The 53,656-nt window shown below is 62.3% G+C and carries 59 protein-coding genes (1 of these 59 cut by a window edge); 32 read left to right on the top strand and 27 right to left on the bottom strand.

The features are described 5' to 3' along the window. Positions 1-128: 128 nt before the first annotated feature. Together ACN8M7_RS07325 and ACN8M7_RS07330 are read right to left on the bottom strand one after the other, a co-directional pair. A complete protein-coding gene (locus tag ACN8M7_RS07325; RefSeq protein WP_490260306.1) occupies positions 129-458 on the bottom strand; it encodes a type II toxin-antitoxin system RelE/ParE family toxin in 330 nt (109 codons plus the stop codon). Further along, entirely contained in the window at positions 455-691 is a 237-nt protein-coding gene (locus ACN8M7_RS07330) for a type II toxin-antitoxin system ParD family antitoxin (protein ID WP_090433382.1), read from the bottom strand. The genes ACN8M7_RS07325 and ACN8M7_RS07330 overlap by 4 nt, the downstream gene beginning before the upstream one ends. A gap of 393 nt (positions 692-1,084) precedes the next feature. Between ACN8M7_RS07330 and ACN8M7_RS07335 the strand changes: the two genes are divergently transcribed. The 3 genes from ACN8M7_RS07335 (at position 1,085) to efp (ending at position 3,150) form a co-directional block, all read left to right on the top strand. Further along, a complete protein-coding gene (locus ACN8M7_RS07335; RefSeq protein ID WP_061238256.1) occupies positions 1,085-1,291 on the top strand; it encodes a hypothetical protein in 207 nt (68 codons plus the stop codon). Positions 1,292-1,400: 109 nt separating this feature from the next. After that, positions 1,401-2,543, top strand: coding sequence for an elongation factor P maturation arginine rhamnosyltransferase EarP (gene earP / locus ACN8M7_RS07340; RefSeq protein WP_490260307.1), 1,143 nt, complete (start codon positions 1,401-1,403; stop codon positions 2,541-2,543). 34 nt (positions 2,544-2,577) lie between these two features. Then, a complete protein-coding gene (gene efp / locus ACN8M7_RS07345; RefSeq protein WP_003460252.1) occupies positions 2,578-3,150 on the top strand; it encodes an elongation factor P in 573 nt (190 codons plus the stop codon). Positions 3,151-3,257: 107 nt separating this feature from the next. Here efp and ACN8M7_RS07350 read toward each other — a convergent pair whose 3' ends face one another. Then, positions 3,258-4,220: a LysR family transcriptional regulator gene (locus tag ACN8M7_RS07350; protein ID WP_490260308.1), complete on the bottom strand. Its 963-nt coding sequence runs from the start codon at positions 4,218-4,220 to the stop codon at positions 3,258-3,260. Between the two features lie 100 nt (positions 4,221-4,320). Here ACN8M7_RS07350 and ACN8M7_RS07355 point away from each other — a divergent pair, with 100 nt between their 5' ends. After that, on the top strand, positions 4,321-5,088 hold the full coding sequence (locus tag ACN8M7_RS07355) for a sulfite exporter TauE/SafE family protein (RefSeq protein WP_490260309.1): 768 nt from the start codon (positions 4,321-4,323) through the stop codon (positions 5,086-5,088). On the opposite strand, the gene ACN8M7_RS07360 is transcribed toward ACN8M7_RS07355, so the two are convergent. Further along, positions 5,083-5,937, bottom strand: a complete 855-nt coding sequence (locus tag ACN8M7_RS07360; RefSeq protein ID WP_061239544.1) for a LysR family transcriptional regulator — start codon at positions 5,935-5,937, stop codon at positions 5,083-5,085. The two genes, ACN8M7_RS07355 and ACN8M7_RS07360, sit on opposite strands and share 6 nt — an antisense overlap. A 97-nt stretch (positions 5,938-6,034) precedes the next feature. Here ACN8M7_RS07360 and ACN8M7_RS07365 point away from each other — a divergent pair, with 97 nt between their 5' ends. Genes ACN8M7_RS07365 through ACN8M7_RS07380 form a run of 4 tightly spaced genes read left to right on the top strand, consistent with a single transcriptional unit; the run spans position 6,035 to position 8,942 of the window. Beyond that, a complete protein-coding gene (locus ACN8M7_RS07365; RefSeq protein WP_061239542.1) occupies positions 6,035-6,259 on the top strand; it encodes a DUF1127 domain-containing protein in 225 nt (74 codons plus the stop codon). Between the two features lie 24 nt (positions 6,260-6,283). Further along, positions 6,284-7,228 (top strand): DMT family transporter, encoded by a 945-nt coding sequence (locus ACN8M7_RS07370; RefSeq protein WP_490260310.1) that lies wholly within the window; start codon positions 6,284-6,286, stop codon positions 7,226-7,228. 18 nt (positions 7,229-7,246) lie between these two features. Then, entirely contained in the window at positions 7,247-7,714 is a 468-nt protein-coding gene (locus tag ACN8M7_RS07375) for a DUF3291 domain-containing protein (protein WP_490260311.1), read from the top strand. Between the two features lie 34 nt (positions 7,715-7,748). Then, complete coding sequence (locus tag ACN8M7_RS07380; protein ID WP_490260312.1) at positions 7,749-8,942, top strand: winged helix-turn-helix domain-containing protein; 1,194 nt, start codon at positions 7,749-7,751, stop codon at positions 8,940-8,942. On the opposite strand, the gene ACN8M7_RS07385 is transcribed toward ACN8M7_RS07380, so the two are convergent. The 3 genes from ACN8M7_RS07385 to ACN8M7_RS07395 all read right to left on the bottom strand — a co-directional run bounded on the left by ACN8M7_RS07385 (position 8,939) and on the right by ACN8M7_RS07395 (position 11,645). Then, the gene (locus tag ACN8M7_RS07385) at positions 8,939-9,328 is read right to left on the bottom strand and encodes a lysozyme inhibitor LprI family protein (protein ID WP_490260313.1); all 390 of its coding nucleotides are present in this window, start codon (positions 9,326-9,328) and stop codon (positions 8,939-8,941) included. The genes ACN8M7_RS07380 and ACN8M7_RS07385 overlap by 4 nt on opposite strands. Positions 9,329-9,379: 51 nt before the next feature. Next, positions 9,380-10,135 carry a metalloprotease LoiP gene (gene loiP, locus ACN8M7_RS07390; RefSeq protein ID WP_490260314.1) on the bottom strand — a complete coding sequence of 252 codons (756 nt, stop codon included), beginning with the start codon at positions 10,133-10,135 and terminating at the stop codon, positions 9,380-9,382. Between the two features lie 163 nt (positions 10,136-10,298). Then, a complete protein-coding gene (locus ACN8M7_RS07395; RefSeq protein WP_061239531.1) occupies positions 10,299-11,645 on the bottom strand; it encodes a class II 3-deoxy-7-phosphoheptulonate synthase in 1,347 nt (448 codons plus the stop codon). A 238-nt stretch (positions 11,646-11,883) separates the two neighbouring features. Here ACN8M7_RS07395 and ACN8M7_RS07400 point away from each other — a divergent pair, with 238 nt between their 5' ends. After that, complete coding sequence (locus tag ACN8M7_RS07400; protein ID WP_490260315.1) at positions 11,884-12,663, top strand: spermidine synthase; 780 nt, start codon at positions 11,884-11,886, stop codon at positions 12,661-12,663. A 342-nt stretch (positions 12,664-13,005) separates the two neighbouring features. Next, entirely contained in the window at positions 13,006-14,697 is a 1,692-nt protein-coding gene (locus ACN8M7_RS07405; RefSeq protein WP_490260316.1) for a DEAD/DEAH box helicase, read from the top strand. A 78-nt stretch (positions 14,698-14,775) separates the two neighbouring features. Here ACN8M7_RS07405 and ACN8M7_RS07410 read toward each other — a convergent pair whose 3' ends face one another. From ACN8M7_RS07410 to ACN8M7_RS07420, 3 genes are all read right to left on the bottom strand, one after another. Continuing rightward, complete coding sequence (locus ACN8M7_RS07410) at positions 14,776-15,177, bottom strand: transcriptional regulator (RefSeq protein WP_490260317.1); 402 nt, start codon at positions 15,175-15,177, stop codon at positions 14,776-14,778. 142 nt (positions 15,178-15,319) lie between these two features. After that, the gene (locus ACN8M7_RS07415) at positions 15,320-15,817 is read right to left on the bottom strand and encodes a DUF934 domain-containing protein (protein ID WP_490260318.1); all 498 of its coding nucleotides are present in this window, start codon (positions 15,815-15,817) and stop codon (positions 15,320-15,322) included. Further along, on the bottom strand, positions 15,801-17,459 hold the full coding sequence (locus ACN8M7_RS07420; protein WP_490260319.1) for a nitrite/sulfite reductase: 1,659 nt from the start codon (positions 17,457-17,459) through the stop codon (positions 15,801-15,803). Before ACN8M7_RS07420 ends, ACN8M7_RS07415 begins: the two co-directional genes overlap by 17 nt. A gap of 506 nt (positions 17,460-17,965) precedes the next feature. Between ACN8M7_RS07420 and ACN8M7_RS07425 the strand changes: the two genes are divergently transcribed. Continuing rightward, positions 17,966-18,952 carry an ABC transporter substrate-binding protein gene (locus ACN8M7_RS07425; RefSeq protein WP_490260738.1) on the top strand — a complete coding sequence of 329 codons (987 nt, stop codon included), beginning with the start codon at positions 17,966-17,968 and terminating at the stop codon, positions 18,950-18,952. On the opposite strand, the gene ACN8M7_RS07430 is transcribed toward ACN8M7_RS07425, so the two are convergent. Next, on the bottom strand, positions 18,953-19,180 hold the full coding sequence (locus ACN8M7_RS07430; RefSeq protein ID WP_061239517.1) for a DUF2970 domain-containing protein: 228 nt from the start codon (positions 19,178-19,180) through the stop codon (positions 18,953-18,955). Between the two features lie 118 nt (positions 19,181-19,298). Between ACN8M7_RS07430 and ACN8M7_RS07435 the strand changes: the two genes are divergently transcribed. From ACN8M7_RS07435 to ACN8M7_RS07450, 4 genes are read left to right on the top strand one after another with little or no spacing between them, the layout of a single operon-like run. Then, a complete protein-coding gene (locus ACN8M7_RS07435; RefSeq protein WP_490260320.1) occupies positions 19,299-20,120 on the top strand; it encodes a helix-turn-helix domain-containing protein in 822 nt (273 codons plus the stop codon). 45 nt (positions 20,121-20,165) lie between these two features. Beyond that, positions 20,166-21,572, top strand: coding sequence for an NAD(P)/FAD-dependent oxidoreductase (locus tag ACN8M7_RS07440; RefSeq protein WP_490260321.1), 1,407 nt, complete (start codon positions 20,166-20,168; stop codon positions 21,570-21,572). A 36-nt stretch (positions 21,573-21,608) separates the two neighbouring features. After that, positions 21,609-21,950, top strand: a complete 342-nt coding sequence (locus tag ACN8M7_RS07445; protein ID WP_490260322.1) for a cupin domain-containing protein — start codon at positions 21,609-21,611, stop codon at positions 21,948-21,950. A gap of 49 nt (positions 21,951-21,999) precedes the next feature. Continuing rightward, positions 22,000-23,076, top strand: a complete 1,077-nt coding sequence (locus tag ACN8M7_RS07450) for a polyamine ABC transporter substrate-binding protein (RefSeq protein ID WP_490260323.1) — start codon at positions 22,000-22,002, stop codon at positions 23,074-23,076. Positions 23,077-23,092: 16 nt separating this feature from the next. On the opposite strand, the gene ACN8M7_RS07455 is transcribed toward ACN8M7_RS07450, so the two are convergent. From ACN8M7_RS07455 to ACN8M7_RS07465, 3 genes are all read right to left on the bottom strand, one after another. After that, entirely contained in the window at positions 23,093-23,989 is an 897-nt protein-coding gene (locus ACN8M7_RS07455; protein ID WP_490260324.1) for an alpha/beta hydrolase, read from the bottom strand. 28 nt (positions 23,990-24,017) lie between these two features. Next, the gene (locus ACN8M7_RS07460; RefSeq protein ID WP_061239504.1) at positions 24,018-25,076 is read right to left on the bottom strand and encodes an RNA methyltransferase; all 1,059 of its coding nucleotides are present in this window, start codon (positions 25,074-25,076) and stop codon (positions 24,018-24,020) included. A gap of 93 nt (positions 25,077-25,169) precedes the next feature. Further along, a complete protein-coding gene (locus ACN8M7_RS07465; RefSeq protein WP_490260325.1) occupies positions 25,170-26,225 on the bottom strand; it encodes a DUF5924 family protein in 1,056 nt (351 codons plus the stop codon). A 117-nt stretch (positions 26,226-26,342) separates the two neighbouring features. Between ACN8M7_RS07465 and ACN8M7_RS07470 the strand changes: the two genes are divergently transcribed. Then, positions 26,343-26,636 (top strand): DUF1883 domain-containing protein, encoded by a 294-nt coding sequence (locus ACN8M7_RS07470; RefSeq protein ID WP_003460213.1) that lies wholly within the window; start codon positions 26,343-26,345, stop codon positions 26,634-26,636. An 88-nt stretch (positions 26,637-26,724) separates the two neighbouring features. Further along, positions 26,725-26,811 (top strand): small membrane protein YohP, encoded by an 87-nt coding sequence (locus ACN8M7_RS07475; RefSeq protein WP_115291545.1) that lies wholly within the window; start codon positions 26,725-26,727, stop codon positions 26,809-26,811. A 40-nt stretch (positions 26,812-26,851) separates the two neighbouring features. Here the strand turns inward: ACN8M7_RS07475 and osmE are convergent, their stop codons facing one another. The 3 genes from osmE to metH all read right to left on the bottom strand — a co-directional run bounded on the left by osmE (position 26,852) and on the right by metH (position 31,669). Further along, positions 26,852-27,184, bottom strand: a complete 333-nt coding sequence (gene osmE, locus ACN8M7_RS07480) for an osmotically-inducible lipoprotein OsmE (protein ID WP_490260326.1) — start codon at positions 27,182-27,184, stop codon at positions 26,852-26,854. A 195-nt stretch (positions 27,185-27,379) separates the two neighbouring features. Next, entirely contained in the window at positions 27,380-27,889 is a 510-nt protein-coding gene (locus ACN8M7_RS07485; protein WP_490260327.1) for a hypothetical protein, read from the bottom strand. A 69-nt stretch (positions 27,890-27,958) separates the two neighbouring features. Further along, positions 27,959-31,669 carry a methionine synthase gene (metH, locus tag ACN8M7_RS07490; protein ID WP_490260328.1) on the bottom strand — a complete coding sequence of 1,237 codons (3,711 nt, stop codon included), beginning with the start codon at positions 31,667-31,669 and terminating at the stop codon, positions 27,959-27,961. A gap of 152 nt (positions 31,670-31,821) precedes the next feature. Between metH and ACN8M7_RS07495 the strand changes: the two genes are divergently transcribed. From ACN8M7_RS07495 to nfuA, 3 genes are all read left to right on the top strand, one after another. Then, positions 31,822-34,098, top strand: coding sequence for a fatty acid cis/trans isomerase (locus ACN8M7_RS07495; protein ID WP_490260329.1), 2,277 nt, complete (start codon positions 31,822-31,824; stop codon positions 34,096-34,098). 173 nt (positions 34,099-34,271) lie between these two features. Continuing rightward, positions 34,272-35,291 carry an acyltransferase family protein gene (locus ACN8M7_RS07500; protein ID WP_490260330.1) on the top strand — a complete coding sequence of 340 codons (1,020 nt, stop codon included), beginning with the start codon at positions 34,272-34,274 and terminating at the stop codon, positions 35,289-35,291. 70 nt (positions 35,292-35,361) lie between these two features. Continuing rightward, positions 35,362-35,946, top strand: coding sequence for a Fe-S biogenesis protein NfuA (gene nfuA, locus ACN8M7_RS07505; RefSeq protein ID WP_061239491.1), 585 nt, complete (start codon positions 35,362-35,364; stop codon positions 35,944-35,946). A gap of 51 nt (positions 35,947-35,997) precedes the next feature. On the opposite strand, the gene ACN8M7_RS07510 is transcribed toward nfuA, so the two are convergent. From ACN8M7_RS07510 to ACN8M7_RS07525, 4 genes are all read right to left on the bottom strand, one after another. Beyond that, positions 35,998-36,225 carry a DUF1272 domain-containing protein gene (locus tag ACN8M7_RS07510; protein WP_490260331.1) on the bottom strand — a complete coding sequence of 76 codons (228 nt, stop codon included), beginning with the start codon at positions 36,223-36,225 and terminating at the stop codon, positions 35,998-36,000. 103 nt (positions 36,226-36,328) lie between these two features. Then, positions 36,329-36,595: a hypothetical protein gene (locus ACN8M7_RS07515; RefSeq protein ID WP_490260332.1), complete on the bottom strand. Its 267-nt coding sequence runs from the start codon at positions 36,593-36,595 to the stop codon at positions 36,329-36,331. A 182-nt stretch (positions 36,596-36,777) separates the two neighbouring features. Further along, positions 36,778-37,971: a catalase family protein gene (locus ACN8M7_RS07520; RefSeq protein WP_490260333.1), complete on the bottom strand. Its 1,194-nt coding sequence runs from the start codon at positions 37,969-37,971 to the stop codon at positions 36,778-36,780. A 33-nt stretch (positions 37,972-38,004) separates the two neighbouring features. Beyond that, a complete protein-coding gene (locus tag ACN8M7_RS07525) occupies positions 38,005-39,879 on the bottom strand; it encodes a di-heme-cytochrome C peroxidase (protein WP_490260334.1) in 1,875 nt (624 codons plus the stop codon). Between the two features lie 374 nt (positions 39,880-40,253). On the opposite strand from ACN8M7_RS07525, the gene ACN8M7_RS07530 reads away from it, so the two are divergent. Beyond that, on the top strand, positions 40,254-41,318 hold the full coding sequence (locus ACN8M7_RS07530) for a sigma-54-dependent transcriptional regulator (RefSeq protein ID WP_490260335.1): 1,065 nt from the start codon (positions 40,254-40,256) through the stop codon (positions 41,316-41,318). 66 nt (positions 41,319-41,384) lie between these two features. After that, the gene (locus ACN8M7_RS07535) at positions 41,385-41,852 is read left to right on the top strand and encodes a DUF3429 domain-containing protein (RefSeq protein ID WP_490260336.1); all 468 of its coding nucleotides are present in this window, start codon (positions 41,385-41,387) and stop codon (positions 41,850-41,852) included. On the opposite strand, the gene ACN8M7_RS07540 is transcribed toward ACN8M7_RS07535, so the two are convergent. From ACN8M7_RS07540 to ACN8M7_RS07555, 4 genes are read right to left on the bottom strand one after another with little or no spacing between them, the layout of a single operon-like run. Next, positions 41,820-42,371, bottom strand: a complete 552-nt coding sequence (locus ACN8M7_RS07540; RefSeq protein WP_490260337.1) for an AAA family ATPase — start codon at positions 42,369-42,371, stop codon at positions 41,820-41,822. The genes ACN8M7_RS07535 and ACN8M7_RS07540 overlap by 33 nt on opposite strands. Then, on the bottom strand, positions 42,368-42,937 hold the full coding sequence (gene pnuC, locus ACN8M7_RS07545) for a nicotinamide riboside transporter PnuC (protein ID WP_061239478.1): 570 nt from the start codon (positions 42,935-42,937) through the stop codon (positions 42,368-42,370). Before pnuC ends, ACN8M7_RS07540 begins: the two co-directional genes overlap by 4 nt. 50 nt (positions 42,938-42,987) lie before the next feature. Continuing rightward, positions 42,988-43,602, bottom strand: coding sequence for a hypothetical protein (locus tag ACN8M7_RS07550; RefSeq protein ID WP_490260338.1), 615 nt, complete (start codon positions 43,600-43,602; stop codon positions 42,988-42,990). Between the two features lie 7 nt (positions 43,603-43,609). Continuing rightward, complete coding sequence (locus tag ACN8M7_RS07555; RefSeq protein WP_269451532.1) at positions 43,610-43,732, bottom strand: hypothetical protein; 123 nt, start codon at positions 43,730-43,732, stop codon at positions 43,610-43,612. Between the two features lie 343 nt (positions 43,733-44,075). Between ACN8M7_RS07555 and ACN8M7_RS07560 the strand changes: the two genes are divergently transcribed. The 3 genes from ACN8M7_RS07560 to ACN8M7_RS07570 all read left to right on the top strand — a co-directional run bounded on the left by ACN8M7_RS07560 (position 44,076) and on the right by ACN8M7_RS07570 (position 46,574). Beyond that, complete coding sequence (locus ACN8M7_RS07560) at positions 44,076-44,906, top strand: undecaprenyl-diphosphate phosphatase (RefSeq protein ID WP_490260339.1); 831 nt, start codon at positions 44,076-44,078, stop codon at positions 44,904-44,906. Then, positions 44,903-45,625 carry a DUF1294 domain-containing protein gene (locus ACN8M7_RS07565; RefSeq protein ID WP_490260340.1) on the top strand — a complete coding sequence of 241 codons (723 nt, stop codon included), beginning with the start codon at positions 44,903-44,905 and terminating at the stop codon, positions 45,623-45,625. Before ACN8M7_RS07560 ends, ACN8M7_RS07565 begins: the two co-directional genes overlap by 4 nt. Before the next feature lie 91 nt (positions 45,626-45,716). Further along, a complete protein-coding gene (locus ACN8M7_RS07570) occupies positions 45,717-46,574 on the top strand; it encodes a hypothetical protein (protein WP_490260341.1) in 858 nt (285 codons plus the stop codon). On the opposite strand, the gene ACN8M7_RS07575 is transcribed toward ACN8M7_RS07570, so the two are convergent. Together ACN8M7_RS07575 and ACN8M7_RS07580 are read right to left on the bottom strand one after the other, a co-directional pair. After that, entirely contained in the window at positions 46,569-46,916 is a 348-nt protein-coding gene (locus ACN8M7_RS07575) for an MmcQ/YjbR family DNA-binding protein (RefSeq protein WP_490260342.1), read from the bottom strand. The two genes, ACN8M7_RS07570 and ACN8M7_RS07575, sit on opposite strands and share 6 nt — an antisense overlap. Positions 46,917-47,019: 103 nt before the next feature. After that, the gene (locus ACN8M7_RS07580; RefSeq protein WP_490260343.1) at positions 47,020-47,844 is read right to left on the bottom strand and encodes a helix-turn-helix domain-containing protein; all 825 of its coding nucleotides are present in this window, start codon (positions 47,842-47,844) and stop codon (positions 47,020-47,022) included. Positions 47,845-48,083: 239 nt separating this feature from the next. On the opposite strand from ACN8M7_RS07580, the gene ACN8M7_RS07585 reads away from it, so the two are divergent. The 7 genes from ACN8M7_RS07585 to fapD form a co-directional block, all read left to right on the top strand. After that, positions 48,084-48,410 (top strand): DUF2834 domain-containing protein, encoded by a 327-nt coding sequence (locus ACN8M7_RS07585; RefSeq protein WP_490260344.1) that lies wholly within the window; start codon positions 48,084-48,086, stop codon positions 48,408-48,410. Continuing rightward, positions 48,407-48,829, top strand: coding sequence for an MAPEG family protein (locus tag ACN8M7_RS07590; protein ID WP_061239463.1), 423 nt, complete (start codon positions 48,407-48,409; stop codon positions 48,827-48,829). The genes ACN8M7_RS07585 and ACN8M7_RS07590 overlap by 4 nt, the downstream gene beginning before the upstream one ends. Before the next feature lie 99 nt (positions 48,830-48,928). Beyond that, positions 48,929-50,776 carry a sensor domain-containing diguanylate cyclase gene (locus ACN8M7_RS07595; protein ID WP_490260345.1) on the top strand — a complete coding sequence of 616 codons (1,848 nt, stop codon included), beginning with the start codon at positions 48,929-48,931 and terminating at the stop codon, positions 50,774-50,776. Positions 50,777-51,110: 334 nt separating this feature from the next. Further along, the gene (gene fapA, locus ACN8M7_RS07600; protein WP_490260346.1) at positions 51,111-51,518 is read left to right on the top strand and encodes a functional amyloid chaperone FapA; all 408 of its coding nucleotides are present in this window, start codon (positions 51,111-51,113) and stop codon (positions 51,516-51,518) included. A 1-nt stretch (position 51,519) separates the two neighbouring features. Beyond that, on the top strand, positions 51,520-52,092 hold the full coding sequence (gene fapB, locus ACN8M7_RS07605) for a fibril amyloid subunit FapB (protein WP_061239457.1): 573 nt from the start codon (positions 51,520-51,522) through the stop codon (positions 52,090-52,092). A gap of 47 nt (positions 52,093-52,139) precedes the next feature. After that, complete coding sequence (gene fapC, locus ACN8M7_RS07610; RefSeq protein ID WP_061239455.1) at positions 52,140-52,955, top strand: amyloid-like fimbrin subunit FapC; 816 nt, start codon at positions 52,140-52,142, stop codon at positions 52,953-52,955. A 60-nt stretch (positions 52,956-53,015) separates the two neighbouring features. Next, a protein-coding gene (fapD, locus tag ACN8M7_RS07615; RefSeq protein WP_490260347.1) for a fibril amyloid maturation endopeptidase FapD crosses the window boundary here: on the top strand, positions 53,016-53,656 show its 5' portion. The gene runs 55 nt beyond the window's last position; 641 of the gene's 696 nt are visible here — the first part of the coding sequence; its start codon is at positions 53,016-53,018; its stop codon lies off the right edge, out of view.

Here is a 53,656-nt window from a genome sequence, read left to right on the forward strand (position 1 = left end):
GGCTCGACCTCGCGGGGTAAGACGGGCATGTTTATGCAGGTTCATCCGGGGCTCCTGGAAGGCTGTGTTGGTCGCGCTTCCAGAATTCCGGGAATGCCCCGGATGAACAACCTACTGAGAGATCACAACTAGCTCTCTTCTGAGGTGCTCAGCCATTTGGGCAGATCTTTCATTTCGTGCAGTACGCGCCAAACATCGATGTGGGTGTCTTGCTCGACATAGAACACAAGGTAGGGATAGCGCTGAAGCGGCCAGGAGCGCAAGCCGGGCAGATCCAATTCATGGGCGTAGCGTGCAGAGCTGGAGGCAGGATGGCGGCTGATCTGCTTATAGGCTCTCTCCAGGGCATCAACGAAGCCTAGTGCGGCTTTCTCGGCCTGTTCTTCCAGGTAGTAGGCAATCGCGCTGTCTACGTCTCTGTTGGCTAACTCACGCGGGATGATGGGCTTTTGCTTCATCCTTGAGCGTTCCGCACGCGAGCACGGAGCGATTCGAAGTAGTCAGCATCGGCAGGGGCGGCAGGGGCAGAGGCAGCACCGGCAAGCAGCAGGCTACGCAGGTGTTGGCGATCTTGATCCTTGCGAATCAGCTCGCGCACGTATTCGCTGCTGGTGCCGTAACCGCGCTGGTTCACCTGTTCATCGACAAAGCTTTTGAGAGCGTCTGGCAGGGAGATGTTCATGGTGCTCATTGGGTGTGCCTCTTGCCAAATTTTGCCAAAGATCATAGCGCGAGTTTTGCTGGCAGTGTCGAGAAAGTGTCGAAATCATAGGGCCGAATAGCGAATGTAGTAGGTGAGGGAGCCTAATCTTCTCCTGTCTCTGGGAAGAGTGCCGCACTGCAGATTCGCGTGGGTTTCAGCCCTCTCCCCCAGCCCCTCTCCCATGAATGGGAGAGGGGAGCCAAGCGCCCTGCCGCGCGAGAATGACGAGATGGCGTGATAGGTTTGCCGACGCCGTTTGCCGGGCATCTGCGCCAGCCATTGGCAATATCCATGGTCACTATCAAGCGCACTGATTTCTGTCTGACGAGGCATCGGCCTAATGTTCAGTCCAACAGAGATTGAGTTGGATTGGAGGTCATGATGTCCCGTGTCGATGTGGTTTCCCTGGTTGGTAGCGCCGTACCGGCTGAGCTCCGGTCCGATGGTCATATGGCGTGCTGGCTGGTCATGGTAGACGGTCAGCCGAAAGCCGGTCCCTTCGCGTCTCGTGAGGCCGCGTTGGCGTGCCAGGCGGTCTGGCTGCTCAGCAGTGCGATACGCCGTGAGGGCGATTCGCTGCTGGCCTGACTTCACTGTTTTATCCCGCGCTCGCTCCAGCGCTCCCCTTGGCCCGCCTCTGGCGGGCTTTTTCTTGCTCGCCGGTTAGAATGGCGATCATTTTCTGAAGGGGTGCAGTGTGGCCAGGTGGGACATCTTCTGCAGCGTGGTGGACAACTACGGTGATATCGGCGTGACCTGGCGGCTGGCCCGGCAACTTGCGGCCGAGCAGGGGCATGCGCTGCGCCTTTGGGTCGATGATCTGGGGGCATTCGTGCGCTTGTGTCCTGACGCAAGTGCCAGTGTCGAGAGCCAGCATTGCTCTGGCGTCGAGGTGCGTCAGTGGTGTGAACCTTTCCCTCTGGTCGAGCCAGCCGATGTGGTGATCGAGGCCTTTGCCTGCCAGTTGCCGCCGTCTTATATAGAGTTGATGGCCGGCAATGGCGGCCGGCGTTTGTGGCTGAACCTGGAGTATCTCAGCGCCGAGGAGTGGGTCGCAGGCTGCCATGGCCTGCCATCGCTGCAGCCAGGAGGCTTGCAGAAGTTCTTCTTCTTTCCGGGGTTCGTGGAGGGCACGGGCGGTTTGCTGCGCGAGGCCGATCTGCTGGCGCGACGACGTGCCTTTCAGGCTGACACGTCGGCTCAGCAGGCTTTCCTGCTGGCGCTCGGTGTGGAGCGCGAAGCAGGTGCGAGGCTGATTTCACTGTTCGCCTACGAGAATGCAGGCCTGGCGGGCTGGCTGGATGCGCTTGCAGTCGCGCCGCAAGCGACTCAGTTGCTGGTGCCGCAGGGCAAGGTTCTGGTCGATCTGCAGGCCTGGTTGGGTGACGCGCAACTGGGGCCGGGAGATCAGCGGCAGCGCGGCAGTCTGTCGATTCATGTGCTGCCGTTCGTGGCTCAGGACGATTATGACCGTCTGCTTTGGTGCTGTGACTTCAATGCGGTGCGCGGTGAGGACTCCTTCATCCGTGCGCAGTGGGCTGGTCGGCCACTGCTCTGGCATATCTACCCGCAGGAGGAAGGGGCGCATTGGCACAAGCTCGAGGCATTTATGGCGATCTATAGCGCCGTTCTGACGCCAGAAGCAGTTGCCGCCCAAGCCGCGTTATGGCGGGCCTGGAATGCCGGCGAAGGGATGCAAACGGCCTGGCCTGCCTTCTTGGAAACCTGGCCGGCGCTGCAGCAGCACGCCGAGCAATGGTGTGACGATCAGGCCGCTCGGTCGGATCTTGCCACGGCGCTGGAACAGTTTTACCGAAATTGGCTATCATACGCGGCCTAGATTTCTGTACCTCCCGCATATTTCGGATATCCGCATGAAAACTGCACAAGAAATGAGAGTCAACAGCGTGGCCCTGATCGACGGCCAGCCGTGGCTGATCCAGAAGGCCGAGTTCACCAAGTCCGGTCGTAACAGCGCCATCGTCAAGATGAAGCTGAAGAACCTGCTCAACGGTTCCAAGACCGAGACCGTCTACAAAGCCGACGACAAGATGGAGCCGGTGATTCTCGAGCGCAAGGAAGTGAACCTGTCCTACATCAGCGGTGAGGACTACGTGTTCATGGATCCGGAGTACAACTCCTACGAGCTGCGTTCCGAAGATCTGGAAAGCGTTCTGCCGTTCATCGAAGAAGGCATGAGCGATGTCTGCGAAGCCGTGTTCTTCGAAGGCAAAGTGATCTCCGTCGACCTGCCGACCACCATCGTGCGTCAGGTTGTCTACACCGAGAACGCTGCTCGCGGCGACACTTCCGGCAAGGTCATGAAGCCTGCCAAGCTGCGCAACGGTACCGAGATCAAGGTTGCCGAGTTCGTCGACATCGACGACTGGATCGAGATCGATACCCGTGACGGTTCCTACAAGGGCCGCACCCAGGCGCCAGCCTGAGCTTGAGCTTGACGAAAAACCCGGCCTAGGCGCCGGGTTTTTTGTGCTCGCTTTTTGTCAGAAGGCCTTCGCGGCTGAAACCAAATGCCACTCAGCCGCTACCGCGGTCATTGTTGCGCGATGGCCAGGCCGGCCTGTAGCGCCAGGTCCCAGGGTGGTGGAAAGCCGAAGCGCTGCTTGAGAAAACTCAGCAGCAAGCGGGTGCGTGGGCTGGCTTCGCGCTCCAAGCGCAGGGCGTAGATGCTTACCGGCTCGACAGGCGGCAGGCCATGTTCGCAGAACAGCGGGATCAGCTCGCCGCGCTGCAGATGTTCGCTGCTCATCCAAGTGGGCAGGTGGGCCACGCCAAGGCCGGCGAGGGCGCTGAACAGCAGGGTTTCGGCATTGTTGCTGGTCTGCCGCAGGCGTTTCGGCTTGCACAGCTGCAGCTTGCCGTCGACCTCGAAACGCCAGGCGTAGGGCGGCGCCAGGCTGTCCCAATCGAGGCCGTCGTGTTGTTCCAGCTCCAGTGGGCTGCGCGGGATGCCACGGCGGCGCAGGTAGTCCGGGCTGGCGCAGACGATGCGAGTCATGGATGCCAGGGGTGTTGCGACCAGGCGGCTATCCGGTAGCGGACCGATACGCACGACGATATCCACCTCGCCCAGGTGCTCGCCCTGCAGGTCGATGAAGCTGTCGATCAGGCGCAGTTGTACATCCAGGCCGGGGTTGGCGCGAAGGAACTCGGCAATCGCCGGGGCCAGATGGCGACGACCGAAGGGTGAGGGCGCGTCGATTCGGATCAGGCCTTCCGGTGCGCTGCTCAGCGACACTGCTTCGGCGCGTGCCAGGTGCAACTCGGCGAGGATACGCCTGGCGCGTTCGGCGAACGCCAGGCCGGCCGGGGTGACGCGTACCGCGTGGGTCGTGCGACTGAACAGACTGCTGCCCATGGCGCGCTCAAGGGCGTCGATGCGCCGCGCGACTGCCGAAGGCGTGAGCGGATGGCGCCTGGCGGCCGCGGAGAAGCTGCCGGTCTCCAGTACGTCGAGAAAGAGTTCCAGTTGGTCGGTCAGGGCATCAGGGTTCATGGCAATCTGCTTGTGCAAAATAAGCAAAGCCATTGTGCGTTGCTGTGCGTTTCCGCGCTAGCCACGACTGATTAACATGCGCCCACTGTCTGGAGGTGTCATGAATCTGTTCGACCTGTTGCTGAATCTGTTGCTGGGCCTTGGTTTGGGAACTCTGGGCGGCTTGTTCGGCATCGGCGGCGGCCTGATCGCCATTCCGGTGCTGGGTATCGTCTTCGGGCTCGATCAGCAACTGGCCCAGGGGACTGCGTTGGTGATGGTGGTGCCGAACGTTATGTTGGCGATCTGGCGTTACCACCAGCGAAATCGCATCGATCTGCGGCATGCCCTGGTGCTCGGCGTCACCAGTTTCTTCTTTGCCTGGTTGGCGTCTCTATATGCGGTGGAGATGGACTCACGCACCATGCGCTGGGCCTTCGTCGGGTTCCTGCTGGCACTGGCCACCTACAACCTGGTGCGTATGCTGATGGCTCAGGTGCCGGCAAGTGGCGAGCTTCGCCATCCCTGGGGCTGGCTCGGTGTGCTGGGCGGTGTGTCCGGGGCCATGGGTGGGCTGTTCGGGGTGGGTGGGGCTGTGGTGGCGACGCCGGTGCTGACCAGCGTCTTCGGCACCACTCAGGTAGTCGCGCAGGGCCTTTCACTGTCACTGGCGCTACCTAGCACCGGGGTCACGCTGTTCACCTATGCAGTGCATCAGCATGTCAACTGGTGGATGGGCGTGCCGCTTGCCGTGGGCGGCCTGCTCAGCATCAGTTGGGGCGTGCGCCTGGCGCACTCGCTGCCGGAGCGTCTGCTGCGCGGCCTGTTCTGCGGCTTTCTGCTGCTCTGTGCGCTGATGTTGGCGCTGGAGTCGGGCGGGCGCCTATAAGCGAAAACCTTCGACGATGTGGTCGGCCAGGCATTCGGTGACAGGGGACTGGCTGCTCTCGTTGCGGAGCAGCACGATGCTGGTCAGCGGCAGCAGCGGCAGGCCTTCGGCTTCACCGAGAATGCGCAGGTCGGGAGTGATCAGGCTTTGCAACTGCGCGGTGACGGCCAGACCGGCGCGCACCACAGCGAAGATCGCTGACAGGCTGGGGCTGGTGTAGGCGATGCGGTAGGGACGGCTCATTGCATCCAGTGCGTTGCAGGCCCATTCGCGGCAGAAGCAGTCGGCGTTGAACATGGCCAGCGGCATGGGGTTCTGTTCGTGCGGGCAAAAGCCCTGGGCCACAGCCCAGGCGAAGCGTTCCTGGCGCAGCAGTTGGCCGATCTCCTTGCCGGGCTGGCGGGTGACGATGGTCAGGTCGAGATCCTGGCGCAGCAGCAACTGGCCGGATGGTTCGCAATGCACTTCCACCTGTACCAGCGGGTAGGCCTGGGCGAAGCGCGAGAGAATCTCTGGCAGAAAGCGCATCACGTAGTCATCCGGCGTGCCGATGCGCACGGCACCGACCATATGCGGTTCGCGCAGGGTATTGAGCACTTCGCCATGCAGTTTGAGAATGCGCCGCGCATAACCCAGCAACACCTGGCCCTCTGGCGTTAGCCGTACCTGGCGGCCGTCGCGCTCGAACAGCGGACGCTGCACCACGTCCTCTTCCAGTCGCTTCATCTGCATGCTCACGGCTGACTGGGTACGATTGACCGTTTCTGCGGCGCGGGTGAAACCGCCCGTGTCGGCGATGGCCACGAAGCTGCGCAGCAATTCGGTATCAATACTGGGGTGAAAGGCCATTCATCAATTCTCGAGATGTATTGCATAAGAAACATTCGTTGGATTGATCTTAAGCGCGACCCGACACTGACGCCAACCCCACAAGGAGGGCGAAGAGATGAAAGGTCAAAAAGGTTATGCGTTGGCTCAGTCCATCCACTTCGATCGCTTGCCGTCACTGGCCAGTGTGTGGCGTATGCTGCGGCGCTGGCGTCAACTGGCCCGCGAGCGGGGACAACTGGCGCGGCTGGATGATGCTGCATTGAAGGATCTGGGACTCTCGCGTGCCGATGTATTGCAGGAGGCCGAACGGCCGTTCTGGGATGATCCGTTGAGAAAGTGAGTGGCAAATGACAGGAGTTGCTGAATGACTGCAGTACGCAAGGGCGCCGATTTTTTCCTGTTCCAGCTGATGCTGCTGTTGTGCGCCATCTGGGGCAGCCAGCAGGTGGCCATCAAGCTGGCGGCGGATGATATCGCGCCCATGTTGCAGGTGGCACTGCGCTCGGGCGTGGCCGCCATGCTGGTCGGCCTGCTGTTGCTGTGGCAGCGCGGTTGGCGTGAGTGGCTCAGCTCGACCCGGCTGGCTGGGATCCTGGCCGGCGTCTTGTTTGCACTGGAATTCTTCTTTATCGCGCTGGGCCTGCGCTACACCACGGCCTCGCATATGGCGGTGATTCTTTATACGGCCCCGATTTTCTCGGCGCTTGGCCTGCATCTGCTGCTACCCAGCGAGCGCTTGCGTCGCCTGCAGTGGCTGGGCATCGCGCTGTGTTTCGCTGGCGTGGTGATGGCCTTTGGCGTGGGCGGTAACTGGGCCGAGATCGACCCTCAGATGCTGCTCGGCGATGCGCTTGGGCTGTGCGCTGGCATGGCCTGGGGCGCTACCACGGTCGTCGTACGCGGTTCGCGCCTGTCCGAGGCGCCGCCTGGGCTGACCTTGTTCTATCAATTGGCTGTCGCCTTCGTGCTGCTGCTGAGCTACGCGCTGATGATGGTGGACCTGTCCCAACTGCGCTGGACTCCCGTGGCCATCGCCAGCATCCTGCTGCAGGGTGTGGTGGTGTCGTTCTTCACCTACCTGACCTGGTTCTGGCTGCTACGCCGCTACCTGGCTTCGAACATGGCGGTGTTCTCCTTCATGACCCCACTGTTTGGCGTCAGCTTTGGCGTGTTGGTGCTGGATGAGCCACTGACCCTCAATTTCATCATCGGTGCGGCACTGGTGCTGTCGGGTATCACCCTGGTCAGCAGTGAGGCCTGGTTGCGTCGACGTTTTACGAGTTGGCGCGGCTTGCCGCAGCAACCCTGACGCAAGGAGGCTGGAAATTTGTCCGCTTATCACTTGGCCCAACTGAACATCGCCTGGATGAAGGCGCCGCTGGACGCACCGGAGATGGCTGATTTCGTCGCCAATCTGGAACGCATCAATGCCTTGGCCGAAGCCTCGCCCGGCTATGTATGGCGACTGCAGGACGAAGCGGGCGATGCCACGACTATCCGTCCATTCGGTGACGAGGTGCTGGTCAACATGTCGGTCTGGCAGGACGTGCAGTCACTCAGCGATTACGTCTACAAATCGGCGCATACCGAGATGCTCAAGCGCCGGCGCGAATGGTTCGAGCGTGTCGAACAGGCGCACCAGGTATTGTGGTGGGTGCCAGCCGGGCATCGGCCGAGTGTGGTCGAGGCAGCCGAGCGCCTGGCCCATTTGCGTGAGCACGGCGCGACAGCGCAGGCGTTCACCTTTCGCCAGGTGTTCCCCGCAGCGCCTGAAGCCGTCGACAGCCGCGCTTAGACCGCAGTCGCGCTGCCTGATAGGCTGAGCCGCCATGACGCTCTCTCTTTCCATCACCGAAGCTCGGCGCCTGGCCCTGGCAGCCCAAGGCTTCGGTCGCACGCCCCGTGGCGCCATCGCGCACAAGCAACTGCAGGCGCAGATCGAGCGCCTTGGCGTGCTGCAGATCGACTCGGTCAATGCGCTGGTACGCTCGCATTACCTGCCGGCTTTTTCTCGCCTCGGTCATTACCAGGCCGGGCATCTCGATGAGCTGGCCTGGGGACGGGCGCGGCGCAGGCGTCTGTTCGAATACTGGGGGCACGAAGCCTCGCTGCTGCCGCTCGATCTCTATCCGCTGCTGCGCTGGCGAATGCGCCGAGCCGCGGATGGGCAGGGCATCTACAGCCAGTTGGCGAAGTTCGGTGTCGAGCGGCGCGACGTGATAGACAGCGTATTGCAGGCTGTGCGCGAGCGTGGTGCGCTGGGCGCCGGCAGCCTTTCCTCGCGTACCGAGAAGGCCGGCCTCTGGTGGGACTGGAGCGCGGAGAAGACTGCGCTGGAATGGTTGTTCGCCGCAGGCGAGGTAACGGTTTCCGGGCGACGTGGCTTCGAACGGCTGTACGACCTGCCGGAGCGGGTCATTCCTGCTGACACGCTGAATCACCCGGACATTGACCAAGCCGAAGCGCAGCGGCGGCTGTTGCTGCGTTCTGCCGATGCCCTTGGCGTGGCGACCGAGCGCGATTTGCGCGACTACTACCGACTGGACGTCAGCGACAGCAAGCAACGTATCGCCGAACTGGTGGAGGCGGGCGAACTGCTGCCCGTCACGGTGCAGGGCTGGCGGCAGATGGCCTATTGCCGGGGCGAGCCGCGTATTCCCCGGCGTGTTCGCCACAGTGCATTGCTGTCGCCGTTCGATTCGTTGATCTGGGAGCGCGAGCGTACCGAGCGCTTGTTCGGCTTCCGCTATCGCCTAGAGATCTACACCCCGCAGGCCAAGCGCGTGTATGGCTACTACGTGCTGCCGTTTCTGCATGATGAGCGCCTATTGGCGCGCGTGGACCTGCGCAGTGAGCGTGCGGCCGGGCGCCTGGCAGTGCATGCCGTGCATCTGGAGGAGGCGATATTGAGCGAGGAAGCGCACCTGGCGCTGGGGGATTCGCTGCGCGCGCTGGCGCGTTGGCTGGGTCTGGACGAGGTGTGGCTGGCGCCGGGTGTCAGTCAGCGCGGGCTGCTTGGCTAGCCGCCGTTGTTCAGCAGGAACTTCAGTTCTTCCACGCGCTGGATGTTCATCTGCATCGGGCAATAGTGAAACATCGGCGAGCCGACATGCTTGCCCTGCAGGTCGCACTGGCCATTGCGATAGACCAGCCAGGCCTTCTGCGCGGTTTCCAGCTGTACTGCATCCTGCGGTGCGTCGTCCTGCAGCTTGAGGAACAGCTGCTGGTAGACGTGGTTCATCTCCTGTTTCACCGTTTCCGATACACCTTCGGCGCAGCCGGCGACGCTGGCGTTATTGATCGTCCCGCTGGCGTCCAGGCAGGCCTGATACTGCTTGTCGTAGTCGGCCCAGGCGCCGAGCGGCGTCAGCAGAATGCACGACACCAAGCTGTTGCGCAGTCTCGACATGGCAATCTCCCAATGAAACAGGGGCTGCGTTGCAGCCCCTGAACATGACGCTTACTTGGCAGTCAGACGGGCACGCATGTTGGCGGCGCGGTCGCTGGAGCCCGGGTGCGAGGAGAACATGCTGCTGTCGCCGCCGCCCAGCTTGGCCAGTTTCTCGAACGCGGTGACCAGGCCATCGCGCGGGATGTTGCGCTGGGTCAGCAGGTCGAAGGAGAAGTTGTCGGCGGCATTTTCCTGGCTTTGCGAGAACTGCGCATTGACCAGTTGCTCACCCAGGGCGCCGAGTTGCGACGAAGACAGAGCGGCGATGGTGCCGTTGCCCGAGGCCGCAGCCGCATTGCGCGCGGCAGTGGTGGCGTAGGCGGTCTGCATGGCCTTCTTGCTGTGGCCGAGGGCAACGTGGCCGATCTCGTGGCCGAGCACGCCTTCCACTTCGTTGTCGGTCATCAGGTCCATCAGCCCGCTGTAAACGCGCACGCAGCCGTTGGCCATGGCCCAGGCATTGACCTCATCGGCCTGGTAAACCTTGTAGCTGATCGGCGTGCCGTTGATCTGATGGCCAAGATTGTTGGCGATCTTGTTCAGGCGCTTGGTATATGGGCTGTTCGGGCCGGCGATGTTAGCTTCGCTATCCATCTCGGCACAGGCCTGGTCGGACATGCTGCGTACTTCGGCGTCGCTGAGGGTCGCGGCCTGCACGGCCATCAGGCCGGACTGCAGCATGGCGTCGGGAGACATGTTCTGGCAGCCAGTCAGCATTACGGCGCTGGACAGGGCGAAAGCGGAGAGGGTGGTGCGCAGTTGCATGGATCATCGTCCTTGTTGGAGGGGTGGGCCGCGAGTCCTTTCCGGCTGGGTAGCGTCTACAGCACCTGTCCGGTGCTCGCGTTGGGGGCGACATTATGCCGGATACCGCACAAAAGAAGTGCGAGCCGGTTCGCGCCCTGGCCGGCAGCCAGGGCACGGGCGGTCAGCGGCGTACCTGCTTCAGCGTCTCGGCGATCATGAAGGCCAGTTCCAGGGACTGGTCGGCATTCATGCGCGGGTCGCAGTGGGTGTGGTAGCGGTCGGACAGCCCATCCTCGGTGATCGGGCGCGAACCGCCGATGCACTCGGTGACGTTCTGCCCGGTCATTTCGATATGGATGCCGCCGGCGTAGGTGCCTTCGGCCTGGTGCACGGCGAAGAATTGCCGGACTTCACTGAGAATCTGCGCGAAGTCGCGGGTCTTGTAACCACTGCTGGCCTTGATGGTATTGCCGTGCATCGGGTCGGAGCTCCATAGCACCTGACGACCTTCTGCCTTGACCTTGCGCAGCAGGCGCGGGAAGTGCGCTTCGACCTTGTCCGCGCCCATGCGCACGATCAGGTTGAGGCGGCCCGGGTCGTTGTCCGGGTTGAGCGTATCGATCAGGCGGATCAACTCGTCCGGGTCCATGCTCGGCCCGACCTTGACGCCGATGGGGTTCTCGATGCCGCGCATGAATTCGATATGCGCGCCATCCAGCTGGCGGGTACGGTCGCCGATCCACAGCATGTGCGCGGAGCAGTCGTACCAGCGATCGGTGAGGCTGTCGCGACGGACGAAGGCTTGCTCATAGTTCAGCAGCAGCGCTTCGTGGGCGGTGAAGAAGCTGGTTTCACGCAGTTGCGGAGCACTGTCCATGCCCACGGCGCGCATGAAGGCGAGGGTTTCGTCGATGCGTCCGGCGAGCTGGTGGTACTTCTCGGCCAGCGCCGAGTTGGCGATGAAGTCGAGGTTCCACTGATGCACCTGGTGCAGGTCGGCGAAACCGCCCTGGGCGAACGCGCGCAGCAGGTTGAGGCTGGCGGTGGCCTGGTGGTAGGCCTGCAGCAGGCGCTCCGGGTCCGGTACGCGACTGGCGGCGTCGAAGCCGATGCCGTTGACGATGTCGCCACGATAGGCGGGCAGGGTAACGCCATCGAGGGTTTCGTTACCGGACGAGCGTGGTTTGGCGAACTGTCCCGCCATACGCCCGACCTTGACCACCGGGCAGCCGGCAGCGAAGGTCATGACGATGGCCATCTGCAGCAGCACCTTGAAGGTGTCGCGGATTTTCGCGGCGGAAAACTCGGCAAAGCTCTCGGCGCAGTCGCCGCCCTGCAGCAGAAACGCACGGCCCTGGGTGACCTCGGCGAACTGGCGACGCAGTTCGCGCGCCTCGCCGGCAAAGACCAGCGGAGGGTAGCCGGCCAGGGACTGCTCGACACGGCTCAAGTGAGCGGCATCAGGGTATTCAGGCTGCTGCTGGATGGGCTTGGCCCTCCAGCTCTCGGGGCTCCAGGCGTTCGACATGCTGCGTCTCTAGCGGTTGATCAGGCGGAGGCGCATGGTAACCGATAAGCCCCGCGGCTCGTACGTGAATTGGCTGCGCTGCCGCTGATGGGCCCTGGCAGGCTCGAAGCCGATCGCCGGCAGCGGCGCAAAACGCGTCCATGGAATTATCGCGTGACCTGAGGCGGCGCCTTCAATGACAATCGAAGCCTTTAGCCCGGCTCTATTGGTGCGGGATGTCACTGTGGGAGAGGTATCGATGCCAGGATTGCCGCCGCTGGACGAGTTGCAGCAGCAGGAGGAAGTGCTGCTGGCCGAAGTGCGCGATGCGTTCGGAGTGATTCGCGTGGTGCAGATCGGCGCCTACCGTTTTCTCGAATTCGGTGATGCCATCGAGCAGAGCTGTGTGTTCCAGGGCGATCCCAGCTGGCTGGAGTACGACTACACCCGTGCCATGCTGCTCGGTGCGCTGTGCCACGATAAGCCGGAAACGGCGCTGTTTCTCGGGCTTGGTGCCGGAAACCTGACCCAGGCCTGCCTGAAATTTCTGCCACTGGAGGATGTCGAGGCCATCGAACTGCGCCCGGACGTGCCGCGCCTGGCGATGGAGTTTCTCGGTCTCGACGATGATCCACGGCTGACCATTCGCATCGGTGATGCCACCGAACTGCTGGACAGCGCAGAGACAGCCGATCTGATCTTTCTCGACCTCTATACCGACCAGGGCCCCGGCGTCGGTCACCTGGCCTGGCGTTTTCTCGAGAGCTGCCGCGAGAAGCTCAATCCGGGCGGCTGGCTGATCATCAATCAATGGGCTGGCAACGACGGCAAGCCACTCGGCGCTGCGCTGCTGCGCGGGCTCTATCATCGGCACTACTGGGAGTGCCCGGTGAAGGAGGGCAACGTGGTGCTGCTGATCCCGGCGGATCTCGACCAGGCTCTGGACATGGGCCGCTTGCAGATGCGTGCGGGCGAGCTGGCGCCGCGCTTGGACTATTCGCTGCAGCCACTGATCGAGGCGCTGCGCCCGGCTACGTGACGCACCCTTCAACCTTTCGTCGAGCGATCGGCAGTTTCTGACGTTGCTTGCGGCGGCCCAGCAGGGCCGCGTGGGACGGCTGGCGACAAAAAAACAGCACCCGAGTCAGGAATTTCCGGTATAGTTCGCGCCGGCCAATTTTCTGGCCACGTTCAGGTAGTGCAACTCGCCCGGGAAGTTTAATCCCGGCAGCCAGTCCCCAGCGGACTATCCTTGACGATTCACTTTCATCACGTTTTCGCAAATCCCCGCCGACCAGGCTGCCAGGGTGACCCACAAGGTCTTACACGGCATGCGCAGCTTTGGAACATGGGTCTTTGCGGATGCACTTGAGGCAGACCCATGACCCAGGAAATCGGCGGCTTCGCCGCGCTCGGACTTCACTCCAATATTCTCGCCGCTCTGACCGCCGTAGGTTACGAAGAGCCGTCTCCGATCCAGTCGCAGGCCATTCCGGTGATCCTCGCCGGCCACGACATGATCGGTCAGGCGCAGACCGGCACCGGCAAGACCGCGGCCTTCGCATTGCCGATCCTGTCGAAGATCGACCCGGCCAAGCGCGAGCCGCAGGCGCTGATTCTCGCGCCGACTCGCGAACTCGCGCTGCAGGTGGCCACCGCCTTCGAAACCTATTCCAAGCAGATGCCGGGCCTGAACGTGGTCGCCGTATACGGCGGCGCGCCGATGGGCCCGCAGCTCAAGGCCATTCGTCAGGGTGCACAGGTCATCGTGGCTACGCCGGGCCGCCTGGTCGACCACCTGCGCCGCGACGAGAAAGTACTGTCGACCATCCAGTACCTGGTACTCGACGAAGCCGACGAAATGCTCAAACTGGGCTTCATGGACGATCTGGAGATCATCTTCGAAGCCATGCCGGAAAGCCGCCAGAGCGTGCTGTTCTCCGCGACCCTGCCGCATTCGATCCGCGCCATCGCCGAGAAGCACCTGCGCGAGCCGCAGCACATCAAGATCGCCGCCAAGACCCAGACCGTCTCGCGCATCGAGCAGGCGCACCTGATGATCCATGCCGATCAGAAGACCAACGCTGTGCTGCGTCTGCTGGAAGTCGAAGATTTTGACGCGCTGATCGCCTTCGTACGCACCAAGCAGGCCACTCTGGATCTGGCTGCCGCTCTGGAAGCCAAGGGCTTCAAGGCCGCCGCGCTGAACGGCGACATCGCCCAGAACCAGCGTGAGCGCGTGATCGAATCGCTCAAGGACGGCCGCCTGGACATCGTCGTGGCCACCGACGTCGCCGCTCGTGGTATCGACGTGCCGCGCATCACCCACGTGTTCAACGTCGACATGCCGTACGACCCGGAGTCCTACGTGCACCGTATCGGCCGTACCGGCCGTGCCGGTCGCGATGGCCGCGCGCTGCTGCTGGTAACCCCGCGTGAGCGCCGCATGCTGCAGGTGATCGAGCGTGTCACCGGGCAGAAGGTCGGTGAGGTCAAACTGCCGAACGCCCAGCAAGTGCTGGATGCGCGTATCAAGAAGCTGACCAGCAGCCTGGCGCCGCTGGTGGCCGATGCCGAAGCCAGCCATGGCGACCTGCTCGACCGCCTGACTGCCGATATCGGTTGCAGCCCGCGCGCCCTGGCCGCTGCGCTGCTGAAGAAGGCCACCAACGGCCAGGCCCTGGATCTGGCCACCGTCGAGCGCGAGCAGCCGCTGGTGCCGGGTGTCGGTGGTGCGCCGCGTGAACGTCGCGAGCGTGACGGTGAGCGCAGCGAGCGTGGTGGCGAACGTGGTGAATACCGCGAGCGTCGTGCGCCGTTGCCGCTGGCCGAAGGTCGCGTGCGTTGCCGTACCGCACTGGGTACTCGCGACGGTATCGCCGCGAAGAACCTGCTGGGCGCCATCCTCAACGAAGGCGGCCTGGCGCGCGAAGCCATCGGTCGTATCCAGATCCGCGAGACCTTCAGCCTGGTCGAGCTGCCGGAAGATGGCCTGGATCGCCTGCTGGGCAAGCTGAAAGATACCCGTGTTGCCGGCAAGGCGCTGAAGCTGCGCCGCTACCGCGAGGATTGATCCACCAGGCTTGATGCCTCGCCAGCGGATCAACTGAGCGCCGCGCCCCTCGACAGGGCGCGGCGTTTTTGTTCCTGCTTAGCCGGTTTCGCTGAGGTTGGCCCTGGGCGCCAGGCGGTCGAACACTTCGGGCGTCAGCGCCGCTTCGCCTGCCTCGTTCAGCATCTCACGCGGGTGTTCGCTGCCGGGAATGCTGCTGTCGAGCATGCTCAGTAGCTGTGCGCCGCGAGCAGTGAGCACGAAATTCTCACCGTTGCCGCCTTCGTCTTCCGGGCGCGGCTCGATGAAGCCGTTCTCCAGTAGGCGCGCCTCGTAGCGAGTCGCCTCGGCACGCAGGTGGTCGAGGTCGTGCACGGGGTCGCCCGCGTTTTCCCGTTCTGCGGCCAGGTCTTCGGCGTAGCGCCGCGGCGCGAATGGCTTGCCTGCGGAGTTTTGCGCCTCACGCAGGAGGCGTTCGATCAGGTCCCAGTCGAGGTTCATGGCTGTCTCTCCCAATGCAATGGACTCATAAGGTCCGACTTCAGCAACGGGGAGCGGTTCGAACTGAATGGCGCGAGCTCGGATGCACAATGCAAAACGCCCCGAACCAGTCGGGGCGTTTTGTGTGCTCAGCTGATCGCGATCAGGCGCGGCGGCGGAACAGCGGCTGCGACTGGTCAGCCGACGCCTGATAGACCTCGCTGTATTCCTCGAAAGCCTTCAGTGCGTCGAACGGATCCTTGTCTGCACGCAGGGCAAAGGCGTCGAAGCCGACACGCTTGAGGGCGAACAGCTGATCACGCAGCACGTCACCAATGGCGCGGACTTCGCCGGTGTAGCCGTAGCGGGTGCGCAGCAGGTACGCCGTGGAGGAGTGGCGGCCATCGGTGAAGGCCGGGAACTCCAGGGCGATGACCTGGAAGTGGGCGAGGTCATCGGCGATTTCCTCGACCTCGTCGCCCGCTTCCAGCCACACGCCCAGGCCGCCGTCGCGCGCCTTGAGGGCATGAGCATGCTCGACCCACAGCGCCAGCGGCACGATGATGTCGTCGCAGTTGGGGATGGCGTCCAGGGTCACGTCCTTGGCCAGCAGGTGCCAGGTTTCGTCGACCACCTGACCGTTCTTAATGATTCGCTGCATAGACGCGCTCCTTGAACGGGTCGATACCGACGCGGCGGTAGGTATCGAGGAAGCTTTCTTCTTCGGTACGTTGTTCGACGTAGACCTTGATGATCTTGTCGATCACGTCGGCCATGTCCGCTTCGGCGAAGGATGGGCCGAGGATCTGCGCCAGGCTGGCGTCGCGGCCGGCGCTGCCGCCGAGCGATACCTGATAGAACTCCTGGCCTTTCTTGTCGACGCCGAGAATGCCGATATGGCCGACGTGGTGGTGACCACAGGCGTTCATGCAGCCGGAGATGTTCAGGTCGATGTCGCCGATGTCGAACAGGTAGTCGAGATCGTCGAAGCGACGCTGAATGGCTTCGGCAATCGGGATCGACTTGGCGTTGGCCAGCGAGCAGAAGTCGCCACCCGGGCAGCAGATGATGTCGGTCAGCAGGCCGACGTTCGGCGTAGCGAAGCCTTGCTCGCGCAGCTCGCCCCACAGGGCCAGCAGCTGACGCTGCTCGACGTCGGCGAGGATGATGTTCTGGTTGTGGCTGTTGCGCACTTCACCGAAGCAGTAACGGTCGGCCAGGTCGGCGATGGCATCGAGCTGCTTGTCGGTGACGTCGCCTGGCGCCACACCGGTCGGCTTGAGCGACAGGGTCACGGCAACGTAGCCAGGCTTCTTGTGGGCGAAGGTGTTGCGCTGGCGCCAGCGGGCGAAGCCCGGATGCTCGGCATCCTGCTGGGCGAGCAGGGCGTCTTCGTCGTTCAGGGCCTGATAGGCCGGGTCGACGAAATGCGCAGCGACGCGGGCGACTTCCGCTTCGGTCAGGGTGGTCGGGCCATCCTTCAGGTGCGCCCATTCGGCATCCACGCGCTGTGCGAAGACTTCCGGGGTCAGCGCCTTGACCAGAATCTTGATGCGCGCCTTGTATTTGTTATCGCGACGGCCATAGCGGTTGTACACGCGAAGGATGGCATCGAGATAACTGATCAGGTGCTGCCAGGGCAGGAATTCGTTGATGAAGCTGCCGACGATCGGGGTACGGCCCAGGCCGCCGCCGACGGAAACGCGGAAACCCAGCTCACCGGCTTCGTTCTTGACCGCTTCCAGGCCGATGTCATGCACTTCGATGGCCGCGCGGTCGCTGACAGCGCCGTTGACGGCGATCTTGAACTTGCGCGGCAGGTGCGAAAATTCGGGGTGGAAGGTCGACCACTGGCGGATGATTTCGCACCAGGGGCGCGGATCGACGATCTCGTCCTTGGCCACGCCAGCGAACTGATCGGTGGTGGTGTTGCGGATGCAGTTGCCGCTGGTCTGGATGGCGTGCATCTGCACGGTGGCCAGCTCGGCGAGAATTTCCGGCACGTCTTCCAGTTCCGGCCAGTTGTACTGGACGTTCTGGCGGGTGCTGATGTGGGCATAGCCTTTGTCGTAGTCACGGGCGATGCGCGCTAGCACGCGAACCTGGGCGGACGACAACAGGCCGTAAGGCACGGCGACGCGCAGCATGGGCGCGAAACGCTGGATATACAGACCGTTCTGCAGGCGCAGCGGACGGAATTCCTCGCCGCTCAGCTCACCGGCGAGATAGCGGTGGGTTTGATCGCGGAACTGCTTGACGCGATCCTCGACGATCTTTTGATCGTACTGGTCATATACGTACATGAAGGGTCCTGTTTTCAGGCTACTTACTGCCAATCAGCGCGCACGGCCGCGCACTCCCCAAGGAGCCGGGGCACGATACCAGCTCAGGTTTATGCGTAAAAGTGATGTTTGAATATATAAACCTGAGTTTAAGGAATAAGACTGCTCCAGAGCATAACCATATGGTTTGAGCGATGGCCAAGGCTGGTCTTAAATGCAGTGTGCGTCACCCAAAAGCACAAGAAGAGGGGGAGCCATGAGCGAGCACACCGAGATAGAAAATTCCGACAGCGTCATTGATGCCTGGGCGATCTTCTGCCTGATTCTGATTGCAGTGGGCACGGCGGTTTTCTGGGTCAGCGGCCAATGACAGTAAAGGCCGGTGCGCATTAGCGGTCGGCCTTTTTTCATTTGCGCCTTATACTGCGCCCCGATGACTAGGGAGGGGTGCTGTGATCAGGTGGGTACTGGGCCTGGGGCTATTGTTTTGCTGCGCATTGGCGCTGGCGGAACCGCGTGCACCGACGATGGTGTTCCTCAGCCCGGGCTACTCCAGTGAGAGCTTCTGGGCCGATTACAGCCGCTACATGCAGGACGCCGCCGGCGATCTCGGCATCGAGCTGAAAGTGCTGTATGGCGAACGTGACCCCTTGCGCATGTTGGGCAATGCGCGCCAGGTGCTCGAGGGTGAGCATCCCGACTATCTGATCTTTACCAACGAACAGTTCCAGGGGCCGGTAGTGTTGCGCCTGTTCGAAAACAGCGCGGTCAAGCTGTTTGCCTTGCACAGTACTCTGACCGAGGAGCAGCAGGCCCTGATCGGCGGCAGCCGCGAGCGTCACCACAACTGGCTGGGCAGCCTGGTGCCCAACGACGAGGAGGCCGGCTATCTGATGGGGCGCGACCTGATCGCCCTGGCCAGGGGGCAGCCGACCGAGATGCTGGCGTTTTCCGGGGTCAAGCAAACACCTTCCTCGATCCTGCGCCTGGCGGGCCTGCAGCGCGCCTTGGATAAAGCACCGCACATCAAGCTGGTGCAGGCCGTGCACGGTGAATGGCAGGAGCAACGCGCCTACGAGCAGGCGCAGGGCCTGTTGTCGCGCTATCCGCAGGTCAGCCTGATCTGGTCCGCCAATGATGAAATGGCCTTTGGCGTGATGCGCGCGGCGGCAGAGTCTGGCCGAGCGCTGCACTACGCGGCGCTGAACAACTCGGCTCGGGTGCTGCAGACGCGCATCGATGGGCGCATCGAGGTTCTGGCGAGTGGTCACTTCCTGCTGGGCGCCTGCGCCCTGGTGATGCTCAATGACCATGCCCGAGGGCTGGACTTCATCGAGCGCGGCGGCAAGGACCAGGTGGCCCAATTGCTGCGGACGGTGGACAGGACGCAATCGCAGAAACTGCTGAAACGCCTTGCCCGGCCGGATATCGGTATGGACTTTCGCCAGTTCAGTCTGTTGAAACACCCAGAGCAGCCGCGCTACGACTGCTCGATCGCCTCCCTGCTGGACTGATCAGCCGGTCGCCAGGTGCAGGACCAGTTTCACCGCTGCCAGCAGCACGATCACGAACAAGGCGGTGAAGATTACACCAAGCAGAATGAAGTGACTGGGCTTGCCGCGACTGAAGTCGCGGCTACGGTTCTTCCCGCTTTGCACGCCAAGGGCGGCGGCCAGCACGCTCTGCAGCATCTCGCGCAGGGTCAGCGGGGCCTGCTGGGGGTCTTTGTCCTGATCGCTCATGGTCAGCCTCTCCGTCGGTCCTGCAAGCATAGTCGGCAACCGACAAGGCAGCACGTGGGGCTAGGCTGGTCTTGGTGAATCAGGCAATCTGCCAACGCACCGACCACAGACCTCGATTATGACTGACGATCATTTTCCCGACGATGCCGCGCAGACAGCGCGCACCCGCGACACTATCCTGCGCTACCACCTGAGCTGGAAGCATCGCGACCTCGACGCGGTGATGGCGCTGTATCACCCAGAGATCGAGTACAACGATTTCTATCAGCAGCGTTGCATGCGCCTGGTCGATCTGCACGAGTACGTCACGAACAACCTGCCGCGCCGCCCCGGCGAACTACTGGAGCATGTCGACCGTATCCGCATCGACGGTCACACCGCGTTCATTCAATACTGCACCAGCCTGCAGGGTGGTGAAGGGCTGGTGTCCTTCCGTACCGGCGAGGCCATCACCGTGCGCGACGGGCTGATCTGGCGCATCAACGAATATGCCACGCTGGTACGTGAGGCCCGTGGCGTCGGTGAAAGTGCCAGTTCGCGCCCGGCCATCAGCCGCCTGGGGCTGTCGACCCGGCAGCTGGGCCAACTGGCTCAGGACCTGCAGGAATACTTCCAGCGCAGCCAGCCCTTTCTCGACCCCGAACTGGATCTGCAGCAGGTCGCGGCGGCGACAGGTTACAGCCGCAACCAGATTTCCCATCTGCTCAACCAGGTGCTGGGCGAGAGCTTCTACCGCTACGTCAATCGTGCGCGGCTGCAGTACCTGCTCGCTGGCCTGCAGGCGGGCAGTGACCTCAAGCGTATCGACGAGCTGGCCTTTGCTGCCGGGTTCAATTCACTGTCAGCCTTCTACACCAGCTTCAAGCGGCATACCGGGCTGTCGCCCAAAGCCTACCTCAAGCAAATTTCCTCGCGGGCCCGCACGCAAGACAGCGACTGATCGCGCCCACTAGCCTTGCGTCATCGATTGATGACGGAGGCGTGAATGAACCCCTGGCGCAACATCAGCCTGTGGATGGATCAGCTCGAGGATCCACTGCAGGCGCGGCCCAGTCTGCAAACCGATGCGCACGCCGACGTGGCGATCATCGGTGCCGGTTACACCGGTCTGTGGACAGCCTATTACCTCAAGCGCCAGGCACCGCAGCTGCGCGTGGTGATTGTGGAGGCCGAGACCGCTGGCTTCGGTGCTTCCGGGCGCAATGGCGGCTGGTTGATGGGCAACCTGCTCGGCGAGGACCGCCTGCTGGCCGAGTTGCCTGCAGTTGAGCGCAAGGCGGCCTTCGATCTGCTGCACGGAATTCCCGATGAGGTGGCCGCGGTGGTCGCGCGCGAGGACATCGATTGCGATCTACGCAAGGGTGGCGTGCTGTATTGCGCGGCGCGCTATCCCGAGCAGGAAGTGCGCCTGCGTGAGTACCTCAAAGAGCTGCGGGCGCTGGGCCTGAGCGAAGACGATTACCGTTGGCTGGCACCGGGCGAGCTGGCCACCCAGTTGCGCATGGCCAATGCCTATGGCGCGCTGTACAGCCCACATTGCGCGACCATTCAGCCGGCCAAGCTCGCACGTGGCCTGGCACGCTGCGTAGAAGGCCTGGGCGTCGAACTCTACGAGCGCAGCCCGGTGGTCGACTGGCAGCCCGGCTGGGTACGCACGGCTCAGGGCCGGGTCACGGCTGACTGGGTTGTGCCGGCCATCGAAGGCTATGCCGTTACCTTGCCGCCGCTGGGCAATCACCAGTTGCCGGTGCAGAGCCTGATCGTGGCCACCGAGCCATTACCGGCGGATGTCTGGGCTGATATCGGCCTGGAGCGCGGGCAGGCCTTCAGTGAATTCAGCCGCCAGGTCACCTACGGCCAGCGCAGCCTCGACGACCGCCTGATCTTCGGCGCACGCGGCGGTTATCGCTTCGGCGGGCGTCTGCGTAGCGACTTCAACCTCACCGACGATGAGCTCGACTTGCGCCGCTACCTGATGGGGGAAATCTTCCCGCAGTTGCGCAACGTACGCTTCAGTCACTCCTGGGGCGGCAACCTGGGCATGGCGCGGCGTTTCCAGCCGCACATGCTGCGCGACACGCGCAACCGTATCGCGCTGTCCGGTGGGTATGGCGGCGAGGGCGTCGGTGCCAGCAATCTCGGCGGACGTACCCTGGCCGATCTGATTCTGGGCCGCGACAGCGAACTGCTGCGTCAGCCCTGGGTGTTGAGTGACAGCCCGATTTCCAGGCTGAGTCGCTGGGAGCCCGAACCCTGCCGCTGGCTGGGCTACAACGCCATCATCCGCAGTTTCGTCCATGAGGACGAAACTCTCGCCAACCCGCGCAGCCCAGCCTGGCGTCGCCGCCTGGCGCAGGCCGTGGCGGCGCGCATGGAAAGCCTGATGGGCTAAGTGCCCCTGCTCGCCGATCTTTCACCTGGAGTCCCTATGAACATCACACATTTTCGCAACACCCACAGTGTCGCCCTGGACGAGTCCAACCCGGTCGCTGTGCCCTTGAGTGAGCCGGCGGCGGTTACTTCTACCACCAGCGTCGAGCGCAGCGATGGCGTCGAGACCGGCGTCTGGGAATGCACACCAGGGCGCTGGCGCCGGCAGATCGTGCAGCAGGAGTTCTGCCACTTCGTTGCCGGGCGCTGCACCTTTACCCCGGACGGCGGCGAGCCCATCGAGATTCGTGCCGGCGACGCGCTGATGATGCCGGCCAACACCGTCGGTATCTGGGACATACAAGAAACGGTGCGCAAGACCTATGTGCTGATCTTCTGAATCAGCACCTTTTCAGTACTGCCTAGAACAACAACTCACGAGGTATTCCATGCTGAAGAAACTCCTGCCGTGCCTGATTCTGGCCGGTACCGCCCACGCAGCCGACAGCGTGCGCATCTACAACTGGACCGACTACATCTCCCCGAACACCCTCAAGCAATTCGAGAAGAGCAGCGGCCTGGGCGCTCATTACGACGTCTACGACAGCAATGAAACACTGGACGCCAAGCTCATGGCTGGGCGCTCCGGCTACGATGTGGTCGTTCCCTCCAATCACTTCATGGCCCGGCAGATTCAGGGCGGTGCACTGAAGAAGCTCGACCGCAGCAAGCTGCCGAACTGGAACAACCTCAATCCGGTGCTGATGAAGGCGCTGGAGGTGAATGACCCCGGCAACGAGCATGGCTTTCCTTATCTCTGGGGCAGTACCGGTATCGGCTACAACGTCGACAAGGTGCGTGCGGTGCTAGGTGATGAGGTGAAGATGAATAGCTGGGACGTCCTGTTCGACCCGGCCAAGCTGGCCAAGCTCAACGAGTGCGGCGTGGCGATCCTCGACAACGGTCCGGAAATGCTGCCCATCGCCCTGCATCATCTGGGCTTGCCGCACCACAGCAAGGACCCCGAGGACTACAAACGCGCCGAAGCGCTGCTGATGCAAATGCGCAAGAACGTGCGCTACTTTCATTCATCCAAGTACGTTGGTGACCTGGCCAACGGCGAGATATGCATGGCGGTCGGCTTCTCCGGCGACATCATGCAGGCCGGCGCGCGTGCCGCCGAGGCTGGCAACGGGGTGAAGATCCAGTACGAGATTCCCAAGGAAGGCGCGCCAATCTGGTTCGACATGGTGGCCATGCCGGTCGATGCGGGTAACGAGGAGGGCGCCTACGCCTTCATGAACTACCTGCTGCAGCCCGAGGTGATGGCGGCCATCAGCAATTACGTCAAGTACGCCAACGGTAACGCCAAGGCCGACGCTTTGGTCGAGCCGGCGCTCAAGGCTGACCCAACCGTCTATCCGCCTGAGGCGGTGATGGACAAGCTGTATACCCTGGAGGCCATGCCGCTGAAGATCGACCGGATTCGTACGCGTATCTGGAGCAAGGTCAAGAGCGGCGTGTAAAGGGCGGCGGCCTGCCTCAGGGCAGGCCCAGCGTGTGCAGAAACGCATCGACGCGAGCGGTGTAGGCTGGATCGGCTCCGAGGTCCACATTGATCTCGCGGTGCGAGCGATCCTCTCGTGCCACGCTGACCGTCACGCCCAGCTGACGAGCCTTGGCGGCGTAGGCCTCGGCCTGCGGGCAGGCGTCGCTGCGCCGGGGCGAGCACACCGCCAAAAGCGGATGCGCGCCACTGCGCAGGACATGCAAGGGCGACGCTTTCTGCCAGTAGCTGCTGTCCTTGCCGAAGGCGCGGTCGTATAGCGGCAGATGACGCCCTTGCATCACCGCCGGGACATCGAAGGCGGCACTGTCGAGGGCGACAGTGCCCAGCCACGACGGCGAAACCCCTGGCGCCAGTTGTGGGTCGCTGCTGAGCAGGGCGACCAGATGAGCACCGGCGGAATGCCCCATCAGCACCAATCGCGCCGGGTCACCGCCCCAACCGTTTGCCTGGCGTTGCACGGCCGTTATGGCTTGTGCCACGTCACTCGCCTGGGTCAGCGGGTCGGCGTCGGGTAGCAGGCGGTAGTTGCTCGACACCAGGATGTAGCCCTTGCCCAGCCAGTGCCTGGCCTTGTTCTCGACCACCTCTTCACGGGCCTTGTCGCCGGTGTGCCAGCCACCGCCGTGGACCATGAGCAGGATGGGCGCTGTGTGCGCATTGGGTGGCAGGTAGACGTCGAGGACCTGGCGTGGATGCACGCCGTAGGTCTGGTCGTGGAGGATGCGGCTGCCGGCCGGCAGCTCGTCGAGCAGTTGCCGTTCGGCACGCGCCTCTCGGCGTTCCTGGAGTTTTTCGCGCAGTGCTCCGGCCTGCGCCGCGATGGGCAGGCAGAGCGCTATCAGGATGAATGCAGCGAGGCGGCGGGGCATGGAGCACTCCTTCAGGGAACGCCAGGCCTCATGTTAGTGCAGGTCGGCTCGGCGATGTGCGATCCAGGTTGCGAACCTTGATCAATTCGCTGGCGCGGGCGCGTAACTGTCCACAGCCGCCATCGACATCCTGGCCGGCCGAGTTACGCACCTTGGTCAGTACGCCACGGCTGTGCAAGTAGCGCACCATCTCAACGATGCGCTCGCCATCCGGGCGCTGGTAGTCGTCCGCTTCCAGACTGTTGTAGGGGATCAGGTTGAGCACGGCGAACTTGCCCTTGAACAGGCGCAGGATGTTGTCCATCTCCTCCTGGCTGTCGTTGATGCCCTTGAGCAGCGTCCACTGGTACTGGATCGGGTAATCGATGGTGCGGGCGTAGGCTTCGCCCAGAGCCACCAGCTCTTCGGGGTCGATGCGCGGCGCCTTGGGCAGCAGGCGCTGACGCAGTTCGGCATCGGTGGTGTGCAGCGACAGGGCCAGGGCAGGGCGCACGCGTTGCTGCGGCAGGCGCTCGAACACGCGCGGGTCGCCGACCGTGGAGAACACCAGATTGCGCTGGCCGATACCGCCCTCGGTGCCAAGCAGGTCGATGGCCTCCAGCACGTTGTCGAGGTTGTGCGCCGGCTCGCCCATGCCCATGAACACCACTTTCTTCACCGGGCGAAAACGTCGGCCGAGTGCCACCTGGGCGACCATTTCGGCGCTGCTGAGCTGGCGCAGCAGGCCGCTCTTGCCGGTCATGCAGAACACGCAGCCGACGGCGCAACCGACCTGGCTGGAGATGCACAGCCCGTCGCGCGGCAGCAACACGCTCTCGACCATCTGCTTGTCGGCCAGCTCCACCAGCAGGCGGGCCGAACCGTCGGCGCCGGGATGTTCGGAGCGCAGGCGCGCCAGGCCGTCGAGGTCGGCTGCCAGGGCGGGCAGTGCTTCGCGCACTGTCAGTGGCAGGAAGTTCTCGGTCTTCTGGTGCTTGGTGCCGGTGTCCAGCGCCTTGCCCTGCAGCCAGGCACGGGTAATGCGCCCGATATGCTGGGGTTTGGCGCCAAGGTCGGCGAGGCGTTGGTTGAGTTCAGAGAGCTGCATGGGGCGCGCATGCTACCACCGCCGTGCGTGCATGCGTAGGGCGTTTCAGCGTACCGCGAGGGCGTGGCCGCAACCGCGCGTCTGCGCGCCGCGTCAGAAGGGCGGCGCGGTCGTCTCTGCGGCCGAAGACACGGGGCTGGAGACGACTTCGAAGCGCAGTACACCGATCATCTGGCCCGCCTCGGTACGCACCTGAACCTGCCAGTTGCCGAGCGGATCCTGCGGGAAACGCAGCTTGTGCGTCCAGGCGCGATAGCCTTTCTTGCGCCCGCCATGGATGTCCAGCGCAATGCGGTCGACCTCGCGGCCGTCCTGCAGCCATACGTGATAGATGCGCTCGTCGAGGCCGCGGGGTGCGTTGATCGAGGTGTAGGCGTAAAGGCCATGATCACGCAGTTGCTCCAGGGTGATCAGCTTCAGGCTTTCGCCCGGCGTGCGCTGGTCGCCATCGAAGCGGTCGCTGATGGCCACCTCGGTCAGCCATAGCGTCGCCGGTGGTACCCAGACGCGCGCCATCCAGCCCGCCCCAGCCATTGCCAGTGGCAGGATCGCCAGCAGCAGGGTGCGTCGCCAGCCAGCGAAACCGATCAGCCCGGGCAGGCTCGGTAGCGCCAGCACCGTGGCGGTGGCCAGGGCTATGCGATAGCTCTGCGGTGTGGTCAGGTGGAAGATGATCGGCAATGCGGTGAGCATCACCGCGAACAGGGCCAGGCTGTGGAACATTAGCAGCAACCAGCGCCTGGGTGCCAGCCAGCGGTAGTAGATCGGGTCGGTGATCGAGGCCAGCGCCGCAGCCGCCAGCAGGCCGCTGAACAGCAATTGCCCGCTGTTCCAGGTGGTGGTGATGAAGAAGAACGGCAGGACGAAGAACAGGCTTTCCTGATGGATCATCTGCGTGCCATAGCGCAGCAGCGGCAATGGCAGCTCGAAGCCAAAGCGCCGGGCAATGCGCTCGCGTAGCAGGTTTTCCAGAATCAGCCAGATCCAGCTGACCAGCAGCACCACGCCCAGCACCTTGGCCAGGTAGGCCTGCCGGTCGACCAGCAGAAAGCTGGCGACGCCCGAGCAGAAGCCGAACAGAGCGACCAGGCCGGGATAACGGCGCAGCAGGGCGAGCAGGGTGGGAATACGATCGAGCAAAGCTTTCATGGGCGCGCATCCTAGGCAGCGCGAGGCTCTGGCGCAAGCGAGTCGTCAGCCGCGCTGGCGATGGCAGGCCGCTTGCGGCACTATTGCGCCCCCGTTTCACCACCGAGTCCGAAAACGATGAAATTCATCCATCAACGCGAGCACCTGGAAGAGGGCGATCTGGTGGTCATCCAGTGTTCCCAGCCGTGCAACATCCGCCTGATGAACGATGCCAACTTCCGCGCCTTCAGAAATCGTGGTCGTCACAGCTACCACGGCGGTGCTTTCATCAAGTTTCCGGCGAAGATCCGCGTGCCATCCAGTGGTTTCTGGAACATCACGCTGGATACCGTCAGCCGTCGCGCCGTGAGCGTGACGCGCAAGCCGCAAATGGAATACAGCATCAAGATCGTCCGCCGCCCGGGCGCCTGATCCTCGTCGCCGCAGTTGGAAGAAAAAAGCTAAACGCTGACGCCTGGATCGAGGTCACAACGATGAACCTCGTAAAAGGAGAGTCAGCATGCTGAAGTTTCTCGGCGGTACCGTCGGTATCATTTTCATCATCGGCCTGATCGTGGTCATCGGCCTGCTGAAACTGATCTTCTAGTCGATCAACGGCCCCGCTGCAGGCAGCGGGGCCGATGCGGTCATAGGCGGCGCTGGTTGTCCTGGTGCTGCTCGCAGCTCATGAAGCCCTTGCTGTCGACTCGGCCGTTGAGGTCGAAGTCCACGTAATAGGGCTGTTCCACGCCGTCGACATTGAGCACGTAGTTATTGCAGGTGCCGCCGGTCACGCTGTTCCGCACTTCTGAAGAGGGCGGGCCGCCAAGGGTGAGTACCTGATCCCTGGTCATGCCGTGATCAACCTGCTTGACCAGTGGCTCATTGCGAAAGGTCACGTAGTCGGTCGGGTTCTCGAACGTCGAGCAACCGCTCATCACGGCTGCCACGGTCAGTAGTGCAAGGCTGTGCTTGTGCATGTCATCGCTCCGTCGAATGAGCCGAGATGGCTCGACATCAGTTGGAGCATCCGTCGCTCGTCGGAGTTCGTGTTTTTCGATGATCGGCGCGAGTTACACCTGGTTTGTCGCTGAACGAATGAAAAGAGCCCGCTATTGCGGGCTCTTTTCATCTTGGGCAGGTGATAGTTCGACCGCGTCTCGAGCGGATGGCGATCAGCGCGCGAGGTAGTCGAGTACCCGCTGGTCCTTGTAGAGCGCCACCACTCCGTCGGCGATCGAACCGCTGAGGTCCTGCTGGGCATTGGCGCCGGTGGCGTGGTTGACGGTCATGTCGAAGCGTTGCCCGTCTCCCAGGCTGACCGTGAAGGTCATGGTGCCTTTCCAGTAGAAGAAGATGTAGCGACTTTCCAGGTGCGTGACCTTCAGATCGATCTTCTTGTCACTTCCGGAGCCGACTTTGCCGTGGCGCGCCAACTCGAAACGGGCCTGAGTCACCATGGTCTTGGTGACTTCGTGGTAGTTCGATTGCAGGCGAATACCGCTCTGCGAATGCAGGATCACGGGTTCGGTAGCGGGCTGTGCGTTTTCGATGGTCACCGTTCCGCGAACCGGGAAGTCGGCGATCTTGGACGGGGCGAGCTCGAACACGGGTGGGTCGAACGCGATGGTGCCGCAGCCGGTCAACAGGGCGAGCAGCAAGAGGGCGGGAAGTCGGTAGTACATCAATACGTCCTTGCAGAGAAAGAACCCGGCGGCTGTTGCCGCACGGGTTAGGAAAGTCCGGGTGCTGGATCAGTCGTCGTAGCCCAGGTTGGGCATCAGCCAGCGTTCGCTGACGGCGAGGTCCTGACCCTTGCGCTCGCTGTAGCGCTCGATCTGATCCTTGTCCACCTTGCCCACGGCGAAGTACTGAGCCTCGGGGTGGGCGAAGTACCAGCCCGATACCGCCGCTGCCGGGAACATGGCGTAGTGCTCGGTGAGGAACACGCCGCTGCGTCCGGCCTTGTTGTAATCGGCCTCGGGGTCGAGCAGCTTGAACAGCGTGGCTTTCTCGGTGTGGTCCGGGCAGGCCGGATAACCGGGAGCAGGGCGGATGCCCTTGTACTGCTCGCGGATCAGCGCCTCATTGTCCAGTTGCTCGCCGGCGGCATAACCCCAGTAGTGCGTGCGCACGCGCTGGTGCAGCCACTCGGCGCAGGCTTCGGCCAGGCGGTCGGCCAGCGCCTTGACCATGATCGAGTTGTAGTCATCGCCCTTGTCCTGGTAGGCCTTGGCCACTTCCTCGGCGCCGATGCCGGCGGTGGTGATAAAGCCGCCCACATAATCCGTAATACCGCTTTCCTTGGGCGCGACGAAGTCGGCCAGCGACAGGTTCGGCTTGCCGTCGGGCTTGATGGTTTGCTGGCGCAGGTGATGCAGGGTGGCGAGCTGTTCGCCGTCGTCGCCGTAGACTTCGATGTCGTCGTCATGCACCTGGTTGGCCGGCCAGAAACCGAACACGGCACGGGCCTTGATCAGTTTTTCGTCGATCAGCTTCTTCAGCATCGCCTGGGCGTCGTTGAACAGGCTGGTGGCCGCCTCGCCGACGATCTCGTCGGTGAGAATGCGCGGGTACTTGCCGGCCAGGTCCCAGGAGATGAAGAAGGGCGTCCAGTCGATGTACTCGGCCAGCACCTTGAGGTCGATATCGTCCAGTACCTGCGCGCCGGTGAAGCTCGGCTTGGGTGCGGTGTAGCCATCCCAGTCGAAGACCGGCTTGTTGGCGATGGCGCTGTCGTAGCTCAGGCGCTCGGTGCGAGTGGCACGGGCGGCGGTGCGCTCACGTACCACCACGTACTCGTCGCGGGTCTTCTGCACGAAGTCAGGCTTCAGCTCCTTGGACAGCAACTGAGTGGCCACGCCCACGGCACGCGAGGCGTCGGTGACGTAGACCACGGCATCGTTGCTGTACTGCGGGTCGATCTTCACTGCGGTGTGCGCCTTGGAGGTGGTGGCGCCGCCAATCATCAGCGGCAGCTTGAAGCCCTGGCGCTGCATCTCCTTGGCCACGTGCACCATTTCGTCCAGCGACGGGGTGATCAGCCCGGACAGGCCGATGATGTCGCATTTCTCGGCGATGGCGGTCTGCAGGATCTTCTCTGCCGGCACCATCACGCCGAGGTCGACGATGTCGTAGCCGTTACAGCCCAGCACCACGCCGACGATGTTCTTGCCGATGTCGTGCACGTCGCCCTTGACCGTGGCCATGAGAATCTTGCCCTTGGCTTCCGGCTTGTCGCCTTTCTCGGCTTCGATGAAAGGGATCAGGTGCGCCACGGCCTGCTTCATCACCCGGGCGGACTTGACCACCTGGGGCAGGAACATCTTGCCCGAGCCGAACAGGTCGCCGACCACGTTCATGCCGCTCATCAGCGGGCCTTCGATGACCTCGATGGGGCGCGCGCACTGCTGGCGGCACTCCTCGGTGTCTTCGACGATAAAGGCGGTGATGCCCTTGACCAGCGCGTGCTCCAGGCGCTTGTCCACCGGCAGCGAACGCCACTCTTCGTTCTCGACTTCCTTGGCGGCGCCGTCGCCCTTGTACTTGTCGGCGATGGCCAACAGCGCTTCGGTGGCACCGTCGTTGCGGTTGAGCACCACGTCCTCGACCGCGTCGCGCAGCTCTTTCGGGATCTCGTCGTAGATCTCCAGCTGGCCGGCGTTGACGATGCCCATGGTCAGGCCGTTCTGGATCGCGTAGTAGAGGAACACCGAGTGGATCGCTTCGCGCACCGGGTTGTTACCACGGAACGAGAACGACACGTTGGACACGCCGCCGCTGGACAGGGCGAACGGCAGGTTGTCGCGGATATAGGCGCAGGCTTCGATGAAGTCGACGGCGTAGTTATTGTGCTCTTCGATGCCGGTAGCCACGGCGAAGATGTTCGGGTCGAAGATGATGTCTTCTGGCGGGAAGCCGACTTCATTGACCAGAATGTCGTAGCTGCGCTGGCAGATTTCCTTCTTGCGCGCGGCGGTGTCGGCCTGGCCGGCCTCGTCGAAGGCCATCACCACCACGGCGGCGCCGTAGCGCTTGCACAGCTTGGCGTGATGCTTGAACTGCTCGACGCCTTCCTTCATGGAAATCGAGTTGACGATGCCTTTGCCCTGGATGCATTTGAGGCCGGCCTCGATCACTTCCCACTTGGAGGAGTCGATCATGATCGGCACGCGGGAGATGTCCGGCTCGCCGGCGATCAGGTTGAGGAACCTGACCATGGCGGCCTTGGAGTCGAGCATCCCTTCGTCCATGTTGATGTCGATCACCTGGGCGCCAGCTTCCACCTGCTGCAGGGCGACTTCCAGCGCCTCGGTGTAGTTCTCCTCGCGGATCAGGCGGGCGAACTTGGCCGAACCGGTGATGTTGGTGCGCTCGCCGACGTTGACGAACAACGAGTTGCGGTCGATGGTGAAGGGCTCAAGGCCGGACAGGCGACAGGCTTTCGGAATGTCCGGAATCGGGCGTGGCTGGTACTTGGCGACCGCCTCGGCGATGGCCTGAATATGCCCCGGCGTAGTGCCGCAGCAACCGCCGATGATGTTCAAGAAGCCACTGGCGGCGAACTCTTCGACCACGGCGGCCATTTCCGCTGGGGTCTCGTCGTATTCACCGAAGGCGTTGGGCAAGCCAGCGTTGGGGTGCGCGGAAACGTGGGTGCCGGCCTTGTTCGACAGCTCCTCCAAGTACGGACGCAGGTCCTTGGCGCCGAGGGCGCAGTTCAGGCCCACGGAGATCGGCTTGGCGTGCGCCACCGAGTTCCAGAAGGCTTCGGTGGTCTGCCCGGACAGGGTGCGGCCGGAGGCGTCGGTGATGGTGCCGGAGATCATGATCGGCAGCTCGACGCCGTCTTCCTCGAACACCTGCTGCACAGCGAAGATCGCCGCCTTGGCGTTGAGGGTGTCGAAGATGGTCTCGATCAGGATCAGGTCGGCGCCGCCCTCGATCAGGCCACGGGTGGCCTCGGTGTAGTTCTCCACCAGCGCGTCGAAGGTGACGTTGCGGTAGCCGGGGTCGTTGACGTCCGGGGAGATCGAGCAGGTGCGGCTGGTCGGGCCGAGCACGCCGGCAACGAAGCGCGGGCGATCCGGGGTTTCCAGGGTCTTGGCGTCGCAGACTTCGCGGGCGACGCGGGCGCCGGCCACGTTCAGCTCGTAGACCAGCTCCTCCATGTCGTAGTCGGCCTGCGACACGCGGGTGGCGTTGAAGGTGTTGGTTTCCAGGATGTCGGCGCCGGCATCCAGGTAGGCCTTCTCGATCTCGGCGATGATCTTCGGCTGGGTCAGCAGCAGCAGGTCGTTGTTGCCCTTGACGTCGCTCGGCCAGTCGGCGAAGCGCTCGCCGCGGTAGTCGGCCTCTTCCAGCTTGTAGCTCTGGATCATGGTACCCATGCCGCCATCGAGGATCAGGATGCGCTCCTTCAGGGCTTGCTGGAGGGCGTGGAGGCGGGCGCTGCGATCGGACATGAGAACTACCTGAGCAAAGCGGAAACAAAGGTGCGCGATGATAGCAAAGCTGCAGGGTTCTGGAGCGCTGACGACCTTTTCATGAATTTCATTCATGTTGTTGCTGGCGCCGTCTCGTTAGAATTGCCCGCATCGCAATCAAGGATGTGGCCATGCTCAAGCCTGCTGCTCTTTTTCTACTTTCTTTCGCAGCCGGCCTGGCCCGTGCGCAAGAGATTTCCTATATCGACGACGTGCAACCCATCCTCACCCACAAGTGCATAGCCTGCCATACCTGCTATGACGCCCCGTGCCAGCTGAACCTCGGCAGTGGCGAGGGCATCCTCCGGGGCGCCAGCAAGCAACCGGTGTATGACGGCACGCGTACCCAGGCGCAAGCGACCACTCGCCTGTATCTGGACGCCCAGGGCGAGTCGGCCTGGCGTAAACGCGATTTTCATTCGGTGCTCGATGGCGAGAACGGCCAGGCCGCGCTGATCAAGCGCATGCTCGAGCTGGGCCGCAGCCAGCCCCTCGAGCCCAATGCCAAGTTGCCCGACAACCTGGACATCGCCATTACTCGTAGCAACAGCTGCCCATTGCCGGGAGAGTTCGCTGCCTATGCGCAGAAGAATCCTCACGGCGGCATGCCGTTCGCGGTGACCGGCCTGACCGATGACGAGTACGCCACGCTGGAGCAATGGCTGGCGCAGGGTGCGCCGGTTGCCGAGCAGGCGCTCAAGCCCAGCGCGGTCGAGTTGCGCCAGGTGGCGCAGTGGGAAGACTTCATGAACGCGCCAGGTGCGCGGCAGGATCTGGTTTCGCGCTGGTTGTACGAGCACCTGTTCCTCGCCCACCTGTACGTCGAGGGCGGTGAGCCTGGTCACTTCTTCCAGATGGTGCGTTCACGCACCCCCAGCGGCGAGCCGATCGACCCGATTGCCACTCGCCGCCCGAACGATGATCCGGGCACCGAATTCTATTACCGCCTGTGGCCGATCCAGGGCGTGATCGTGCACAAGACGCACATCACTTATCCGCTGGGCGAAGACAAGCTGGCGCGGATCAAGACATTGTTCTTCGGCGAAGACTGGACGCTGGACGCCGTGCCGGGCTACGGCGCGCAACGCCGCGCCAACCCCTTCGAAACCTTCGCGGCGATTCCGGCGCGGGCCCGCTATCAGTTCATGCTGGATAACGCCGAGTACTTCGTGCGCACCTTCATCCGTGGCCCGGTGTGCCGGGGGCAGATCGCTACCGACGTGATTCGCGACAACTTCTGGGCGCTGTTCCAGGCACCAGAGCACGATCTCTACATCACCGACGCCGACTACCGGCGCGAGGCTACGCCGTTGCTCGCTATGCCTGGCCAGTTCGACGACATCGGCGATCTGCTGGGGCTGTGGCGCAACTACCGCGACAAGCGCAACGACTACGAGAACCTGCGCAAGGAGGCCTATGCCGATGCACCACCGGCGGATTGGACGCATATCTGGAGCGGCAACGACAACGCGCTGCTGTCGATCTTCCGCCAGCACGACAGCGCCTCGGTGCGCAAAGGCCTGCTCGGCGAGATCCCGCAGACCCTCTGGTGGATGGACTATCCGCTGCTGGAACGCACCTATTACCAGCTGGTGGTCAATTTCGACGTGTTCGGCAACGTCTCGCACCAGGCGCAGACGCGCCTGTACTTCGACCTGATTCGCAACGGTGCCGAGGTTAACTTCCTGCGTCTGTTGCCGGCTCGTTCGCGTGAGGCCTATCTGGATGACTGGTATCAGAACAGCGGCAAGCTGAAGATGCTGCTGGACTACACCTCGGTCGATCATCGCTCGCCCAGCGCCATTGGCCTGAGTGGCAATGACCCGAAGAAACAGTTCGCCGAACAACTGCTGCAGCGCTATGCCACGCTCAATGCGCGCCCTGACCCGATCAACCGCTGCACGGGCGCACGCTGCTATCGTGAAGACGTGCCCAAGGAGCTGCAGCACGCTGAACAGGCGCTGGCGCGCTTGGCCAGTCGCCCAGCCGGCGGTTTGCCGGTGATCGATCAGCTACCAGAAGCGACGATGCTGCGCGTGGAGCTGGGTGACGGCCAGCGCGAGATCTACAGCATGCTGCGCAACCGCGCGCACAGCAACGTGGCGTTCATGCTGGGCGAAGAGCTGCGCTATCAGCCGCGGCTGGACACTCTGACCATCTACCCGGAAGTGTTGAGCAGCTACCCGAACTTCCTGTTCAACGTCAAAGTCGGTGAGGTGGATGCCTTCGTCAAGCAAATGGAAGCTGTCCGCGACGGCAAATCCTTCGAGCGTATCGTCGAGCGCTGGGGCGTGCGCCGCAGTCATCCGGAGTTCTGGCGCTACTTCCATGACCTGGGCGAGCGTATCCGTGAGACCCAGCCGATCGAGGCGGGAGTGCTGGATATGAATCGCTACGAGAATCTCTAGCAGGCCTGAAGCCCCTGGCGCGGCAGACACCGGTAGCTCTGCCGCGCAGGTTACAGCCCGTCGCTGCGCCTTGGGTGTTACCGATCTTTCTCGAGTCGCCGCGGTCGGACCTTGTGGTTGCCTGTTTGCGGGCACCCGGGTTTCGATTTCGGTATCAGGGGGATGGCGGTTCAATGCTGGTTTCAGTGCAGGCTTTACGGGCGTTGGCAGCCTGGGTTGTGGTCTTTCATCACGTCATGCAGGTGTTCTTCAATTTTCAGGCCGACAGCTTTATCGGCCGTCTTTTTGCTGAGCGGGGTGCGGTTGGCGTCGACATCTTCTTCGTCATCAGCGGCCTGGTGATCTATCTCTCCACGCAGGGCAAATGCATCACGCCCTGGCGCTTCATGCTCAATCGCGTGCTACGCATCGCCCCGGTCTATTGGCTCTATTCGCTGATCGCGGCGCTGATCATCGCCTTCGCCAATCCGGTGATGCCCGTGCAGGAGTTCGACCTGCATCATCTGTTGCTCTCGTTGTTCTTCATCCCGGCCGAGAATCCAGGAGGCTTCGGCCTCTATCCGACGCTCAATGTCGGCTGGACGCTGAACTACGAGATGTTCTTCTATCTGCTGTTCGCGTTGGCCTTCGTCGTGACCGAACGGTTGCGTCTGCTGTTCATCGTCGTTGCCCTGGCCGCTTTCAGCCTGCTGGCAACCCAGCCGTGGATGAGCGACTTCTACCGCAACAGCATCGTCTACGAGTTCATCTTCGGCATGCTGCTGGGCGTGCTTTACAAGCGGGGCTGGATTCGCCATCGCCTGTGGCTGCCGCTGCTGGTCATCGCCGCCTCGCTGCTGACCATCTTCCATTTCGACAACTCCATGCGACTGCTGCACTGGGGCGTGCCCAGCGCGTTGATCGTCGCCGCCTGCATTGCCATGGAGCCCTGGTTCAGGGGCAATCGCGTGCTCGCGCACATGGGCGACTGCTCGTATTCGGTCTATCTGTTGCACGTGATCGTGCTATCGCTGGGCTGGTACCTGCAGGCCAGTCTCGACCTCGCTCCGGCCCCCGTCATCGCAGCCTGCATAGCGGTGATCGCGCTGGCAGGCTGGGTCAGCTACGAGTTGCTCGAAAAGCGCCTCGTCGTTCGTGCCAAAGTATGGGTCGGGGAGCGAGCAGAGCGGAGAGGGCTGCAGTCGTTATCCTGAGTAAATTAGTAGGACTATATTCAGGTCCTCAGTTGGCGTACAATCCGCCGCATGACCGTGAGGAGTTGCCATGAGTGCCATCACCATTACCCAAGCTGCCGAAGACTACCTGGCCGAGCTGCTGAGCAAGCAGGACACCCCGGGGATCGGTATCCGAGTTTTCATCACCCAGCCAGGTACGTCCTATGCTGAAACCTGCATTGCCTACTGCAAGCCGGGTGAGCAGAAGCCTGAAGACACCGCGGTTGGCCTGGCCAGCTTCACTGCCTGGATCGACGGTATCAGTGAGCCTTTCCTGGAAGATGCAGTCGTCGACTACGCCACTGACCGCATGGGCGGCCAGCTGACCATCAAGGCGCCGAATGCCAAGGTACCGATGGTCAATGAAGACAGCCCGCTGAACGAACGTATCAACTACTACCTGCAGACCGAGATCAACCCCGGTCTGGCCAGCCATGGCGGCCAGGTCACCCTGGTCGACGTGGTCGATGAAGGCATTGCCGTGCTGCAATTCGGCGGTGGTTGCCAGGGCTGTGGTCAGGCTGACTACACCCTCAAGGAAGGCATCGAGAAAACCCTGCTCGAGCGCATCCCTGAACTCAAGGGCGTGCGCGACGTGACCGATCACAGCAACCGCGAGAACGCCTACTACTGATAGGCGACTTGACTATGAAAAAGGGGCGACGGAAGTCGCCCCTTTTTCATTTCAGGCCTTGAGGATGCGCTTGCTGGACGCGGGGAAGCGTTCGAGCTTTTCGGCTGGACGAATAGGCCGTCTTACCAGTTCGCCGCCACAGTTCGGGCAGCGCAGCGCCAGCACGGATTCCGCGCAGGAGCGGCAGAAGGTGCACTCGAAGGAGCAGATCAGCGCATCGCTGCTGGCTGCAGGCAGGTCGCAGTCGCAGTTCTCGCAGTTGGGGCGCAGCTCAAGCATGGCACTAACTCGGCACAGGGGTTGATCGCAGCAGTCTGCCGCTTCCGCAGGGCCAGGCGCAACGGGGTAAATCAGGGGGCGCACAAGGCGCCCCGAAAAGCACTTACTCCGGCATGCTCCACGGCGCCAGGTCGAAGCCCTGGCTGCGCAGCTCATCGCGGGAGTGCTGCAGCGCATTTTCCAGCTGTTGCGGGTCGGTGTAGGTCGCGCTGGACAGTTGGCGACCAAGCAAGCGGGTGTTGGTGCGGTCGATGACGCTGATGCTGACAAGGCCGGTGCCGTCCTGCGGAGCCCAGGCCACGCACTGGAACGGGCGGAAGGCGCGATCGGCAATCAGCAAGGCTTCGTTGAAACGCAGCGGAGTGTTCATGGGTTCGGTTTCTCCGAGTTGATCCCAGCAATTAGTTGCGGCCAACAAGTTATCGATGCTGGCCTTACATTGCAGTTGATGAACTCAGCGAACCCATAAGTCACACAATGCCGAAAAAAGTTTTTATTGCTGCCGTAAAGTGTCTTGGCAGGAACTTTATGCGTCGTGCGGGTTGCAACTTTTTACTGCGAAAGTTCCACCTCCGCGTCTTCTTCGATCGGCTGCGGGGCAACGACCACGGGGGCTGGGGCGTTGCGCTCATGGCGGTAAGCGCTGACCGCTTCATATACCGATTTGCGTAAACGGTTTATGCCGCCGATAGGACGGTGTTCCGGCAGTGCATGCCAAGGGTTGAAGGACAAATTGTCGCAGAACAGGTTTTGCTCGCGGCTATCGAAGTCCTGAGGTTGCACGGTAATACGGGCAACGCTTTCGAAAGGCGATATCTTTTCGCTCCACTCGACACTCGGGTCTTCGATGGGCATGTAGTACTGCGCGTTCTGCTTTTGCACCTGCAATTCGAAGCAGGCCGGGGCACGATCGAGTGACAGTTGCTGGTAGAGCGCATTGCGCAGGAAGTTGGGCAGGGCGGTGTTCTGCTCCGGCAGCTCATAAGGCGCGCAGTTCTGTGGTGCAGGTATCACGCGATACTTGATGTTCAGTTCGCCGAGCTTGAACGGGGCAATGGAGTTGTAGGTAGTGGCCACAGGGCTTTCTGGCGCTGGAGCCAGGGTTTTGAGGGCGATGACCAAGTGGCGCACCTCCCAGGTGCGTGGGGCCCAGCTGGGAAAGAAGGCCTGTACCTTCTTGCCGTCGGCCTGCGCGGCGAAATTGCTGCGGTATTCGGCCACGTCGCGGACGAAGAAGGCGGGGTGGTTGAACATCACGAAGTCTTGTTCGCCGGCGTGTGCCGGGCTCTTCATGAGTTTCTCGCCGGGTACGTCGAGCAGTTTGATGGCCATGCCACGCGCATCACGTGCGCGGTCGAACTGCGGATAGGCATTGCCGTTGGACAGGCGCATCCAGGCTTGCCAGACGTGCCCAGGCTCGCTGAACACGCCGTGGCGCAGTGATTCGTCCAGCGTATCGAGCACCTGCACTTCGGCTTTCACACAACCGTGGGCCTTGGCGTGGGCGTCCCGCAGCACGCGGGTGTTATCGCGGTGCTGTTCGACGATGCGCACCGCATCCTCGATGATCAGCCGGGTCAGCAGCGCTTCATCGGGGGCAATCTGCTCTTGCGTGGAGACCGGGCCGGAAAATTTCCAGGCGTAATAGGCTTCGCCCAAGCCCCAACCGACCAGACCGGCCAGGGCGACGGTGAGCAGCAGTTTGCCGAGCAGGCGACCGAGCCAGAGCCAGAAGCGTTTCAACATCGTTGTAATCCTTGTTCTAGGTATCGGTTGAAATCAGCCTTCGCAGCTCGGGCCGGGTGTCCAGGGGCGCACCGGCACTTCACTGAGCTGGACCTCCAGGTCGGCGTTACCAAGCACTTTCAGGTATTCGATCAGGGCAAGGCGCTCGTCCGGCGCCAGTGCCCGGCCGATGACGCCTTCCTGGCGACAGCCATCGCGGAACTCATGACCACCATTGCCGTTACCGGTGATGCGGGTATCGAGCAGGAAACCGCCTGGGAACTTGTCGCTGCGATAGCCAACGCGCACCGGGTCGAACTCGAAGTCGCCAACCCAGAACTGGGCCTGCCGCTCGTATACCGGCGACAGCAGCTCGAACAGGTTGGGCACGGAGCCGTTGTGCAGGAAGGGCGGGGTAGCCCAGATGCCGTCGAGGGGGCGAGCCTTGTAGCCGCGTTTTTCCTGAACGCCGATGGGCAGGCCATAACCGTCCATTTCCTCGCGCTGGCGCGGTCCGATGCCGGCGTCCTGATAGGCGCGGTTCTCCACGTAGGCGGTGATGTAGGCCAAGCCCTTGGCACTGGAAATGCTCTTGAAATCGACATCGTCGAGGCTGGCGCCGTACAGCTTTACATCCAGTCGGGACAGTTCAGCCTTGGTCCAGCCCAGGCGGCTGATATCGAAACGATGATCGGCGATGTTGTCGGCGGTGGTGGGATCGGTGCCGACGATGCTGATCGGTACGACACGCATCTTCCATTCGGGATCGCGCGAAGGCGCCAGGCGCTGGTCGCGGGGCTTGGGATCAGGGGCGTGGCAATAGGCGCAGTTCTCGGTGTAGAGCGCCTTGCCACGGCTGGCCAGTGGCAAATCCACCTTGCCGAAGATGGCCTCCGGCCATTTGGGTGGCTGCAGGCGCTTCAGGGTTTCCTCGAGGGTGTAGAGGTCATGCAGGCGCACGCTGGAGGCGTAGCGATCCGCTTCGACGACGCCTTTGCCGTTCTCGTCGAGCAGGTGCAGGCTGGCGCCGACGCCGAGGGCTTCGCCGACATTACGAGCCATGGGCTGCATGGCTGAGCCGTTCCACTGCACCCAGTCGAATTTCCAGATGTCCCAGAGTTGCGGATAGCTGACCGGAGCATTGGCGACGCGGTAGTTGGCCTCGTCGAGTACATCGCCAAACACGGTGTTGGCGATACGACCGAAGGCATCGGTGCGGCCGAAACCTTCCTCGGTGGGATAAAGACCGCGGTGCCAATCGTTGTATGCAGTGGCGAGCAGTCTGTCGAGAACTTGCTTGAAGTCTTCACGCAGTTGATCACGGCCTTGCGGGTACTGGTCGCCCAGTACCGCCTGAGCGAATCGGCGGAATTTCAGCGGGTTGTAATAGGTGAAGGCCATGCTCATGCCCAGCGCCTGACCGAAGCCTCCGCCGCGCAAGGTAGGGACGGTGGAAGCGAGGGAGTGCAGGGCGGCACCACCGTCAATGCGCACGGCCTGGCCTTTGTAGCGCAATTCGCCGGTGTGACAGGCCGCGCAACTGATATCGAGGAAGTGTTCGCCGCTCTCGCTGTCCTGATGGCGGGTAAAACCGACCGGAAGATTGCCGGGGTTCAGATCGCTGGGCTGTTGTTTGGGATCGGTGAGAAAACCAAAACGGGCCAGGTAGTCGAGGCGGGCGAACTTTTCTGTGCCGAACGGCATTTCCAATGCGTTGAACCAGTCATAGCGCAGGCCTTTAACCGTGGTTCCCTGAGGCGTGTAGTAGTAAGTCTGGCGCTGCTCATCGGTCCACTGCTGCAAATAATGCAACTGGTTCGGCTGCTGATAAGCCGGGAGATTGGGATTGGCCACGTAATACAGCGCCACCGCCACACCGAGCAGTGCCAGCACAAGGATGAGCTTCAGGGTACGACGGAGCAGACGCATCAGTTACATCCTTGTGGCGTTCTTATGAAGTTGCCTGTTATGCCAATACTGCACGGCGTTGGCAAGGTGCCATCGCGGCAATCGGGAGCATTGCGCAATAACCAACAGGAACAACGGATATAGAGAAATGATCCATGGAGCGTCAAACTTCTTGCTAGCGTTACATCTGTGCGCGCCAAAGTGTTGTTTTTATTGGAATTACAAAATAATGGCGCCAAGGATGGAATATGTTCGAGGCTGTTTCCGTCGCATCCCGCCAAGTATTGGTGCTCGAGCCTTTCGATGTATTAGACACGCTCCTCCAGCCACTTCAGGCCGCGGGCTGGAGCTTGAAGCCTTGCCCCCCTGAAAGGTTGGTCAGTGAAGCGGCAGAGGTGCTTCTGCTGTCTCTCGAACGGCCTCCCAGCCTTGCCTTGCTCAAGCTGGTGCAGCGTTCAGGGCTGAGTTGCGTAGCCGTGACGCAAAACCAGCGTTTGAGGCAGTTCTGCAGCGAACAACTGGTGGGGGAGTGGCTGTTCGCGGCGCTACCCTGTCCGCTGGACATGCCTGTTTTGCTGGAAACCTTGCAACAGGCTCAGGTGGCATCCCGATTACTGCAATTGAAAGGCGCACGGCAGGCCGCGCAATTTCTCGGTAATAGCGGCCCAGCGCGCAGCGTGCGCAAGTCGCTCGATAGTCTGGCGCGTTGTGATGGCCCATTGCTTCTTTGCGGGGAGCGGGGCAGCGGCAAGCATCTGCTGGCGCACCTGCTGCACCAGCGGTCACCCCGTGCACGGCAAAATCTGCACTGTATCGATTGCGCCGTGGGGTTCGATATCGGCCTGCTCAGCCCCGCGAAGCCAGGCACTGTGCTGCTGGAAAACGTCGAGCAACTGTCCGAGGCCGATCAGCAACGCCTGCTCGAACACCTGCAACGTCATCCTCATGCAGCGCTCTTGACCCTGGACCAAGGCGAGTTGATGCAGGCAGTGCAGCGCAGGCGCTTCACACCGGAGCTGTTTCAATCCCTGGCGCCGCGGCAGCTGCACACGCCAAATCTACGAGAGCATCCTGGCGACCTGTTGCTGCTGGCCGAGCACTTTGCCCAGCAGCATGGCACCACGATCGCCCGACATCACCGCCGTTTCAGTGATGAGGCACTGGAAGCCATGACCGGCCACCCCTGGCCAGGCAATGTGCGTGAGTTGCGCAATCGCGTGGTGCGTGCATTGGTACTGGCGCAGGGGCGACAGATTGTTGCCGTTGACCTCGGCTTGCAGCCGGTACAGCCCGGCGTCGATGCTCCAGTGACCTTGGAGGACTACATCCTGCGCGCCGAGCGTCAGGCGCTGAACGACGTTCTCGGTCGCTATACCCACAACATGAGTCAGGCGGCGCGTACGCTGGGGATCTCGCGGCCGACCTTCTACCGCCTGCTGCACAAGCATCGCTTGCGCTGACCCCTTGCTGTAACGCGCGATAAACACTGCTAAGGTGCTCGGCAAACTGCCGTCAAGGAGATCGCCATGCACCCGTTCGACGCCGAGAAACCGCCGAAACTGGCTATTTTGCTGGGGTATGCAGGGCTGGTTCCATTCGTTGGGGGCGCGCTGGGTATCTGGGTGATTCCCATGGGCTGGCGTCCTTTCGTGCTGGAGGCGTTGCTCGATTATGCCGCCGTGATTCTGGCTTTCATGGGCGCCATTCACTGGGGCCTGGCCATCCGCGGTGAGGTGGCAGACGAAAAGGCCAAACTGCAGTTGGGGCTTTCAGTGATACCGCCGTTGCTGGGCTGGGCTGCACTGGCTGGCGGACTGCCCATGGGCTTGTCCCTGCCGATCTTTCTGTTTTCCTTCGTTGGCCTGTACCTGGCCGACATGCATGCCGTGCGAGCGGGCCTGGCGCCACGCTGGTATCCGGCGTTGCGCACGCCTCTGACGCTGGTGGTGTGCCTGAGCCTGTTAGTGGCCTGGACCAGTGTGCTGATCAGATGAGCCGAGCAGCGCCGCGACATGCTCCAGTGCGGCCTGTCGACGCTGACCCCAGTCGCCGGACAGTTCGCTGAAGCGTTGCCCGTTGGCCAGGAGCCAGTCTCGGCAGGCCTGATGAAAGGCCTGGCGCTCGGCCAGCTGTGGCTGGCAGCGCTGGCCATCCTCGACCCAGGGCACACCGGCGGGATCGAGCAACAGATGCTGGTCGTAATGGCGCGCCAACAGCTCACCCGACAACCACGGCGGACAATCACCAAACAGGCATTGGCTCCACAGCATGTTGCTCAGCAGGTGCGTGTCGAGAATCAGCAGCGCAGGTTTGGCCGCCCGCGCGGCATCCTCCCAGGCCAGTTGGCCGCGTGCGATCTCGTCGATGTCGGCGTAGCAGGTATCGCGCTGCTGTTCGTCAATGAAGTGACGCACGTACTCGCCCACGACCATTGCGCCGAATTGCGCCTGAATTTCTGCCGCCAGCCAGCTCTTGCCGCTGGACTCGGGCCCCGTCAGAACCAGGACTTTCATCGCTGGTACTGCAATGCCGGGTCGCGGCGCCAGCTCAGCCAGCCGCTGACGGCCAGGGCCGTAAAGGCGGCATAGAGACCGGCGGTGAGGAACAACTCGCTGTACAGGAAGAAGGCGACGTAGCAGAGATCCACCACTACCCAGAGCGCCCAGCATTGCAGGCGTTTCTGCGCCATCCACAGCTGCGCCACCAGGCTGAATGCAGTCAGCGCCGAATCCAGCCAAGGTGAGCTGGCGTCGGTGTAATTGGCCATGAGATAGCCCAGTAGCCAGGCACCGCCGGCGCCGATCAGCAATCCGCTCAGGACCGCGGCCAGGCCCAGGCGGCTGACCTTGCGCCCATCGTGGCGTTCGCCGCCACGGGTCCACTGCCACCAGCCATAGAGCTGCAGCGCAGCGAACAGCAGCTGCAGAAGCAGGTTGGAGTACAGCCGCCAGTCATAGAACAGCCAGGCATACAGCAAGACCATCACCAGCCCGATGGGCCAGCACCAGGGGTTCTGTTTGACTGTCAGCCATACCGCGACGATGCCGAGCCCGGCAGCAATGAGTTCGAGCCAGGACATCCGGCGGCCTCAAATGTGGAAAGGGTGGCGATTGTACTGGTGTCGCCGGCTCAGCACACCAGGCTGTCGGCTTGTCGATAGAGCATCAGCAGTTTGCGCGTGATGGTTTGCTGGATGTCGTCGCGCTCGAAGCTGGAGAGTCGATCGAGGCGTGCCAGTTGCAGGCGATGCAGGTGGATGTAGGGCATCTGCTGGTCGAATTCGCGCAGATCCCCCTTCATCAGCACCGGCAGGAACAGGTCACCGATTTTCTTCTGGTTGCTGATGATCTGCGCCAGTGCAGGCTTGAACGGCATGGTCTTGGGGGCCGGCCCGGCGTCCTTGATCTGCGTGCTGAGCAGCAAACCCGGTTTGCCTAGCACTCGCCCTGGCAATACGCACAGCCCGGTCTTGCGAATGGCCTGGCTGTCGATGCCATGCAGCGTGTCGTGAAAGGCGTAAGGGTTGGGCAGTACCACCATCTTGCGCCCGAGATCGGTGGGGAAGTGCAGGCTGTAGTTGGGGTACAACTGCCCCACCGATTCGGAATAGACGCACAGGCGGTTCTCGAACAGCTTGATGAAACGCTCGGCCAGCTCACGGCGGGCCATGCTGTTCAGGTCCCAGACCAGGTCCTGATTCTGTGGCCGACTGAAATCGACCTCCTGATGCTGCATGCTGCTCATGTTCGTCTCACACACGGAACTGCCCGAGTAAACGTTTGAACGGGTCGGCTAACTGCGTCAAGTTCTGCTCGATGCCGCCGGTCTTTCCCGGCTTGCCGGTGTAAAGGTCGGTGTGAATCTCGCGCAACATATCAGCGCCCTGCAAGACCTGCGTCCAGCATGGCCAACGCGAGAAGCAGCCACAGACGCTCGCTGATTGGCAGGCTACGCAAGCTGTTCATGAAGCGATTCCTGATTGTTGTAATTGTCGGATTCGGGGCTGCCGCGAAGGGCACGGGGCAATACTGTCACATCGAAGCATTATTCACTCTAGTTGTCTGATAGCATTTCCGCCGCTCGGGGGAGACCCCGAACAGGCACCGCGTTAGAGCGCTGCAAGGAACCTCCGCAACGGGCTTGAGTCCCAGGGGCGGGGCCATGCTCCACGTTCGAAGTTTCATGCGCAGGTAGTTGCCGCGCTTTTGGGGGATTTGATGGATATCTGGATGGCCTTTCAGGCCCTGATTCTGGGCATCGTGGAAGGCCTGACCGAGTTTTTGCCAATTTCCAGCACTGGGCACCTGATCGTGGTCGGGGACTTGCTGGGCTTCAACGGCGAAACGGCGACGGCGTTCAAGATCATCATCCAGCTCGGCGCCATTCTCGCCGTCATCTGGGAGTTTCGAGCGAAGGTGCTCGGTGTGGTCGTGGGGTTGCCCAATGACCCGAAGGCCCAGCGTTTTACCTTCAACCTGCTGCTGGCGTTCGTTCCGGCTGTGGTTTTCGGTCTGGCCTTTGCCGATCTGATCGAACACTGGCTGTTCAACCCCATCACCGTGGCCATGGCGCTGATCATTGGCGGCATCGTCATGCTCTGGGCAGAGAAGCGCAATCACCCGATCAAGGCGGAAACGGTTGACGACATGAACTGGAAGCTGGCGCTCAAGGTCGGCTTCGCCCAATGCCTGGCGCTGATCCCGGGAACGTCGCGCTCGGGCGCCACCATCATCGGCGGCCTGGTGTTCGGTCTTTCGCGCAAGGCGGCCACCGAGTTTTCCTTCTTCCTGGCCATGCCAACCATGGTTGCAGCCACGGTCTATTCGCTGATCAAGTACCGCCATATCCTGCAGATGAGCGACTTGCCGATCTTCGCCATCGGCTTCGTCAGCACCTTTATCGTGGCGATGATCACCGTGCGCGCCTTGCTCAAGTTCATCACCAGTCACAGCTATGCGGTGTTCGCCTGGTACCGAATCGCCTTCGGCCTGGTGATTCTCGCCACCTGGCAGCTGCATCTGATCGACTGGAGTACCGCGCAAGCGTGATCGGCAACGAGCGCAAGGGGCGCCTGAAAAACTGGGATGATGCCAAGGGCTTTGGTTTCATCCAGCCGCAGGACGGAGGCGCAGAAGTCTTCGCGCACATCTCGGTGATGCGCGGTGACCGTCGCCCGCAACCCGGCGACGAGGTGCTGTTCATCGAAGGGCGTGATCAACGAGGGCGGCCGCGTGCCGAGCATTTGCGCTTGGCTGCGGAGCTGAGCCTTGATCGGGAGGCGATCCGGCGTAAACCGAAAACCTCCAGCAAGGCGGCTCCCGCAGCGCGAAAGTCTGCCGCCAGGTCCACGCACAGGGCAGCGAGGCAGGGCTCCATCCAGAACTTCGCCGGTAAGAGCGTGATTCTCGCCTTGCTATGCCTGTTGCCAGTAATCGGCGCCTTGCAGCTGCTCGGTAAAGGCTTGTGGTGGGTATTACCGCTCTATCTGCTGGCCAGTCTGCTGAGTTTTCTGCAGTACTGGCTGGATAAACGCAGTGCCCAGAGCGGTGGCCGGCGCACGGCGGAAAATACCCTGCACCTGATCGAGCTGGCTGGTGGTTGGCCGGGAGCGCTGGTCGCTCAGCAGACCTTTCGGCACAAGACCCGCAAGCTGTCTTATCAAGCGGTTTTCTGGTTGATCGTCGCCGCACATCAGCTGTTCTGGATCGACCTGCTATTGCTCGATGGTGCCTACATCGCCCGCCATATCCCCTCACTCCTTCAGTAGCAGGCCAGTTGACAGGCACGCTGGCATTGGACCGTGCTAAGCGGCTATGTTGGCGTCCAGAGTCCGCCTGCCTGGCGGGAGCAATCAGGTCATGAAAGCAATAATGAGAACCTTCGGCGTAGGCAGTGTCCGGCAACGTCTTGCGGCCTGTTTTCTGGCGCTGGGCCTGTGCCTGCTGGGCTACTTCTCTGGCCCCGCCCAAGCCTCGGCCGTGGTGCCATTGACCCTGGGCGGTACGCCCGAGTCGGTAGCCTATTGCCGGCAGGTGCTTGAGCAGGCGCTGGCCTTGGGGGGACACCCGGTCGTGGTGCGCGAGCTTGGCAGTCTGCCGATGACGCGCCTCGAGCTCATGCTCCAGCGTGGGGAGATCAGCGCACTGATCCTCGGGCCGACGGCCGAGCGTGAGCGCAGGTTCCTGCCAGTGCGGGTGGATATGACCGACAACCTGGTCAACCAGCGCATCCTGTTCATTCGCAAGGGTAGCCAGGCACTGTATGACCCGGTGCACGGTCTCGAGGATTTTCGTCGTCTGCAGCAGGTCGCCGGCATGGGGGCAGCCTGGGCGGATCGGGCAATCTGGGAGGCCAATGAGCTGCCGGTGGCGACCATCGATGGCGACTGGAAACGGCTCTACCGTATGGTGGCTTCGCCGACACGGCCGATCGACTACCTGCCCCGCGGTGCCCACGAAATCGCGCATGAATGGATGCAGTACACTGAACTGGAGGTGGAACGCAACCTGGTATTCCGCTACGCACAGGATCACATCCTCTACGTCTCGCCGAAACGCCCGGAGTTGCAGCGCTTACTGCAGGAACTGTTGCCAGAGGCGCAACGCAGCGGCTTGATACGCCGCCTGGCCCGGGAGCACTTCCATCAGGTATTCGAGCCGCCGGTCAACCTGCAGCAGCGACGGAGCATCCACCTTGAGATGGCCACGCCGCTATAGCAGCAATCCCGGCTGCAGGCGTTTGGGCAATCTGCGCACTACCAGTTGATGTGAGCGCGTCAGTAACTGGCGCAACTCGTCGTCGCTCAGCGGCAAGCGCTGGGCGCTCATGCTGATCCAGTGAGCGCGGGCCAGATAAGGCGCAGGGCGGATGCCAGGACGGTCGACATAACCGAGAAACAGGTCGCTATCGACCTTGAATGCCAGATTCTCGCCAATGAAATGAAGGATGGCGAACATCTTGTTGCCCGCCACGGAAAACACCCGGTTGCTACCCCACTTGAGGTCTTCGCGGGCTCCGGGCAGGGCGAGGCAGAAGGCGGCGATCTGATCGGTTGTCATGGGCATGTCCCTGGCGGCTCAGCAGGCAGTCTATCTGCCGGTACAGACCGTGCGTAGCCCTTCGATCCACCGCCAGCGGCAACCCGCGTAACGTTTCAGGCGCTCAGCCCACGCTTGCCGAGGTTCTCATGCTGTGCTCGTAGGCCTGGGTCATGATCTGCCAGGTGTGCGGGTCAGCCGGGATCAGGTGTTCGATACGCAGCGAGGCCACCGTGATGTCCAGTGGCATGCCAAAGGTGGTGAAGGTGGAGAGAAAGCTCAATTCGCCCTCGGGTGAGTCGATGCGGGTCATCACCAGCGGAGGCGCTTGGTTGCCCAGCACTGCCAGGCCCGACGGTTTCGGCAAGCCTGCCAACAAGGCGGCCAACTCGGGATTTTCCAGCGCTTCACGGAAGGCGCGCTGCCAGGCGAGCGCACGAATTTCGTAGGCGTTGAGCAGATGGTCGCCCAGGCCACCTGGCTGTAGCAGGGTCACCAACAGGTTGAGGTCATCGGCGGCATCGACTGGCAAGCCCAGCAGAGCGAACAGAGCAGCCGTGCTGGCGTTGGCGGCCATGACCTGCCACTGGCTGCCGAGGACGATCGCCGGTGCGGGGTTGTTGGCCTGCAGCACATGGCCGATGGCGCCGCGAATGGCCTCCAAAGATGGCGAAGTGAGCGGCAAGGCGCCATAGCGCGGCGCATAGCCAGCGGCCAGGAACAGGTTGTTGCACTGCTCCAGCGGGGCGTCCAGCGCCATCAGCAGGGCATGCAGTGTGGCGGGGCTGGGTCTGGCTCGCCCGGTTTCGATGCAACTGAGGTGGCGTTGGGAGATGCCGGTGATCAGCGCCAGGTCGAGCTGGCTGAGGCCTGCCTGGCGGCGTAACTGACGCAATTGTTGGCCGGCGGGTGTGGCGGTGTGCGTGTGAGGCGGCAGATGAGCATTCATGCACAGACTCTGGCAGTTCGGCTGAGACGATGTCTATGACCTGACAGGTCATTGAACCAAGCGCGAGCCTATCACTAGGCTCTGTAGGCAAAGTCGTCTAGCGCAGGTCAGGCAAGGCAAGAACGGGTGAGGGTGCGCAGTTTACGCACTGTAAATGAGCATTCCGAATCCACTCTAACCAGCGCATGCACTTTTCGTACAGAACCTACCGTGCTCGCCTCACCGATCAGGAACCGCCGATGAACAGACCTTATCTCGCACTCGTCGCCTTGTTGGCGTTTTCGCTCTATACCGCCTGGTGCATGGCAGTAGCCGAACAGTCCCTGCTGGCCTTCGGCCTGGAGCTGCTGTCACGGCCCGACACCGCGCAGCTGGTCATCGACCTTTACCTGCTGGCCGCCATGGCGGCGCTCTGGATGTACCGGGATGCAAGGAGCAAAGGCCGTTCGCTGCTGTCGATTCTGCCGTACCTGGCGCTCACCGCGGTGTTCGCCTCCATCGGACCGCTGGCCTACATGGTGGTAGAGGGATTTTGGCGCCAGCGCCCGATGGCGCAGCGGGTGTGAGCGGCCTCCTGCAGCTGTATAGCCTGTGCGTGCTGGTGCTGTTTATGAAGATGTTGGCGATATCCTGCTACCAGGGTTACTTGCGCATCAGGTATCGAGCCTTCGCCAATACCGAGGATGCGGCGTTCGTTGGGCGTGCTGCGCGCGCGCAGGACCTGCCTCAGGTGCGGCGTGCTGGCCAAGCCTGGGCCAACGACCTGGAAAATATTCCGCTGTTCTTCGTGCTTGGCGCGTTGGCTGTGGTGCTGCGAACGCCGGACGAACTGACGGGGTTGCTGTTCTGCATATTCACCGCCGCTCGCGCCGCGCATACGTTGGCGTATCTGGGGGGCTGGCAACCATGGCGGACCCTGGCCTACGGGGCAGGGCTGGCTTGCCTGCTGGCGTTGGCGGCAATGATCGGTCAGGCGCTGCTCTGATCCTTCATGGCACTTTGGCTGCATCAGACTTGTCTGTAGACTCGGCTTCCTGTGATCACCCGCGAGCAGGCGCCACTCGGACCCCAGTCGATACCCCGCATGAACACTCATCAGCGCTTTCGGCTCATCCTCTGGCTACTGCTTGGCCTGTCGATATTCGCTTCGTCGACCTGGGCAGGTGTTCGCCAGCTCGATGCTGCGGTGCTGGACAAGGAACCATTGGCGCTGACGCCCCATGTCGGTTTGCTGGAGGATCCTTCGCGAACACTGACGCTGGCGGATGTCAGGTCTGTCGAGGTCGCGCAGCGATTTCGCACCGAGCAAGTCGACAGTGCGTCGTTCGCCTTGGGCTTCACCCGTTCGGCCTACTGGTTTCGCCTGGGCATCGGCAATTCCAGCGAGCAGGCGCTGACCCGTTTGCTGGTGGTGGACAACCCGCGCATCTCCCAGGTCGATGCCTACCTGCCGGACGGGCAGGGTAGCTATCGCATCTGGCGCACCGGGGCGGATCGCCCGCAAACCAGCAAGGCCTACGACAACCGCAACTTCGTCTTCCCCCTGCATCTGCCTGCGCATTCGCAGCAGATGGTCTATCTGCGAGTCGAATCGAGCATCGGCCTGCTGGTGCCGCTGCAGCTCTGGTCGGTCGAAGGCTTTCAGGCATACGAGCGCGAGGATTACATGGCGCGCGCCGGTTACGTGGGCATTGCCGTCGCGATGATCCTGTTCAACCTGATGCTGTTCATCGCCCTGCGTGAACGCATCTACCTGCTCTATGTGACCTTCGTGCTGTGCGCGGTGTGCGCCTTGACGATCAAGAACGGCATGGCACCGGACTGGACGTTGTTCGGCATACCGCTGAACTCCAACGTGGCTTATTACTCGGGGGCATCGCTGGCGCTGAGCGGCATGTTGTTGTTCATGCGCAGCATGTTGCAGACCGCCTCTCTACTGCCACGGATCGACCGCGGCTTGCTGGTGCTGGTAGCGCTGTACCTGGTGTCCCCGCTGATCTATGCCGCCGCGTTGCCACAGGTGTCACGCGTGGCCATCGTGATCAATCTGCTGACGGCCTTCGTCATGCTGGGGGTGGCTTTGGCCTGCGCCCTCAAACGGCAACGCAGTGCCTACTTCTTTCTCGCAGCCTTCGGCCTGCTGATTCTCGGTGGGGCGACCACGAGCCTGCGCGCCATGGGCATCTTGCCGACCAATGCCTTTACCGTGGACGGTCTGCAGATCGGTTCGTCGCTGGAGATGCTGTTGCTGGCCTTCGCCCTGGCTGACCGCATCAACGTCATGCGCCAGGAAAAGCTCCAGGCGCAGACCAGGTTGTTGCAGACGCAGGAGCAACTGGTACAAAGCCTGCAGCGCTCCGAGCGCGAGCTGGAGGAACGGGTAGCCGAGCGCACCCAGGAGTTGCAGGTGCTCAACAGTCGACTGGAAACCCTGAGCCTGACCGATGCGCTCACCGGCATCGCCAACCGTCGTCATTTCGACGAGGTACTGGCCAAGGAGTGGAAGCGCGCCCAGCGAGCAGGCGAGTCGCTGGCCCTGGCCGTGGTGGATGTCGACTGGTTCAAGGCTTACAACGACCATTACGGGCATCTGGCAGGTGACAGCTGCCTGCAACAGGTCGCGCACACGCTGGCCAAGACCATCAGCCGCTCCAGCGATCTGGTGGCACGCTATGGCGGCGAGGAGTTCGTTTTCCTGGCGCCCGCCACCAGCCTGACCAGTGCACAGGACATGGCGCAGACGCTGGTTCGGTCAGTGGCAGCGCTGGCGTTGCCGCATATACGCTCACCCCTTGGCCACATAAGTGTCAGCGTCGGTGTAACGGCCATGCAGGCCGATGCAGAGCTTCCTTTGCAGACGCTGGTACAGCGTGCCGATACCGCGCTCTATCGCGCCAAGGCGCAGGGGCGTAATCGCGTTGAGAGCGGCTAGCCAGGCGCCTCGCTTGCCTGCGAAGGGGGGCGACAATGCCAGGCTTCAATGGATGCAGTCGGCCCGAGCAGGGCGCCGCGTCGTCTCGATCTGCCTCAGATGCTTAACACTCTCACCCTTTGCGCAGAAACCCTCTTGCTTGAGCGCTCGCGACGCGTTTATCAGGTGTTCTGTGCCGCCGGAACTGTCTCAGAGGCTTAACAAAACAGGTTCGCGGCGTCTAAGTATTTCGGTTAAGTGATTGTTATAAAAGAATAAATTTATTTTGGCCCAAGCCATGCTTTGCCATTGAAGCGGTGCGTTCGTTGAGCGCCCCATTCAGAGGATGCCGAGCATGAAGCTGGATTGCCGCATATGGATCTTGATGACCGTGCTGACGGGGGTAGCCCAGGCCGGCGAGGGCGACGTGGTCATCAGCCGCGATGTGCAGCCGCGCGTGGCCACGGTCAATCCTATCGTTGCTGATCCACATCCGCGTGTGGTCAATCCCGGCGCGATTGCCAGCGGGGTTACCGGCGAGCTCGGTGACAGTGATTTCGCCGGCGTTTCCAGCGGCCTGGCACTGCCTCAGCGGTTGCTCCAGGGCAGCCTTGGCACATCGATTCCCGCAGCTTCGCATCAGGACATTCCCGTTCTCGGCGCAGGCCATTCAGGAGGCGCCCGCAGCAACGGCATCGCCGATCAGGTCAATCGCAGCGTGCAACAAGGTTTGCGCCCATTGCAGAGCATAGGAGGGCGCTGAGATGCACAAGCCTTTGCTGTTTTCCATGGCGCTGCTGCTCAGCCTGTCGGCCGAGGCCGACAGCATGAACGCCAACATCGACGCCAGTGGCCAGGCCTACCAGGGCAATCTGACGGTCAACCAGGCGGCGGGCCATCTGCAGCAGCAGGCAAACAGTCGCGCCCTCGCTGTGGGGGGCGCTGGCGTGGCGACGAACACCGTCGTGCAACGGCAGGAAAACCTGCTGCAGCGCTCCTCACCACTCGATGCCCAAGCCTCCATCACGGGTGATTCCTTCAGCAATGGCAGCGGCATTGTCGGCATCAACCAGGCCGCTGGCATCGCCAACCAGCAGGTCAATTCTGCAAGCGTGGCGCTGATCGCCGCGCCGCAGAGCCTGGATGACAGCGTTCTCGCCCAGAGCGTAACGCGCCCCAACGATTCAGCTTCAACCGTACCCACCCTGGATGGCGAGCGTCGTGTTGACATGAGCAACGAGGCCTTTGCCGGTAGCCGTGGCGTGGTGCAGTTGAACCAGAGTGCTGGGATTGGCAACCGTTCTGCCAATCACCTCAGCATCAGGGTGGTGGATTGAGCCCTGCCGCAACAAAGGTCAACTCCCAAAACCGCAAGGAGAACACCATGAAACACTCAGTACGGCTAAGCCCTCTGGCATTTGCCCTGGCCGCGATGTTGGCAACCGCTGTTCAGGCCGATGGCTTCGGAGGTGGTTACGGTAATCCCAATGGCGCCAGCGCGAGCGTCGACGACACGCAGATCAACCACAATAACGACGTGATCAACAACGAGACCAAGAACACGGCCGGTATTGATGGGTCGCTGGAAGGCGCAGCGGGTAACGTCGGTGTCAACGTCGCCGCCGGTGACAACAACCAGCAGGCCAATGCCGCAGCCATTGCGACCGCCGATGCCGCGTTCGTTTTCGGTGGCCTCGCCTCCAGCAGCGCCAGCGCCAGCATTGGTGTGGACCAGCAGGCTTACGACAACACCCTGACCAACTACGGCAACCCCAACAATGCCAGCGTGCTGGACAGCGCCAATGATGCGACCGGTAACGTCGCGATCAACGTCGCGGCCGGCAACTACAACCAACAGAAGAACGACATGTCGATCGCGGCGTCAGAAAACGCGCTGGTCGCCACTGCGGCGTCGACCATTACGCAGACCTCCAGCGGCAACGAGACGGAGAACAAGCTTGGCGACGTGTTCGAGGTCGATTCAGCCCTGCCCACCGTCGCCAGCGGATTCGGATTCGGCGGTGGTGGCGGTTATAACCCGCATACCCCACAGACCCCGGTGGTCAATAACGCCAGCCTGAGCGGCTCGCTGGCCAATGTCTCGGGCAACGTGGGCGTCAACATCGCCGCCGGTGGCGGCAATCAGCAGAGCAACAGCCTGGCGATTGCCGCTGGGTGCAATGCCTGTGTAGCTCAGTAGGGCAAATGGCGGCGCTGCCGTTTTCTCTCGATAGCGCCGCCTCCTTTTGCTGGAGGCACCATGTTCGGCTCCAGATCGCGACGGTTCATCTGCTGCCTGTGTTGCGCTTTCTGTTCGCTGGCCGGCGCAGCAGAGCTACGCCTTGCCGTGCTGCCCAATGGTGGTTTGGCTCATATACAGGTGGAGAGCATCCGTGAGCGGCGGTTTTCCAATCTGGTCGAACAGCAAACCGATTTCAGCTGCGGTGCAGCGGCCATGGCGACGATCCTCAACCACGCCTACGGCTTGGCGCTGCGCGAAGAGGACGTGATCCGGGGCATGCTGGCCAGTGCGGACGCCGACCTGGTACGCACTCAAGGGTTTTCCATGCTCGACATGAAGAACTACGCCGCCACGCTGGGGCTGAGGGCACGTGGCTACCGCGTTGCCGCCGAGCAGTTGGACAGCATCAAGATTCCCGCCATCGTCTTGCTCGATGTCCGTGGATACAAGCACTTCGTCGTGCTGCAGCGTACCTACCGGGGCTACGTCTACATCGGCGACCCGGTGCTAGGGCACAAGAAGATGGCGCTCAGCGAGTTCGGCAAGGGCTGGAACGGTATCGTTTTTGCCCTGATCGGCCCCGGCTACGACCGCGAGAATGCGCTGCTGACGCCGCCCGAACCGCTGACGGCGAAGCATCGCATCGATCATTTCAGTCC

This window comes from Pseudomonas spartinae (assembly GCF_965197125.1).
Taxonomy (GTDB): domain Bacteria; phylum Pseudomonadota; class Gammaproteobacteria; order Pseudomonadales; family Pseudomonadaceae; genus Aquipseudomonas; species Aquipseudomonas composti_A.

Excerpts from the sequence above, each read along its gene's own strand:
- ACN8M7_RS07325 (WP_490260306.1), bottom strand. The coding sequence starts at position 458 with ATGAAGCAAAAGCCCATCATCCCGCGTGAGTTAGCCAACAGAGACGTA.
- ACN8M7_RS07330 (WP_090433382.1), bottom strand. The coding sequence starts at position 691 with ATGAGCACCATGAACATCTCCCTGCCAGACGCTCTCAAAAGCTTTGTC.
- ACN8M7_RS07335 (WP_061238256.1), top strand. The coding sequence starts at position 1,085 with ATGTCCCGTGTCGATGTGGTTTCCCTGGTTGGTAGCGCCGTACCGGCT.
- efp (WP_003460252.1), top strand. The coding sequence starts at position 2,578 with ATGAAAACTGCACAAGAAATGAGAGTCAACAGCGTGGCCCTGATCGAC.
- ACN8M7_RS07350 (WP_490260308.1), bottom strand. The coding sequence starts at position 4,220 with ATGAACCCTGATGCCCTGACCGACCAACTGGAACTCTTTCTCGACGTA.
- ACN8M7_RS07355 (WP_490260309.1), top strand. The coding sequence starts at position 4,321 with ATGAATCTGTTCGACCTGTTGCTGAATCTGTTGCTGGGCCTTGGTTTG.
- ACN8M7_RS07360 (WP_061239544.1), bottom strand. The coding sequence starts at position 5,937 with ATGGCCTTTCACCCCAGTATTGATACCGAATTGCTGCGCAGCTTCGTG.
- ACN8M7_RS07365 (WP_061239542.1), top strand. The coding sequence starts at position 6,035 with ATGAAAGGTCAAAAAGGTTATGCGTTGGCTCAGTCCATCCACTTCGAT.
- ACN8M7_RS07370 (WP_490260310.1), top strand. The coding sequence starts at position 6,284 with ATGACTGCAGTACGCAAGGGCGCCGATTTTTTCCTGTTCCAGCTGATG.
- ACN8M7_RS07380 (WP_490260312.1), top strand. The coding sequence starts at position 7,749 with ATGACGCTCTCTCTTTCCATCACCGAAGCTCGGCGCCTGGCCCTGGCA.
- ACN8M7_RS07385 (WP_490260313.1), bottom strand. The coding sequence starts at position 9,328 with ATGTCGAGACTGCGCAACAGCTTGGTGTCGTGCATTCTGCTGACGCCG.
- loiP (WP_490260314.1), bottom strand. The coding sequence starts at position 10,135 with ATGCAACTGCGCACCACCCTCTCCGCTTTCGCCCTGTCCAGCGCCGTA.
- ACN8M7_RS07395 (WP_061239531.1), bottom strand. The coding sequence starts at position 11,645 with ATGTCGAACGCCTGGAGCCCCGAGAGCTGGAGGGCCAAGCCCATCCAG.
- ACN8M7_RS07400 (WP_490260315.1), top strand. The coding sequence starts at position 11,884 with ATGCCAGGATTGCCGCCGCTGGACGAGTTGCAGCAGCAGGAGGAAGTG.
- ACN8M7_RS07405 (WP_490260316.1), top strand. The coding sequence starts at position 13,006 with ATGACCCAGGAAATCGGCGGCTTCGCCGCGCTCGGACTTCACTCCAAT.
- ACN8M7_RS07410 (WP_490260317.1), bottom strand. The coding sequence starts at position 15,177 with ATGAACCTCGACTGGGACCTGATCGAACGCCTCCTGCGTGAGGCGCAA.
- ACN8M7_RS07415 (WP_490260318.1), bottom strand. The coding sequence starts at position 15,817 with ATGCAGCGAATCATTAAGAACGGTCAGGTGGTCGACGAAACCTGGCAC.
- ACN8M7_RS07420 (WP_490260319.1), bottom strand. The coding sequence starts at position 17,459 with ATGTACGTATATGACCAGTACGATCAAAAGATCGTCGAGGATCGCGTC.
- ACN8M7_RS07425 (WP_490260738.1), top strand. The coding sequence starts at position 17,966 with ATGGTGTTCCTCAGCCCGGGCTACTCCAGTGAGAGCTTCTGGGCCGAT.
- ACN8M7_RS07430 (WP_061239517.1), bottom strand. The coding sequence starts at position 19,180 with ATGAGCGATCAGGACAAAGACCCCCAGCAGGCCCCGCTGACCCTGCGC.
- ACN8M7_RS07435 (WP_490260320.1), top strand. The coding sequence starts at position 19,299 with ATGACTGACGATCATTTTCCCGACGATGCCGCGCAGACAGCGCGCACC.
- ACN8M7_RS07440 (WP_490260321.1), top strand. The coding sequence starts at position 20,166 with ATGAACCCCTGGCGCAACATCAGCCTGTGGATGGATCAGCTCGAGGAT.
- ACN8M7_RS07445 (WP_490260322.1), top strand. The coding sequence starts at position 21,609 with ATGAACATCACACATTTTCGCAACACCCACAGTGTCGCCCTGGACGAG.
- ACN8M7_RS07450 (WP_490260323.1), top strand. The coding sequence starts at position 22,000 with ATGCTGAAGAAACTCCTGCCGTGCCTGATTCTGGCCGGTACCGCCCAC.
- ACN8M7_RS07455 (WP_490260324.1), bottom strand. The coding sequence starts at position 23,989 with ATGCCCCGCCGCCTCGCTGCATTCATCCTGATAGCGCTCTGCCTGCCC.
- ACN8M7_RS07460 (WP_061239504.1), bottom strand. The coding sequence starts at position 25,076 with ATGCAGCTCTCTGAACTCAACCAACGCCTCGCCGACCTTGGCGCCAAA.
- ACN8M7_RS07465 (WP_490260325.1), bottom strand. The coding sequence starts at position 26,225 with ATGAAAGCTTTGCTCGATCGTATTCCCACCCTGCTCGCCCTGCTGCGC.
- ACN8M7_RS07470 (WP_003460213.1), top strand. The coding sequence starts at position 26,343 with ATGAAATTCATCCATCAACGCGAGCACCTGGAAGAGGGCGATCTGGTG.
- ACN8M7_RS07475 (WP_115291545.1), top strand. The coding sequence starts at position 26,725 with ATGCTGAAGTTTCTCGGCGGTACCGTCGGTATCATTTTCATCATCGGC.
- osmE (WP_490260326.1), bottom strand. The coding sequence starts at position 27,184 with ATGCACAAGCACAGCCTTGCACTACTGACCGTGGCAGCCGTGATGAGC.
- ACN8M7_RS07485 (WP_490260327.1), bottom strand. The coding sequence starts at position 27,889 with ATGTACTACCGACTTCCCGCCCTCTTGCTGCTCGCCCTGTTGACCGGC.
- metH (WP_490260328.1), bottom strand. The coding sequence starts at position 31,669 with ATGTCCGATCGCAGCGCCCGCCTCCACGCCCTCCAGCAAGCCCTGAAG.
- ACN8M7_RS07495 (WP_490260329.1), top strand. The coding sequence starts at position 31,822 with ATGCTCAAGCCTGCTGCTCTTTTTCTACTTTCTTTCGCAGCCGGCCTG.
- ACN8M7_RS07500 (WP_490260330.1), top strand. The coding sequence starts at position 34,272 with ATGCTGGTTTCAGTGCAGGCTTTACGGGCGTTGGCAGCCTGGGTTGTG.
- nfuA (WP_061239491.1), top strand. The coding sequence starts at position 35,362 with ATGAGTGCCATCACCATTACCCAAGCTGCCGAAGACTACCTGGCCGAG.
- ACN8M7_RS07510 (WP_490260331.1), bottom strand. The coding sequence starts at position 36,225 with ATGCTTGAGCTGCGCCCCAACTGCGAGAACTGCGACTGCGACCTGCCT.
- ACN8M7_RS07515 (WP_490260332.1), bottom strand. The coding sequence starts at position 36,595 with ATGAACACTCCGCTGCGTTTCAACGAAGCCTTGCTGATTGCCGATCGC.
- ACN8M7_RS07520 (WP_490260333.1), bottom strand. The coding sequence starts at position 37,971 with ATGTTGAAACGCTTCTGGCTCTGGCTCGGTCGCCTGCTCGGCAAACTG.
- ACN8M7_RS07525 (WP_490260334.1), bottom strand. The coding sequence starts at position 39,879 with ATGCGTCTGCTCCGTCGTACCCTGAAGCTCATCCTTGTGCTGGCACTG.
- ACN8M7_RS07535 (WP_490260336.1), top strand. The coding sequence starts at position 41,385 with ATGCACCCGTTCGACGCCGAGAAACCGCCGAAACTGGCTATTTTGCTG.
- ACN8M7_RS07540 (WP_490260337.1), bottom strand. The coding sequence starts at position 42,371 with ATGAAAGTCCTGGTTCTGACGGGGCCCGAGTCCAGCGGCAAGAGCTGG.
- pnuC (WP_061239478.1), bottom strand. The coding sequence starts at position 42,937 with ATGTCCTGGCTCGAACTCATTGCTGCCGGGCTCGGCATCGTCGCGGTA.
- ACN8M7_RS07550 (WP_490260338.1), bottom strand. The coding sequence starts at position 43,602 with ATGAGCAGCATGCAGCATCAGGAGGTCGATTTCAGTCGGCCACAGAAT.
- ACN8M7_RS07555 (WP_269451532.1), bottom strand. The coding sequence starts at position 43,732 with ATGTTGCGCGAGATTCACACCGACCTTTACACCGGCAAGCCGGGAAAG.
- ACN8M7_RS07560 (WP_490260339.1), top strand. The coding sequence starts at position 44,076 with ATGGATATCTGGATGGCCTTTCAGGCCCTGATTCTGGGCATCGTGGAA.
- ACN8M7_RS07570 (WP_490260341.1), top strand. The coding sequence starts at position 45,717 with ATGAAAGCAATAATGAGAACCTTCGGCGTAGGCAGTGTCCGGCAACGT.
- ACN8M7_RS07575 (WP_490260342.1), bottom strand. The coding sequence starts at position 46,916 with ATGACAACCGATCAGATCGCCGCCTTCTGCCTCGCCCTGCCCGGAGCC.
- ACN8M7_RS07580 (WP_490260343.1), bottom strand. The coding sequence starts at position 47,844 with ATGAATGCTCATCTGCCGCCTCACACGCACACCGCCACACCCGCCGGC.
- ACN8M7_RS07585 (WP_490260344.1), top strand. The coding sequence starts at position 48,084 with ATGAACAGACCTTATCTCGCACTCGTCGCCTTGTTGGCGTTTTCGCTC.
- ACN8M7_RS07595 (WP_490260345.1), top strand. The coding sequence starts at position 48,929 with ATGAACACTCATCAGCGCTTTCGGCTCATCCTCTGGCTACTGCTTGGC.
- fapA (WP_490260346.1), top strand. The coding sequence starts at position 51,111 with ATGAAGCTGGATTGCCGCATATGGATCTTGATGACCGTGCTGACGGGG.
- fapB (WP_061239457.1), top strand. The coding sequence starts at position 51,520 with ATGCACAAGCCTTTGCTGTTTTCCATGGCGCTGCTGCTCAGCCTGTCG.
- fapC (WP_061239455.1), top strand. The coding sequence starts at position 52,140 with ATGAAACACTCAGTACGGCTAAGCCCTCTGGCATTTGCCCTGGCCGCG.